Below are 57,671 nucleotides of genomic sequence, written 5' to 3' on the forward strand. Positions count from 1 at the left end.
TCTTCCAGTACCAGGGGAACATCGACCAGCCGTCGGATGTCAGGCCCCGCAGCGGGAAGATGTTGAAGAACGATCCGCCGGCGAACAGGATGATCAGCAGGATCGCGAACAGGAAGCCCGGAATGGCGAAGCCGACGATGATGACGGCCGATGTCCAGATATCGAAGCGCGAACCGTCCTTCACCGCCTTGCGGATGCCGAGCGGGATCGAAATCAGGTAGGTCAGAAGCGTCATCCAGATGCCGAGCGACATCGAGACCGGCAGCTTCTCCTTGATGAGCTGGATCACGCTGACGTCGCGGAAGTAGCTCTTGCCGAAGTCGAAGCGCGCGAAATTCCACACCATCAGCGCAAAGCGTTCGGGCGCCGGCTTGTCGAAGCCGAACTGCTTCTCCAGGCTCTTGATGAATTCCGGATCGAGGCCCTGCGCGCCGCGGTATTTCGAGTTCACCACATCGGCCGCCGCACCCACCGGCGCACGCGCGCCGAAATCCCCGCCGCTGCTGCCTGAAATCCGCGAGCTCGCGCCGGTGTCGGCGCCGTTGAGCTGCGCGATGACGCGCTCCACCGGCCCGCCGGGCGCGAACTGCACCACGACAAAGGACACGAAAAGGATCCCGAGCAGCGTCGGGAACATCAGCAGGATGCGGCGCGAGAGATAGGCGGCCATGTGCTATTTCGCCTGTTCGATCTTGGCGGCACCGGCCGCGTCGTACCACCAGATTTCCGGCGCACCGACGCCCTGGGCGTAGCGCGGCAGCTTGTCGGGGTGGCCGAACTGGTCCCAATAGGCGACGCGGTGCTTGGTGCTGTACCATTGCGGCACCCAGTAGCGCCCGGCACGGAACAGCCGGTCGAAGGCGCGGCAGGCCACCGTCAGCTCCGCGCGGTTCTCCGCGCCGATGATCTTCTCGATCAGGGCGTCGATCGCGGGACTGGCGATACCCGCAAGGTTATACGACCCCTTGGTCGCGGCCGCCTGCGAGGAGAAGAACGGCCGCATGCTGTCGCCGGGCGTGGCGGAAGCGCTGAAGCGCTCCATGGTCATGTCGAAATCGAAATCCTCCACCCGGGCGCGGTATTGCACGGCGTCGACCAGCCGCGGGCTGGCCTCGATGCCGAGCGTGCCGAGATTCTTGATGTAGGGCGCATGGTGCGCCTTCAGCGACGGCTCATCGAACAGGAATTCGATGGTGAACGGCTCGCCGTTCGGCAACAGCCGCCTGCCGTCCTTGACCACGCAGCCGGCTTCGTTGAGCAGTTGCTGCGCCTTGCGCAACAGCGCGCGATCCTGCCCCGACCCGTCCGACACCGGCGGCACGAAGGGCGGGCCGAACACTTCATCGGGCACCTGGCCGCGGAACGGCTCCAGCAATTTCAGCTCTTCCGGCGACGGCGGGCCGCTCGCCATCATGTCCGAATTCTGGAACGGCGAGACGGTTCGCGCATAGGCGTCGAACATGATGGTCTTGTTGGTCCACTCGAAATCGAAGGCATAGATCAAGGCCTCGCGCACGCGGGGATCCTTGAACTTGTCGCGGCGCATGTTGATGAACCAGCCCTGGGCGCCTGACGGCGTGTCGTCCGGCAGCGTCTCCAGCCTGACGCGGCCGTCCTTCACCGCATGAAAGTCGTAACGCGTCGCCCAGATCCGGGCGGTGAGCTCTTCGCGGTACAGATAGTTCTTGCCGGTAAAGCCTTCGAACGCGACGTCGCGGTCGCGATAGAATTCATAGCGCACGATGTCGAAATTGTAGCTGCCGCGGCTCGCCGGAAGGTCGGCCGCCCACCAGTCCTTGACGCGCTCGTATTCGACGAAGCGGTTGACCTCGTATTTGCCGACCTTGTACGGGCCGGAGCCGAGCGGCACGTCGAGCGTCGATTCCTCGAACGGCCGGCTCGAATAGTAAGCCTTCGAGAAGATCGGCAGGCTTGCGACATAGAGCGGCACGTCGCGCGCGCGTTTCTCCGCGAAGGTGACGATCAGCGTCGCGTCGTCGGGCGCTTCCGCCTTCAGCATGTCGCGAAGCTGCACGATGATCAGCGGATGGCCCTTCTGCTTCAAGGCGGTCAGCGAAAACGCCGCGTCATGGGCGGTCAGCTTCGAGCCGTCGTGGAAGCGCGCCTCCGGGCGCATGGTGAAGCGATAGGTCGTCTTGTCGTCGGAGATCCACACCGACTTCGCCGCAAGCCCGTACATCGCGTCGGGCTCGTCGCTGGCGCGCACCATCAAGGGCGCAAAGGTCATGTCCATGCCCTGCGCGCCCTCGCCCTTGAGGACGTAGGCATTGAACGAATTGAAGGTGAAGTAGGACTGGTTGTAGGCCCTGACCGAGGGGATCAGCGAAAACATCCCGCCCTTGGGCGCCGCCGTATTGACGTAGTCGAAATGGCGGAAGTCGGCCGGGTATCTCAGGTCGCCGAACGCCGACATGCCATGGGCTTCGCTGCCCCCGCCGCCTGCCGCCCCGGCGGGCCGCCATCGTGCGGCCGCCAATGCACCAACGCCGAGGCCGATCACATGCCGGCGGGAGAGAAGCGCCATGCGCTGATAATCCTTCACGAGCGCTTGCCGATCCGTGCGGCCTTCTCGGCGTCATACCACCACAACGAGGGCAGGCCCGAGCGCGCAAATTTCGGCAGATCGGCGTGGCCGAAACGATCCCAGCGGGCGTAGCGCACGAACCCGTAGGTGAATTGCGGCACGACGTAGAAGTTCCAGAGCAGCACGCGGTCGAGCGCGTGGGTCGCGGCCACCAGGCTTGCACGATCCTTGGCGAAGATCACCTTCTCGATCAGCGCATCGACCGCCGGATTCTTGATGCCGACGGTGTTCTTCGAGCCGGGTTGGCTGGCGGCATTCGAGCCCCAGAACTCGCGCTGCTCGTTGCCGGGCGACAACGACTCGCCCCACTGGTCGATGATCATGTCGAAGTCGAAGCCGCGCAGCCGGTTCTGGTATTGCGCGTCGTCGACGACGCGCACCGAAGCGGTGACGCCGATGCGCTCCAGCGACGGCTTGTAGAACAGCGCGATCCGCTCGGAGGATGGGTCCTGCACCAGGATCTCGACCGTCACTGGCTTGCCCGAGGGATCGACCAGCTTCTTGTCGCGCACCTCGCAGCCCGCCTCCTTCAGCAGGCGCGTTGCCTCGCGCAGATTGGCGCGCACGTTTTCCGGGTTGCCGCCGACCGGATTCTGGTAGGCCGTGGTGAAGACTTCCGGCGGCACCTTGTCCCGGACGGTTTCGAGGATCTCGAGCTCTGCGCCCTGCGGCAGCCCGGAGCAGGCCAGCTCGGTGCCCTCGAAGTAGCTGTTGATGCGCTTGTACTGGCTGTAGAACAGCTGCTTGTTCATCTCCTCGAAGTCGAACGCGTAATTGAACGCGCGGCGCAGCCGCGCATCCTTGAACTGGTCACGGCGCAGGTTGAAGGCAAACGCCTGCATCCGGCCGGAATCGTTGATCGGAAATTCCTCCCGCACCACGCGCTTCTCGGCGACGGCCGGGAAGTCGTAGGCGGTCGCCCACTGCTTGGCGGAATTCTCCGCAATCCAGTCGGCCTGGTCCGCCTTGAAGGCTTCCAGCGCCACCAGGTTGTCGCGGAAGAACTCGAAGCGCAGCTCGTCGAAATTGTGCTGGCCGACCTGCGCCGGGACGCCTGCGCCCCAGTAGTCCTTGACGCGCTCCAGCGTCACCGAGCGGCCGGCGACGAATTCCTTGATCCGGTAGGGACCCGACCCCAGCGGCTTTTCCAGGGTGGTCGCGGACACGTCGCGCTTCTTGCCCTCGCTGTTGGAGCCTTCCCACCAATGCTTCGGCAGGACGAGCAGCTCGCCGACGATGGTCGGCAGCTCGCGGTTGCCGGGGCTGTCGAAGGTGAACTTGACATCGCGCTCGCCGGCGGGCTCGGCCTTGACGACGTGGCGATAATAGGAAGCGTAGAACGGGCTCTGCTTCTTCAAGGTCTCGATGGAGAAGACGACATCGTCGGGCGTCACCGGCTTGCCGTCATGCCAGCGCGCCTCCTTGCGGAGCCGATAGACGACCCAGGAAAAATCGTCGGGATGGGAGGCGGCTTCGGCAAGCAGGCCGTACTCGGTCGCGACCTCGTCCTGCGCGCGCTCCATCAGGGTCTCGTAGACCATGGCTGCGGCCGGCGCGATCGACCCCTTGATGCCGGCAACCGCGATGTTGAAGTTGTCGAAGGTGCCGAGCGAGATCATCCGTGCCGCACCGCCTTTGGGCGCATCCGGGTTGACGTAGTCGAAACGCTTGAAGTCGGCGGGATATTTGATGTCGCCGAACAGCGAGAGCGCGTGACGCCAGGGCAGTTCGGATTGGGCGTTGGCCGCGGTGATGACGGGCGCGCCGCCCATCAGGGGAGTCATGGCGGCAAAGGCTCCGCTCTGCAGGAGGTGTCGTCGGGTAATCGCCAAATGAACTATCCCTGTCGTTGTGCCGTGCCGAGCCCCGTGGCCGTCAATATAGGGTAATGACCCGGCAAATTATGTTGCTTTTTCCTCATGATACCAGTGTTCCGAATCCGAAATTCGCCATCCCGCGGCGAACGCATTGCGAACTTCGGATCCAAGGACACTGGCAACCATATGATTCCAGGGTGGCTTTGGTTCAGAAGTCCGCATAACGGGCCCGAAGGGCAGAAATGATGCGGACTTCTGAACCGCCACACTGGCCGGAATGCGGCGAAACGCCCCATAACAAAGCCGCGAGGCGCAGGAACGTGTTTTCGACCCGCAATAGGAAAACGGCCAGGCAGGGCCCGGCCGTCTAAAGGAAACCTGTTGTGCGGCAACCGCTACTTCGAGGCGGTGGGCAGCGGAACCGGATTGTCGGACAGCGTTCGCAGATAGGCGATCACGTCGGCGCGCTCGCTGTCCTTCTGGATGCCGGCAAAGCCCATCGCGGTGCCCGGGACGAAGCCCTTCGGGTTGGTGATGAACGCGTTGAGATCGTCGTAGGTCCAGGTGCCGCCCTTGCCCTTCATGGCGGCCGAGAAGTTGAAGCCGCGCCCCTCGCCCTTGTGGTCGCCCACGACGCCATAGAGGTTCGGGCCGACGCCGTTCTTGTCGCCCTTGGCGAAGGTATGGCAGGCCTGACACTTCTTCGCGGCGGCCTGGCCCTTCTCGACGGAAGCGGTCTGCAGCAGCTTCTCGATCGGCTCCGCCGGCGCGGCCGCGGCGGCTTCCTTGCCAGCGCTGGCCTCTTCCTTCACGGCAATCTCGAAACCCGGCTTCGCCGGCATCTTCGGCGTGAAGATCGCGTCAGCGGTGAAGCTCGTCACCAGCAGGATCAGACAGGTGCCCAAGATGGCGCCGAGGATTTTGTTGAGTTCGAAGGAGTCCATTTCGGATCAGGCTCCGGCCTTGGAAGGTCGAGGGGAGGCCACGAACGCGGCCGCTGGAATTGGGCTTCGGAATCAGGCTTTCGCACCGCACCCCGAGCAGGGCTGAGATATCGGTTTGCCCGTGTTCTGGCAACCCGTATAAACGCCTTCGCTTCATCCCGATCCCCATCATTTCCGGCCTGGAATTGGCCGGTTTCCACGTCCATGCCGATGACCCAGACCCGCACTCTCGTGCTCATTCCCGCCCGCATGGCGGCAACCCGCCTGCCCGGCAAGCCGCTCCTGGACATCGGAGGCGTGCCGATGATCGTCCATGTGCTGCGCAAGGCGGAGGCGGCGCAAATCGGCCGGGTCGCGGTCGCGACCGACACCGCCGAGATCGCCACCGCCGTGGCCGCCCATGGCGGCGAGGCGGTGATGACGCGGCCCGACCATCCGTCCGGCTCGGACCGGATCTTCGAGGCGCTGGAAAAGCTCGACCCGCGCCGCGAGGCCGAGATCGTGGTCAACCTGCAGGGCGATTTCCCGACCATTGCGCCCGGCAATATCCGCGACGTGCTGCCGCCGCTTGCCGACCCTGCCGTCGATATCGCCACCCTGGCCGCCGAAATCCATACCGAGGAAGAGGCGAGCAACCCCAACGTGGTGAAGGCGGTCGGCTCGCCGATCGGCCCGCGGCGGTTGCGCGCACTCTATTTCACCCGCGCCAGGGCCCCCCACGGCGAGGGGCCGCGCTACCACCATATCGGGCTCTATGCCTATCGCCGCGGCGCGCTGGAGCGCTTCGTCAGGCTGCCGCCCTCAGCCCTCGAGCAGCAGGAGAAGCTGGAGCAGCTGCGGGCGCTGGAGGCCGGCATGCGCATCGACGTCACCATCGTCGACACCGTGCCGCGCGGGGTCGACACCCCGGCCGACCTCGAAACCGCCCGCCGGATATTGGGGACGCGGGTTTGACATCCGCCACTGGCGAAATCCTGAGGCGTTGATACAAGGCCCACCATGACCCAGAAGCTGAAGATCGCATTCCAGGGCGAGCCGGGCGCCAATTCCCATATCGCCATTGCCGAGGCCTATCCCGACGCCGAGCCGCTGCCCTGCGCAACCTTCGAGGACGCGCTGGCCGCGATCTCCTCGGGCGAAGCCGATCTCGGCATGATCCCGATCGAGAACTCGGTCGCCGGCCGCGTCGCCGACATCCACCACCTCCTGCCGGCCTCCGGCCTCTACATCATCGGCGAGTGGTTTTTGCCGATCCGCCATCAATTGATGGCGCTGAAGGGCACCAAGCTCGGCGACATCAAGACGGTCGAGAGCCATGTCCACGCGCTCGGCCAGTGCCGGCGCATCATCCGCAAGCTCGGGCTCAAACCGATCGTCGCCGCCGACACCGCCGGCAGCGCCCGCGACATTTCCGAACGCGGCGACAGAAGCGTGGCCGCGATCGCCTCGCGCCTTGCCGCCGATATCTACGGCCTCGACATCCTTGCCGAGGACATCGAGGACGAGAGCCACAACACCACGCGCTTCGTGGTGCTGGCGCGCGACGAGAAGTGGGCCGCACAGGGCTCGGGGCCCCTCGTCACCACCTTCGTGTTCCGGGTGCGCAACCTGCCGGCGGCGCTTTACAAGGCACTCGGCGGCTTTGCCACCAACGGCGTCAACATGACCAAGCTGGAAAGCTACATGGTCGACGGCAATTTCTTCGCCACGCAATTCTACGCCGACGTCGACGGCCATCCCGACGATCGCGGTCTCACCTTCGCGCTGGAGGAGCTGAAGTTCTTCTCGCGCGAATTCCGCATCATCGGCGTCTATCCAGCCCACCCCTTCCGCGCGACCTTCAGCGAGAAGCAGGACTGACATCGCCCCGGCCAAAGCCGGGACGACGCGTCGCTTCACGCCGCCGCCGGCTTCGACAGCCCGAACGCCTCCGCCAGCAGGCTGTAGGACTTCTTGCGCGCCGCATGGTCGTAGACCGCGGTGATGATCATCAATTCGTCCGGCCGGCTCGCCGCGATCATCAGCTCGAGCTTCGCCTTCACGGTCGCGGGGCTGCCCACGAACAGCCGCGAGCGGTTGCGCGCGATCGAGGCGCGCTCGGCCTCCGTATAGGGATAGGCCAAAGCCTCCTCCACGCTCGGCAGCGGCAGGTGCTGGCCGCGGTCGCGCCGCAGCCGGTTGAGATCCATCGAGGACGCGAGCACCTCGGCTTCCGCATCGGTTTCCGCCGCGACCACGGCGACCGCCAGGATCGCGTGCGGGACGCTGCGCCAGGCTGACGGCTTGAAATGGTCGCGATAATTCGTCAGCGCCGCGACCGCGTCATAGCTCGCAAAGTGATGCGCAAACGCGAATCCCATGCCGACCTGCGCGGCTAGCTCCGAGCTGTAATCGCTGGAGCCGAGCAGCCAGATCGGCGGCAACGGCGTGTCGTCGGGCATCGCCACCACGTTGTTGTAGGGGTGGCCCGACGGAAAGTCGCGCGTCTCCCACAGCGTCAGTTCCTGGAGCCGCTCCAGGAACTCGTCGCCCTCGCGGCGGTCGAGCCGGCTGCGCAGCGCGTAGGCCGTGGCGCCGTCGGTGCCGGGCGCGCGCCCCAGCCCAAGATCGATGCGACCGGGAAACAGCGCCTCCAGCATCTTGAAGCGCTCGGCGACCGCGAGCGGCGCGTGGTTGGGCAGCATGACGCCGCCAGAGCCGACCCGGATATGCTGGGTGACCGCGGCGATCTGGCCGATCATGAGCTCCGGCGCGGGGCTCGCGACGGAAGCAAGGTTGTGGTGCTCGGCGAGCCAGTACCTGACATAGCCGAGGCCATCGACATGGCGGGCCAGGTCGATGCTGTTGCGCAGCGCCGCCGCGGGCTTTGTGCCGGTGGTGACGACGGAGAGGTCGAGAACGGAAAGCGGGATCATGGCGCTAAGCTAGTTCGCAGGGTCGCTGGCACAAAGGCCCGCCCGGCGCAGGGCTGCGGTGCAGGGAAGCCGATCGCCGGCCTTTGCCGCTATTGGGCTGTGTAACGGTGATATGTTACACATTGCACCTTGCCCACCAGCAAGCACTCGAGTTGAAAACTTTCGCTTATATTAATTTTACCTTGTGATATCTGTATGTTATATCATATTTGCGCCAACCAACCATCCAGCCCACAATGCTTTCCATCCGTCATTTTTGGAAGGCGCAATATCGTAGAATTGGGCAGTTTCCCATTATCGATGGGCTATTGGGCAGACCGGATTTCGCTTATCTTTGGATCTTCCAGGCCAAGCCAGCCCCCTCGAAAACCGCCAGTGGAGTGTGTGGTGCCATGACTGAGACTGCGTCGCCTTCGTCCGAGGGCCACCGCACGCTGCCTTCGCCCAAAATCTCCTTCGAGTTCTTCCCGCCGAAGACTGCGGAGATGGAGGCGAGCCTGTGGGAAACCATCAAGCGGCTGGCGCCGCTGCACCCGACCTTCGTCTCCGTCACCTATGGCGCCGGCGGCTCGACGCGCGAGCGCACCCATGCCACCATCGCCCGCATCCTGAAAGAGACCAGCCTGTTGCCGGCCGCGCATCTGACCTGCGTCGGCGCGGCGAAGGGCGAGATCGACGACATCGTCGCGCGCTACCACGAGATCGGCGTCCGCCACATCGTGGCGCTGCGCGGCGACCCTGCCGGCGGCATCGGCACGCCGTTCGTCGCCCATCCCGACGGCTACAAGACCTCCGCCGACCTCGTCGCCGGCATCAAGCGCCGCTACCCCGATATCGAGGTCTCGGTGTCGGCCTATCCGGAAAAGCACCCTGAGAGCGCCCACTTCGACGCCGACATCGATGTCCTCAAGGCCAAGGTCGATGCCGGCGCGGCGCGCGCCATCACCCAGGTGTTCTTCGACAACGATTTCTACTTCCGCTACCGCGACCGCGTCCGCGCCCGCGGCATCGAGATCCCGATCGTGCCCGGCATCATGCCGATGCACAATTTCAGGCAGGCGAGAAACTTCGTCACCCGCGCCGGCACCTCCGTGCCGTCGTGGCTCGCCGAGAAGTTCGACGGGCTCGACGACGACCCCGACACCCGCAAGCTGGTCGCGGCCACCGTCGCCGCGGGCCAGGTGCAGAAGCTCGCCAAGCACGGCGTCGACACCTTCCATTTCTACACCATGAACCGCGCAGATCTCGTGTTCGCGATCAGCCATTTGCTCGGCATTCGCCCCGCCGGCGCGCGAGAGGCAGCGTAAGCGATGACCGTACCCGTTTCGAAGAAGCGTACCGCCCTGCTCAAGGCCGCAAGCGAGCGCATCCTGGTGCTTGACGGCGCCATGGGCACCATGATCCAGGCGCTGCAACTCGACGAGGCCGCGTTCCGCGGCGAGCGCTTCAAGGATTTCCACCGCGACCTCAAGGGCAACAACGACTTCCTGATCCTGACCCAGCCGAAGGCGATCGAGGACATCCACGCCGCCTATTTGCACGCCGGCGCCGACATCGTCGCCACCAACACTTTTTCGGCGACCTCGATTGCGCAAGCCGACTACGACACCTCCAATCTCGCCTATGAGCTGAACCTCGAAGGCGCGAAGCTGGCGCGCTCCGCCGCCGAGCGCGTTTCGGCCGAAGACGGCAAGCAGCGCTTCGTCGCCGGCGCGATCGGACCGACCAACCGCACCGCCTCGATCTCGCCTGACGTCTCCAATCCCGGCTATCGCGCGGTGACCTTCGACGACTTGCGAAAGTCCTATGGCGAGCAGGTCAACGGCCTGCTCGACGGCGGCGTCGACCTGCTTTTGGTCGAGACCATCTTCGACACGCTGAACGCCAAGGCCGCGCTCTACGCGATTGCCGAGATCACCGAGGCGCGCGGCATCGACGTGCCCGTGATGGTGTCGGGCACCATCACCGACAAATCCGGCCGCCTGCTCTCCGGGCAACTGCCGGAAGCGTTCTGGCACTCGGTGCGGCACGCCAGGCCGATCACCATCGGGCTCAACTGCGCGCTCGGCGCCGAGGAGATGCGCGCTCACCTTGCCGACCTTGCCCGCGTCGCGGACGCGCTGGTCTGCGCCTATCCGAACGCCGGCCTGCCGAACGAGTTCGGCCAGTACGACCAGAGCGCGGACTTCATGGCGCGGCTGGTCGGCGATTTCGCCCGCGACGGCCTCGTCAATGTGGTCGGCGGCTGCTGCGGCACCACGCCGGACCATATCGCCGCGATCGCGACGGCGGTTAGCCCGCACAAGCCGCGTATCGCGCCTGAGATCGAGCCGCGGCTGCGGCTGTCCGGCCTCGAGCCGTTCACGCTGACCTCGCAAATTCCCTTCGTGAATGTCGGCGAGCGCACCAACGTCACGGGCTCGGCGCGTTTCCGCAAATTGATCACCGCGGGCGACTACACGACCGCATTGCAGGTGGCGCGCGACCAGGTCGAGAACGGCGCTGTCGTCATCGACGTCAACATGGACGAGGGCCTGCTCGATTCGGAAGCCGCGATGCGGACTTTCCTCAATCTCGTCGCCGCCGAGCCCGATATCGCCCGCGTGCCCGTGATGATCGATTCCTCGAAATTCGCCGTGATCGAGGCCGGGCTGAAATGCGTGCAGGGCAAGCCGGTCGTCAACTCGATCTCGCTCAAGGAAGGCGAGGAAAAGTTCATTCACGAGGCGAAGATCGCACGCCGCCACGGCGCCGCCGTCGTGGTGATGGCGTTCGACGAGAAGGGCCAGGCCGACACCTTTGCGCGCAAGACCGCGATCTGCAGGCGCGCCTACGACATCCTGGTGGACCAGGTCGGCGTTCCGCCCGAGGACATCATCTTCGATCCGAACATCTTCGCGATCGCGACCGGGATCGAGGAGCACAACAATTACGGCGTCGATTTCATCGAGGCCACGCGCTGGATCCGCCAGAACCTGCCGGGCGCGCACGTCTCCGGCGGCGTCTCCAATCTCTCCTTCTCGTTCCGCGGCAACGAGCCGGTGCGCGAGGCGATGCACTCGGTGTTCCTCTATCATGCCATCAAGGCCGGCATGGACATGGGCATCGTCAATGCCGGGCAGATGATCGTCTATGACGACATCGACCCTGAGCTGCGGCAGGTGTGCGAGGACGTTGTGCTCAACCGCGATCCCGGCGCCGGCGAGCGGCTGCTGGCGCTCGCCGAAAAATTCCGCGGCAAGCACACCCAGGCCAAGGAAGCCGACCTCGCCTGGCGCGAATGGCCGGTCGAGAAGCGGCTTTCCCACGCGCTGGTGCATGGCATCACCGACTTCATCGAGGTCGACACCGAGGAAGCGCGCAAGGATGCGTCGCGCCCACTCGACGTGATCGAAGGCCCCTTGATGGCCGGCATGAACGTGGTCGGCGACCTCTTCGGCGACGGCAAGATGTTCCTGCCGCAGGTGGTGAAGTCGGCGCGGGTGATGAAGCAGGCGGTCGCCTATCTGATGCCGTTCATGGAGGAGGAGAAGGCGAAAAATCTCGCCGCCGGCGTCGTCGATACCAGCCATGCCGCCGGCAAGATCGTGATGGCGACGGTGAAGGGCGACGTTCACGACATCGGCAAGAACATTGTCGGCATCGTGCTCCAGTGCAACAATTTCGAGGTGATCGACCTCGGCGTGATGGTGCCGGCCGCCAAGATCATCGAGACCGCGAAGGCCGAGAAGGCCGACATGATCGGGCTGTCCGGCCTGATCACGCCCTCGCTCGACGAGATGAGTTTTATGGCCAGCGAGCTGGAGCGGCAGGGCCTGACGGTGCCGCTCCTGATCGGCGGCGCCACCACCAGCCGCGTCCACACCGCGGTCAAGATCGATCCCAACTACCGAAGCGGCCCCGTCGTGCATGTCAACGATGCGAGCCGCGCCGTGGGCGTGGCTTCCGCGCTGCTGTCGCCGGAGAAGCGCGAGGCCTATGCCGCCGACATCCGCGCCGAGTATGCCAAGATTTCCGCGGCGCATTTTCGCGCCCAGGCCGACAAGAAGCGGTTGACGCTGAAGGCTGCGCGGGCAAACGCCGTGCCGGTGGATTTTTCGAAAGTACCGCCGAAGAAGCCGAGCTTCCTCGGCATCAAGAGCTTCGAGGCCTACGACCTCGCGGAGCTCGCGCAATACATCGACTGGACGCCGTTCTTCCAGACCTGGGAGCTCTCCGGCCGCTTCCCCGCCATCCTCGACGACGCAAAGGTCGGCGAGGCCGCACGCGCGCTCTACGACGACGCGAAGACGATGCTGGACCGCATCATCAAGGAGAAATGGTTCACGGCCTGCGCCACCATCGGCTTCTGGCCGGCGAATGCCGAGGGCGACGACATCGCCGTCTACGCCGACGAGACGCGGCAGAAGAAGGTCGCGACCCTGCATACGCTGCGCCAGCAGCTCGAGAAGCGCGAGGGCCGCTTCAACGCCGCGCTTTCCGACTTCATCGCGCCGGCGTCGTCGGGCGTGCCGGACTATGTCGGCGGCTTCGTGGTCACGGCCGGGATCGGCGAGGATGTGGTTGCCGACCGCTTCAAGAACGCCAATGACGACTATTCCTCGATCCTGTGCAAGGCGCTGGCCGATCGGCTTGCGGAGGCCTTCGCCGAGCGCATGCATCAGCGCGTGCGGAAAGAGTTCTGGGGCTACGCGCCCGACGAGGCGCTGTCCGCGGAAGACCTGATCCTGGAGAAGTATCAGGGCATCCGCCCCGCCCCCGGCTATCCCGCGCAGCCCGACCACACCGAGAAGAAGACGCTGTTCGCGCTGCTCGACGCCGAGAACACCGCCGGCGTCAAGCTGACCGAGAGCTTTGCGATGTGGCCGGGCTCGTCGGTGTCCGGTCTCTATTTCAGCCATCCCGAGAGCTTCTATTTCGGCGTCGGCAAGATCGAGCGCGACCAGGTCGAGGACTATGCCCGCCGCAAGGCAATGGTGCCGGCCGAGATCGAACGCTGGCTTGCGCCGATCCTCAACTACATCCCGTCGCAGGATCGTGCGATTCAGGGAGCCATGCAGGGCTCGTTCGCGGCGACGCCGGCCAACGATGCCGCCGCGCGCGAGCTCGCCTCGCATCCGCCGGGCTGCACCTGCGCGGTGCATCTGGTCTGGCGCAAGCAGGCGGTCGGCGCGGGGTAGCCGTCTTACTCGTCACCTCTCCCCGCCTGCGGGGAGAGGTCGAAGCCGAAGCATGAGCTGAGGCTTCGGGTGAGGGGCTACCTCCAAAATCGAGATTGCGGGAAATCCCCCTCACCCGGATTGCATCTAACGATGCAATCCGACCTCTCCCCGCAAGCGGGGCGAGGTGATCTGCGCTTGCGGATCTGTCGTGACTCATTTGTCAAACAGCGGAAGAACATATCGTTCGCGTTCCCGCGACGGCGAATCCGCCCGAGTGATGCACGAAGCGTGTCCCTCATCGATCAGAGGGCGCAGGGAATGCCGGGTGCGCGCCGCACCCGCAGCCTCGCGTGCAGTAAAGAAAAGCACACGAGTTAGTCACCACAGGTACAGCCGAACATCCCGGCATTCCCCGCGCGATTGGTTTTAACGGTTTCCTTCGTGCTCTCCCCGGTGACCGGGCTTTCTTGCCACCGTCGCTTCACGGGTAAACCGCAAAGCTTGATGCCAGCGTCGGGGCATCAGGACCACACGACTTCGCCGTCCGCGTCAGCATCACTCGTCAGTTGATGCCAAGGCGTCCATCGCATCCCGCACCCAACGTTCGTGACGATGCGCAACGCCCCTCGGATCGAGGCGGGATGCGCGGATTGAAGCCACTGATTTGCCCGACAAACCAAGCGGAATATTTTTCGCGCGAGGACTGGACGACCCAAATCAGATTGAAATGATTTGCGAATTTCGATTTTGCGCGCAGACGGTTTGACGCCGGTCGGGGGCTGACTGGCGCACTCTGACGTGAAGAAATCGATCTGACTTGTCTATCGGGTGAGGCGGCTCGGGAACCGCAATCTTGAGAACGCAAAGCGGTTCCTATACAGAAAGGTCTGCGACGACAGGAAGCGAATGCTGCGCAATGTTCTCGTCTTGGCTAGCGGCCGCTCTGATCTTCCTGCTCATCGGCGGCGTGCTTTGGGCACTGTTGCGGGCGAATTCTGCTGCGCGCGTTGACGGGAAAGAGGCAAGCACCTTTGCCAATAAATTTGTCTACGTGAACGACGACGGCTCGGTACGCGAACTGACGGCTGACGAGAAGACCTATCTCAATACGCGATTTCATCCGATTGACGGAGCCCGTCCCTATGTCAAAGGCAGCTATCGTCAGAAATCGCCTGATGGCAGGATCAGCGGATATCTGTTGAAACGGCGCCTCCCTCGCCGCATGCGCCCCGACTAAAGGCGGAAGAGAATCGATCTGCGGACCGCGCCTGCACTATAGTCGCCGCTTCACCCGCTGAGAGCGCTTCGGAGCCACCCATGAAATTCTTCTCCTTCTGGCGATCGCAGGCGAGCTTTCGCGTCCGCATCGCGCTCAACCTGAAGAACCTCCCCACCGAGGTAATCTTCGTCGACCTCGATGCCGACGCGCAGCACGCCGACGAATTCCGCCGCATCAATCCGCAGATGGCACTGCCGGCCCTGGTCGAGGACGACGGCACGGTGCTGTTCCAGTCGCTCGCCATCATCGAATATCTCGAGGAGAAATATCCGGATTCGCCGCTGCTGCCGGCGGACATCAAGGGCCGCGCGCGCGTGCGCGGGCTTGCCCTGATCGTCGCCTGCGAAGGGCATCCACTGCTGGTGCCGCGGGTGCGCCGCTATCTCGACCGCGAACTGAATCTGCGCGACGAGCAGCAGACGGCGTGGCGGCGCCACTGGGTCATCGAGACGCTGACCGCGCTGGAAGGCCATCTCGCTGACAACAAGGACACCGGGAGGTTCTGCCATGGCGACGCGCCGACGCTCGCCGACATCTGCATGGTCGGCCATGCCGCCGTGGCGGGGATGCTCGAGATGGATCTGAAGCGCTGGCCGACGGTGAAGCGCATCTACGAGACCGCGATGGCGCTGCCTGCCTTTGCCAGCGCCCATCCGCTGGTGCAGCCTGATACGCCCGAGGCGATGCGGGTGAGGCCGCCCGGCTAATCGCCCGCACTGCCGGACTAATCCCTCCCGCCGCGAAGCGGTGGGTAGCTCATCGTGAGCGAAAGCGAGCGATGAGTCGGGTGGGGGCTCTTGCTAAGAGCGCGACAAGTGAACATCCCCCCACCCCGGCCTCCGCTTCGCTACGGCCGACCCTCCCCATCGCTTCGCGGGGGAGGGATAAGGAGAGAGCATCGCCTGCAGCCTCACCCGTTCGGCGGGCTCAGCGGCTGGTGGATTTCCTTGAACGGCGGCAGCGCCTCGCAGGCCGCCGCATGCGCCGCAAGCCGCGGATAGCGGTCCACCTTGTAGAGCTCGGGATGCGCTTCGCCGGTGAAGCGCAGCGCGCAGGCGACCGCGATGTCGGAATGGCCGATGCGCTCGCCGAACAGGAAGGGCGTCGCGGCCGTGGCGCGCTCCTTCTCCAGCACGTCGAGCGCACCCGAAATCTGCGCCTCGCAGCGGTCGACCCAGAGCTTCAACTGCTCCTTGCGCAGCACGCTTTCGTAGACAAGGCTCACCGACTTGTCGCTCAGCCCGCTCGCCAGCGCGCAGAGGCGGAGCTGATGCCGCCGCTCCATGCCGCGAGCCGGCAGCATCGCCTTGTCCGGCCCTGCGAGCTCATCGAGATAATCCAGGATCGCGGTGGTTTCGATCAGCGTCTCGCCGTCGTCGAGCACCAGCGTCGGCACGCGGCGCAACGGGTTATAGGGCGCGATCTTGTCGGCATCGCCGAAGGTCGACCACGGCTTGTGCTGGAAAGTGAGCCCATAGAACCGCATCGCGATCGCGACGCGACGGACGAAGGGAGAGTCGTATTGGCCGATGAGAAACATGGTCGGTGCGTCCCGCTAGTGTCCCGAATTCTAGTGTGGTTTGGTTCAGAAATTCGCTTGACGCACTCGCCGATGAAATGAAGCGAATTTTCTGAACCACCACACTAGTTGCACGTCATTGATAGCGGTCCGGCCACGCGCCGTCATCCACGTCCCGTTCATCCGCGCTACACCGAAGAGGTGTTCCATCCACGCGCGGAGCGATGCCTTTCGGCAACAGCCGAACTATTCCTGCGCCGGCCGCTTGTCGTGGCGCAAGTGTGGTGCTTCAGTGGCGAGACTTGGGGAAGGTAGATCGGGGAAAGCGCGGGGGCTGGATCGATCGGCGGGGCAAGACTGGCGGCGACCCGCGCTCGCCGCCAGCGCCGCCCAAGGCCAGTTTCTACAGCGCCGCAGGGCCTGCTTCGATTTCAGCACGCGCCACCACTGTCGCGGCGCGACCTCCCAAGCCCATCACATCACCAGCCACCACATTACCAATTTGTCAGTAGCGGCGACGGCCGAATCAGCGGCCCAATGCGGCGTTGGCCTAACGGGAGCCAAGCCGTGTCCCGACACCACGTCTTGCCGCCGATCATCTATACGCCGCAGCCGCCGAAGCCGAAGGAAACGCGGCGACGCCGCGGCATCGATTATGTAAGAGGCAAGAGCGCCGCCGGCGAAGCCGACGAGGTCGAGGAAGCCGGCGAGGTCTCCACCACCCGTCCAGCACAGGCCGCCCAGCCACGACACAACGCCCCGATCGAAGCCGCCGAGCGGCGCATCCCCTCCACCACCGGCAAGCTCAGCGCCGAGACGCTGAAGACGATGCTCGAGGTGCAGGAGCAGGAGAGCGCGCCGGCCGCAGAGGCTTCGGCGAAAGCGGACAACCAGGCATAAATCAGCTGCGCATTCGCGGGCACAGGCATTGCGCGGAATCGGCAAGGCGCGACAGGCAGCCAATGCCCGACCATCTGCTGCTGCTTTTGCGTTGACCAGACCCGATCGCGGCCAGCGTCGCGCGTCGTGACTGCATCGAACTTTCACCTCAACGCATCCACGGCTTGACTGCTGTCCTATCATGTAACATCATATATTACATGAGAGACGACAGCTTGTCCGGCATGCTCGACCATGACAGCCGCCTCGTTACGCGCAGCGGCTGCCCGATGACGGCGGCGAAAATGGCGTTGCGGTGATGGACCCGTTCGCTGATCCGCAAGCCGTGACCCGGTACACCGAAGGACCGCCACGAATCGTCCCGGGCTACGACGCCATGCAACGCATGACGACGCTTTTGCTTGCGGAGCGCGTCCAGGCCAATGCCCGGATACTGGTTCTCGGCGCCGGCGGAGGACTGGAGCTGAAAGCCTTCGCGCAGGCGCATCCGCGCTGGACCTTCGACGGCGTCGACCCGGCTGCTGAAATGCTGAAGCTGGCCGAACGGGTGCTGGGACCGCTCGCCTCGCGCGCGCGTCTGCACCGCGGCTACATCGTCGACGCGCCCAACGGGCCGTTCGATGCCGCGACCTGTCTCCTGACATTGCACTACCTGACCGACGAAGAGCGGCGACGGACCGTGGCCGAAGTCCATCGCCGTCTCAAGCCTGGCGCACCCTTCGTCGTCGCTCACTTCAGCATTCCGCAGGGCGAAGGCGAGCGCGCGCTTTGGCTGTCGCGATATGCCGCCTTTGTGGTCGCGTCCGGCATCGAGCCCGACAAGGCGGCGAACGCCCGCGCGGCGATCGACACGCAGTTGACCATCCTCACACCGGAGCAGGATGAAGCAATCCTGCGTGAAGCGGGCTTCTCGAACATCAGCCTGTTCTATGCCGGCTTCACATTCCGCGGCTGGGTGGGCTACGCCTGACGCTGGCATCCACGAGAGGGACAGCCTGACCGCGCCCCTGGAAGGCCGGGCCGGACAGTGCACGAAGTCCGAGAAGAGCCAACAGGCGACGCCGCGCGGTGGGAGGCGCTGTTATCCCTTCTGGAGCACGTCCACGGGAAAACTGTCGGCGTTCATCTGGCCATCGTAGTCGGTCCAGAAGCAATCCACCTGGTCGCCCTTGAGACCTTTGACTGTCATCAACGGACCTCCTGAACGCAGCCGAACAAGATCGCCGTTCCGGAACGCGGCCTGGTTCTGCGGAGCAGAGGCGGAAGAGGCCGGCGCCATTCCGACCGTTTTTGCGGAGCCGCCGTTGCTACCGACTATCGCCAAGCCCCGACCAGAACCGGTCTGTGGAGATGCGGCGCTGACAGGCGGATTTTGGGCTGCGCCAGGCGCTGTCGCGGGCACAGCGGCAGTGGAGCTGTTGGATGCCGCGGCCTGCGCAAGCGCAGCCGCTGCCACAGGCCAATAGCTATTGCGCAGGACGCCCGTTCCATAGCGGATGCCCGTTCCATAGCGAATACCCGTTCCATAGCCGGCTCCCACGGCATAGCCGACGGCACTTCGGGGAATGCCCGAGACATAACCTCCGCGAAGACCTGCGACGCGAGCCGCGCCGACGCCACCCGCGTGAACTGCGGCGAAACCGCCGGGGTGACCGGCTCCGACCCCGCCGCCATGTCCTCCGCCTCCGCGTGCCTGTGCACCGGTGACCAGAAGGCTGCCGCCAAGCGCCACACCCGCCAAGACCATGATCGCTCGCCGTCTCATGACACTCTCCTTTGCAACAGACGGAGGCATCCGTCGTGCGGACCTCGTCAAACGCCGGCTTGCCCGAAAAAGATCGATGCCGACGTTGCGTTCATTAAAAATGGGAACAGCTGGCGGTCGGCCCAACTAAATTCACGTTTAGGAAAGCGAACATGCTCCCGGCGGCGTTACCGTCGAGGTGTTTGTCAGCGGGGATTTTCGCGCGCGGTAAAGCGGATGTGAGCCCAGGACTATCAAGTGCCTGGGCTATCCAGCACCCGGACGCCCCGGCCCCCCGGCCTTACAACTGGTGTCTGGCAATAGACGATCACCCGCTTTCGCGGGTGATGATAGTGCGGACTACAGCAGCGGCATCCTCACCGCGGCGTCAGGCCGATCGCTTCCGCGGTCGCCGCTTCCACCGCGGCGCGGCTATAGAGCAGCGGCACATACTGGCCTGTCGCCCAGAGCGGAGCGAGGTCGCGATAATGTCCGCTGAAGGGATCGCCGGACTGGCCCGGCGTGTTGATGGTGCGGCTGTTGTCCCAGGCGCCGACGTCGAGCACCATGCGGAATGAGGCGCCCGCGATGAGCTGGTAGTCTGATCGCCGGTAGGTCGCCGCCCGCGGCACGTTGGCGGCACCGCCGAACGCGAGCGGCCCAACGGACATCTGCGCCGCGGTCGCCTTGTCGGCGAGCGGCATCAGCGCATGGTCGAACTTTGCAACATGCAGCCGGCCCCAGCGCCAGGCGCCTGAATCCGCCCCCAACTTTTCCGTCACGTCCGCGACCGCTTCGCCCAGGCTGTCGCGCAGGATGCGGTCGCGCGCGGCCAGCGGCTCCTCGCCAAGTCCCGCGTCGGGCTTTTCGAGATAGGCGACGACGGCGGAGATCGAGGCGGGGTCCGGCGCGATGATGTCGGCGGCCTTGGGCGCGGCGGCTTTGGCCAGCGCGAACCCGAGATGATTGGCGATCCAGACTTCGTAGACCGCGGCCGCGGCGCTGTCCGCCGCATCACGCGCATCCCAGGCCGTGAGCAGTGCCAGTCCCTTCTTCACATTGGCATCGTCTGACGACAGCGGCTTCAACAGCGCGACCAGCCGCTTCGCCAGCATGCCGGTGTCGTCGTTCTGCAAATCCATCGCGTCCGCCAGCGAGAACTTGTCGTTGGCCTTCAGCACCTCGACGATGCGCTGCCAGCGCGCGGCGTCCGACCATTCGAAGCCGACCTTGCGCTCGGCGACGGGATAACCCTCCGGCAGATTCATCTGGTTGGCAGTGGCGAAAAAGCCCTCGCGCGGGCGATAGACCTTCGGCAGCTCGTCGAGGGTGAGAAAGCCGTTCCACTCGTAACGGCCGTCGCCCGGCACCGGCATCAACCCGTCATAGCCTGTGCGGCGCGGAGTCTTGCCGGCGGCGACCCAGCCGATATTGCCGCTGGTGTCGGCATAGACCTGGTTCTCGGACGGCGCGCCCCAGCGCTGCATGGCGCCGAGGAATCCGTTCCAGTCCTTCGCCGTCATGTAGTCGGAGGAGCCGAAATAGGCCGAGGTGCCCGGCTCGAACCACACCGAGCGCACCGCGAACGCCCGCTTGCCCGCCTCGTCGACATAGACGACGGGCCCGTGGCGGGTGAACTTCAGCTCGAGATCGCGGTCGGCCTCGCCCTTCACCTTCTCCGTCTCATGCACGATGCGCATGGATTCCCAGCCATCGCGGTAACGGTACTGGTTCGGATCGGCGGGATTGAGCTCGTAGACGTAGAGGTCTTCCTGGTCGACGTTGAAGATCGTGAGGCCGAAGGCGATGGTGTCGTTGTGGCCGATCGAGATGCCGGGCAGCGCCGGCTCGCCGGCGCCGATCACGGAAATGCCCGGAGCGTTGAGGCCGACGATGTAGCGCAGCGACGGCACCGAATGCTCGCGATGCGGATCATTGGCGAGCAGCGGCCGCCCGGTCGCGGTGCGTGACGGCGCCACCACCCAGTTGTTGGAGCCGATGGTGTCGCGCTGCGCATCGGCCTCGGCGAGGAATTTATCCGGATCATACTCCAGCGCCGCCCTGCGCTCGGCCGCGCTTTTCGCAAAGGCCACCGGACGTGTGGCCAGATCATAAGGCGCCAGCACCTGCTTCGGGATGCTGCAGGGATCGAGCCCTTCGGGGACCTTCGTGGTCCACGGCGGCTCGAGCTTGACGCGCAGCCGGTCCGCTTCCAACCCCGCGGCGCAGGCGACCAGCGCGCGCTTCACCTCGGAGGCGACATTGCGCGTCAGCCCATGGCTGCGAATCCGCACCACGTCCTCGGCCGACCAGAGGTCCGGCGTGGTGCCGGCGATCCGAAACTCGATCGGCAGCGGGCGCGAGCCCGCCTGCACGTCGGCGACATAGGCGTTGACCCCGGCGACGAAGGCTTCCGCGTAGGTCTTCGCCTTCGGTCCGTAGGCCGCCCACTCCGCCTTCATGTCGCCGCGGTAGAGAAACAGCCGCAGCGCCTTGTCCTGCTCGACATAGGCGGCGCCGAAATCCTTCGCCAGCAGGCCAAGGCCGCGCTTGCGCCAGAGGTCGATCTGCCAGAGCCGGTCGCGCGCGGCGTTGAAGCCTTGCAGGAAGAACAGGTCGTGCTCGTTGCCGGCATAGATGTGTGGGATGCCCCAGACGTCGATGAGGATCTGCGCCGGCGCGTTGAGCCCGGCGACGCTGGTTGTCGACTGGCGCGCGGCGGCGAGCGGATTTTCCTTCTCGCGCGCGGTGGCCTGCGAAGCGGCCAGCGCGGCCAGCACCGCGGCGCCGATCAGGGTCTTGAGGGCGACAGTCTTTTTCATCTTGTTTTCTCCCTGTTTCTTGTCTTCTTAGAGCGGGATAGCTTCAGGATCGCTATCCCGCTCTAGGTTTTTGTTTGAGCATGATCTTTTCGGAAAACCGCTGCACACTTTTCCGGATCATGCTCTAGCCCCGATGATCGTGGGGTGCCGAGCCGACCTTACATGCCTCCGCTGCCGCGCCAAAGGCCTTGTAAGACGCATGCGCACACCTTTAGATTGATCCACGAGGCCATTTCGCGGGTGAAGTCGAGTGCAGGTCCGTAACGCCGGGATCATGAGGGCAGCGCTGGTTGCGCTGGTGCTGGCGTCGGCGCCGCATCCGGCCCGGGCGCAAAGCGGGCAGGACTGGCGACAATGCAGCGCGAGCGACGCCGATCACCTTGCCATTCCCGCCTGCACCCGCCTGATCGAGTCGGGTCGCCTCGGCGAGCGCGACCTTGCCATCGTCTATTCGACCCGCGGAGCCGCGCATTGGCGGCAGCGCGATTTCAATGCCGCCATCGCCGACGAGAACGAGGCGATCAGGATCAATCCGAACCTCGCCGGGGCCTATGCGACGCGCGGCGCCGCCCATGGCATCAAGGAGGAGGACGATCAGGCCATCGCCGACGAAACAAAGGCGATCGACATCGATCCGAACCTCGCAACGGCCTACAGCAACCGGGGCACCACCCGCGCGCACAAGAACGACCTTGGCGGCGCGCTCGCCGATACGACCAGGGCGGTCGAGATCGACCCGAACTATGCCTTGGGCTTCATCGCGCGCGGAGATGTCTATCAGGCGATGCATGAGCCGGGCCGCGCCTTCGCCGATTACAGCCGGGCGACCCAGATCGAGCCCAGAGGCGGCTTCGACGGCTACCGGATTCGCGGCATGGCGTTCGTGCTGAAGAACGACTTCCGCCATGCCATCGCCGACTTCAGCCGCTGGATCGAGATCGATCCGGATTCTGCCTATGCCTATGCCCTCCGCGCCGAGACGTATTTGCGCAATGTCGACGTCGAGCGCGGGCTTGCCGACACCAGCACCGCCCTCGAGATCAATCCCGGATCGGTCGATGCTCATCGCATCCGCGGCCACATCTTCGCATTCAAGAACGATTTCGATCGTGCCATCGCGCACTTCAACGTCTGGATCGAGAACGAGCCGAGGAACGCCCGCGCCTACGAAGCCCGCGGCAGGGCCAACCTGGCCAAGCAGCATTATGACCGCGCGATCGACGACTTCACCAAGGAGATTGAGATCGAGCCCGAAAACGCCGATGCCTATCGCTCCCGCAGCCTTGCCCATGCCGAGAAGCACGACAGGGACGCTGCGCTGAACGACTACAGCCGCGCGATCGAGCTGACGAGGCGGCAGGTTCGCAAGCCGCAGTGAGCGAGCAGCAATGGGGACGAGGGCGGCTACCCTTTAGCCTTCCCCCTCGTCGCTGGCGAGCACGCCCTTCACGGCACGCGCCCAACCTTTCAGCTTGCGTTCGCGCGTGGCGGCGCTCATCGCCGGCTTGAAGCGGTGCTCGAGCCGCCAGTTGTCGGCGAATTTCTGCGGCTCCGGATAGACATCAGCGGCAAGCCCGGCGAGATAGGCCGCGCCCAGCGCCGTGGTCTCCTGGATCATCGGGCGATCGACCGGCGCGTTGAGGAGATCGGCGAGCCGTTGCATGGTCCAGTCGGACGCCGTCATGCCGCCGTCGACGCGCAGCACGATGTTGGCGGCCTTCGCCTCCGGCCAGTCGGCGCGCATCGCCTCCCAGAGATCCGACGTCTGGTAGCAGACGCTTTCCAGCGCCGCATGGGCAAGCTCCGCAGGTCCCGTGTTGCGGGTGAGCCCGAACAGCGCGCCGCGCACCCGCGGATTCCAGTAGGGCGCGCCCAGGCCGACGAAGGCCGGCACCAGATAGACCGACTGCATCGAGTCCGACTTGTCGGCGAGCGGCCCGGTCTCGGCCGCCTGCCTGATGATCCCCAGGCCGTCGCGCAGCCACTGCACCGCCGAGCCCGCGACGAAGATCGAGCCTTCGAGCGCATAGGTGCGCTTGCCCGCAAGCTGATAGGCAATCGTGGTGAGCAGCTTGTTGTTCGAGACGACCGGCGTCGAGCCGGTGTTGAGCAGCGCAAAGCAGCCGGTGCCGTAGGTCGACTTGATCATGCCCGGCGAGAAGCAGGCCTGGCCGATGGTCGCGGCCTGCTGGTCGCCGGCGATGCCCGATACGGCGATCGCGCCGCCGAACAGATCCGGCGTGGTCTCGCCGAATTTCGCGGAGGAATCCTTCACCTCAGGGAGCATCGAGCGCGGCACGCGCAACAGCTTCAGGAGATCGTCGTCCCAGTCGCCGCTATGGATGTTGAACAGAAGCGTGCGCGAGGCATTCGTCGCATCGGTGGCGTGGACGCGGCCGGCGGTGAGCCGCCACAACAGGTAGCAATCGACCGTGCCGAACAAGAGCTCGCCGGCTTCCGCGCGCTTGCGCGCGCCCGGCACGTGGTCGAGAATCCACGCCACCTTGGTGCCCGAGAAATAGGGATCGATGATCAGCCCGGTCTTCTGCGTGATCGCGGGCTCATGGCCGCCGGCCTTCAGCTTGGCGCAGATGTCGGCGGTGCGGCGGTCCTGCCAGACGATGGCGCGGTGCACCGCCTGCCCGGTGGCGCGGTCCCACACCACCGTGGTCTCGCGCTGGTTGGTGATGCCGATCGCGGCGACGTCCCTGGCCGAGAGGCCGGCCTTCTTCAGCGCCTCGCGGCAGGTCGCGATCGTCGAGGTCCAGATGTCCTCCGGCTCGTGCTCGACCCAGCCGGAAGCCGGGAAATGCTGCGGGAATTCGGCCTGCGCCACCGCCGCGATCGAGATGTCGCTGCGGAAGATGATGGCGCGCGAGGAGGTGGTGCCCTGGTCGATGGCGAGAACGAAGGACATGGGTTGCTTCTCGGCGTTTTCCGAACGGTCTTGTGTTGGGGTCAAGGACAGCGGATTGCAGGGATGAGGTCAAGGCATGCGGTTATGGCTGTTCACCTCTCCCCGCCTGCGGGGAGAGGTCGGATCGCATTGCAAGATGCGATCCGGGTGAGGGGGTACAGCTCAAGCACCTCGCACCGAGCTTGCGATGAGACACCCCTCACCCCAACCCTCTCCCGCAAGTGCGGGGAGAGGGAGTGGAGAGAGCTACACCGCCGCCGTCGTCACACCGCCGTCGATGACGATGGTCTGGCCGGTCATGAAGGTCGAGGCGTCGGAGGCGAGATAGGCGACCGCGCCCGCGATCTCGTGCGGCTCGCCGATGCGGCGCAGCGGCGTGGTGGCGCAGCGGCGCTTCAGCCGCTCCTCGTCCTCCCACAGCGCGCGCGCAAAATCGGTCTTCACCAGGCCCGGCGCCACACAGTTGACCCGCACGCCCTTCGGCCCCCACTCGCCGGCAAGGCTGCGGCACAGCGCGAAATCCGCCGCCTTCGAAATCCCGTAGGCGCCGATCACCGTCGACCCGCGAAGCCCGCCGATCGAGGAGATGATGACGACGGAGCCCTTGCCGCGCGCGGCCATCTGCGGGATCGCGCCCGCGCAAAGCCAGACATTGCTCTTCACGTTGGAGCCCATGATCTTGTCAAAGGCCTCGTCGGTGATGTCGAGCAGCGGACCGTAATAGGGATTTACGGCCGCATTGCAGACCAGAATATCGATCTTGCCGTAATGCTTCGTGGCGCCCGCGATCAGCGCCTCGACCTCGTCGCGGCGCGAGATGTTGCAGGGGATGACGTGGGCGTCGCCGCCGGCCTTCGTTATGCCATCGGCGACCTCCTGGCAGGCGTCCGCCTTGCGCGAGGAGATCACCACCCTGGCGCCCAGTTTTGCCAGCAACTCGGCCGAGGCACGGCCGATGCCGCGGCTCGATCCGGTGATCACGGCGACCTGGCCTGTGAGATCGAATGGGGTGCCTTGCATGCTTGGCCTCCTTGCAAAGAATCGTCATGCGCGGGCTCGACCCGCGCATCCATCTTTTTCAAAACTGATGGATTGCCGGGTCAAGCCCGGCAATGACGAATATGAACTACACCAGGCCGCCGGCCTCGCTGACGCGGCGCAAGTGGTAATCCGTATCACCAAAAGTGTTCTCGATCATGGTCAGCCGCTTGAAGTAGTGGCCGATCTTGGCCTCCATGGTCATGCCGATGCCGCCATGGAGCTGGATCGCCTGCTGGCCGACATATTTGGCCGACTTGCCGATCTGCACCTTGGCCGCGGCGACGGCCCTGGCCCGCTCCTTGGCGTCGTCGAAGTCGGCGGCCATGGTCGCAAACATCGACATCGAGCGCGCCTGCTCCAGCGCCACGAACATGTCGGCGGCGCGATGCTGCAGGCTCTGGAAGGTGCCGATCGCAACGCCAAACTGCTTGCGGGTCTTCAGGTACTCGACGGTGGTCTTGAGCGATTCATCCATCGCGCCGACCGCCTCCGAGCACAGCGCAACCCGCGCCTCGTCCACCACGCGCTCGATCAGCGGCAGGCCGTTCTGGGGATCGCCGATCACCGCGTCGGCGCCGACCTCGACGCCGGTGAGCGAGATGTCGGCCGCGTGCAGGCCATCCTGGGTTGGATAGGTCTTCTTCGCGACACCCTTGGCGTTCGCCGGCACCAGGAAAACGCCGATGCCGGTCCTGTCGCGCTGGCCGCCGGCAGTGCGCGCGGTGACGATCAGCGTGTCGGCGTTCTCGCCGTTGATGACGACGAACTTGTCGCCGTCGATGACCCAGCCGTCGCCCTTTTTCTTGGCCGAGGTCGAGACGTCGTGCAGGTCGTAGCGCGAGTTCTTCTCGAGCTGCGCGAAGGCAAAGGTCTTGCTGCCGTCGATGATGGCGGGGATGTACGCTTCCTTCTGCGCCGCCGAGCCGCCGTGGCGCAGGAAGCCGCCGCCGATCACGACCGTCGCCAGATAAGGCTCCAGCACCAGCGCCTTGCCCAGCGCCTCCATCACGATCGCGGTCTCGACCGCGCCGGCGCCGAAGCCGCCATCGGCTTCCGCAAAGGGAAGACCGAGCAGGCCCTGCTCGGCGAGCTTGCCCCAGACGGCTTTGCTCCAGCCGCCCTTCTCCTTCATGTACTTCTTGCGCTGCTCGAAATCGTAAGAATCGGTCAACAGCCCGTCGACGCTATCTTTGAGAAGGCGCTGCTCCTCGGACAAATCGAAATCCATGTTACTGCTCTCTCCAAAATCAGCGCGGGCCCTACTCGCCGCGGCTTTCCCCTGTTCCTTGCCGTCATCCCCGCGAAAGCGGGGATCCAGTACCCACAGGCGATCATTGTTCCCAGGACCGCTGCGGCGTACCGGGTCCCCCGCCCGAAGCGGGGGGCGACGCCCGCGTTTGCCGTGACCTACAGCCCCAGCACCGCCTTGGTGATGATGTTGCGCTGGATCTCGTTCGATCCGCCGTAGATCGAGACCTTGCGGTTGTTGAAGTAGCTCGGCGCGATCTGCGCGGTCCAGTCCATCGCCTCGTTGGAGCCGTCGTCGCCATGCTCGTCATAGGGCGCGGCGAACGGGCCGATCACCTCCATCAGAAGCTCGGTGGTGGTCTGCTGGATTTCCGAGCCCTTGAGCTTGAGCACCGAGGAAGCCGGATTGGGCTTGCCCTTGCCGTGCTTGCCCTCGTCGGCGACGACGCGAAGCTGCGTCAGTTCCAGCGCCTTCAGCTCGATCTCGCAGGCCGCCAGCTTCTCGCGGAAGGCGGGGTCCTCGATCACGGGCCGGCCGCCGGACTCGACCTTCGAGGCGAGCTCCTTGATGCGGCGGATGCGCTCCTTGGAGACGCCGACCCGCGCAATGCCGGTGCGCTCGTTGCCGAGCAGGAATTTGGCGTAATCCCAGCCCTTGTTCTCCTCGCCGATCAAATTCTCGACCGGCACCTCGACGTCGTCGAAGAACACTTCATTGACCTCGACGCCGCCGTCGATGGTCTGGATCGGGCGCACCGTGACGCCCTTCGACTTCATGCTGAACACGATGAACGAGATGCCCATCTGCTTCTTCGCGCCGGGATCGGTGCGGCACAGGCAGAAGATCATGTCGGCGTGCTGGGCGAGCGTGGTCCAGGTCTTCTGGCCGTTGACGATGTATTTGTCGCCCTTGCGCTCGGCCTTGGTCTTCAGCGACGCGAGGTCCGACCCCGAGCCCGGCTCGGAAAAGCCCTGGCACCACCAGTCGTCGACGCTGGCGATGCGCGGCAAATAGTGCTTCTTCTGGGTCTCGTTGCCGAAGGTGTAGATGACCGGGCCGACCATGCTGACGCCGAAGGCGAGCGGCGCCGGCGCCGGGTGCATTTGCAGCTCCTCGTTGAAGATGTAGTGCTGCACCGAGCTCCAGCCGGTGCCGCCATATTCCTTCGGCCAGTGCGAGACGCCCCAGCCCTTCTTGTTGAGGATGCGCCACCAGGTGACCATCTCGTCCTTGGAGAGATGCCGGCCCTCCTGCAGCTTCTGCCGCGTCGCCGGCGGCACGTTGTCGCGGAAAAAGGCCCGCACCTCTTCCCGGAACGCCTGTTCTTCCTTGGTAAAAGCGAGATCCATCGGATCCTCCTGTGAGCGAATGAATTCCCAGCTATGATTTTCCTGCCACGGCCTGTGGCCTCGGTCGGGCGTCCGGCTGCTGTTGACGCAGCTCGTGGCGCGACAACTTGCCGACCGAGGTGCGCGGCAGCTCGTTGACGAATTCGACCGCCGCCGGCAATTCATGCTTGCCGAGCTTGCCGGTGAGGAAGGCGCGCAGCTCCTCGATCGGGAACGGCGCGGCGCCCGCGCGCAGCTTGATAAAGGCCTTCGCCGCCTCGCCGCGATACTGGTCGGGGATGCCGATCACGATCACCTCGTGCACGGCGGGATGGGTGTAGATCGCCTGCTCGATCATCTGCGGATAGACGTTGAAGCCGCCGGAGATGATCATGTCCTTCTTGCGGTCGACCAGATAGAAGAAGCCGTCGGCGTCCATGTAGCCGATGTCGCCGGTAAGGAAGCGGTCGCCGACAAAGGCGTCCGCGGTTTCCTTTTCCTTGTTCCAGTAGCCCCTGGTGACGTTGGGACCGCGGATGCGGATTTCACCGACCTCGCCGACGGCAAGCACCTTCTTCGAATCCTCGAGCGAGACGACATCGATCTCGATGCCGGGCAGCATCAACCCGATCGAGCCCGGCCGGTCCGGCCCTTCGGGCGGATGTGCGGTGCCGGGCGAGCAGGTCTCGGTCATGCCCCAGCCCGAGCGCAGCTTCATCTTGACCCTGCGCTCGAGGATGTTGGCGACCTCGACCGGCAGCGGCGCGCCGCCGGAGCCACAGCTGATGAGCGAGGACAAATCGCGCTTGTCGAGATCCGGCAAGGCCGCGATCGCGATCCACATCGTCGGCACGCCGGGAAAGGCGGTGGCGCGCTTGACCTCGATGTCGCGCATCACGGCCTCGACGTCGAAACGCTGGTGCAGCGAGATCAGGTTGCCGAGCCGGATGCCCTGCAGCAGCACCACGGTCAGCGCGTAGATGTGGAACAGCGGCAGCACGCAGATCACGCGGTCGACACTGGTGCGCCGCGCGCGCGTCGGCCTGCCCCAGACCTCGTAGATCGACACCGCCGAGGTGAGATTGCCATGGGTCAGCATCGCGCCCTTCGGCAGGCCGGTGGTGCCGCCGGTATATTGCAGCAGCGCGACGTCGTCGGCCGAGAGCGTCGGCCACCGCGCAGGTCTCGTCGCGCCATCGACGAACGCCCGATGGGTGACAATAGCGGGATTGTCCGGGACCGGCGCCTGCGGCGTGCCGACCTTGCCCCAGTGGTCGTCCTCACAGACGATCAGGCGATCGATCAGGCCCTTGTCGAGAAATTTCAGCGCGGTCGGCAGCAGCGCGGCCAGGTTCGAGGTGACGAGCACGCGCGCGCCAGAATCCGACAGCTTGTGCGACAGCGCGATCTCGCCGTCGAGCGGCGACAGATGCACCACGCGCCCGCCCGCCTTCAGCGCGCCGAAGAAATTGATGGGATGGTCGGGCGAGTTGCCGAGGAACAGCCCGATCGACGCGTTGCTGCCGTAGCCTGCGCGCAGGAAGGCGCTGGCGGCAACCTCCACCATGGCTTCGAGCTCGACAAAGGAGATCGGGCGGTCGCGGAACTCGATCGCGGTGCGCGCGCCATGGTCGCGCGCCGCCTGTGACAGCAGGTCCGGCACCGTGCCGCGTGCGATGTCATCATCCCAATGCACGCCGTCAGGGTAGAACTGCTCGCCGGGATGGGTCATGGGCGCCTGGCTCTATTGCCGCGTGAGGCGAACGAACTCTCGCCGTTCCCTCCCCCCCCTGCGGGGGAGGGTCAGGGAGGGGGGTAAACCGGGCGCACCGAGTTTGCGGCACCCCCACCCCCAACCCCTCCCCGCAAGGGGGAGGGGAGCAGGCTGCGGCGCGCGGCGAAAACGGCACCCCATCACACCGCTTTCGAGCCCGAGGCCAGCGAGGCGAAGGTCTTGCCCTCGGCCGCGAGGCGCTTGAGCAGCGGCGCCGGCTCGAGCGAGGGATCGTTGGTCTCCTTGGCGTAGTACGACAGGCGGTCGGCGATCTGCTTCAGGCCGACCGTATCGGCCCAGAACATCGGGCCGCCGCGATAGATCGGCCAGCCATAGCCATAGAGCCAGATCACGTCGATGTCGCTCGGACGCGCCGCGATCCCCTCTTCCAGGATCTTCGCGCCCTCGTTGATCATCGGATACATCATGCGCTCGAGGATCTCGTCGTCGGAGACGACGCGCTTCTTGCGCCCGAGCCGCGCCAGCGTCTCGTCGATCAGCTTCTCGACGTCCGGATCGGGCAGCGGCGCCCGCGAGCCGGCCTCGTATTTGTAGTAGCCCTTGCCGGTCTTCTGGCCGAAGCGGCCGGCCTCGCACAACGCATCCGCGATCTCCGACTTGATGCCGCGGTCTTTCCGCGAGCGCCAGCCGATATCGAGGCCGGCGAGGTCGCCCATCGCGAACGGACCCATCGGCATGCCGAACTTGGTCACGACGGCGTCGACCTGCTGTGGCAGCGCACCCTCGAACAGCAGCTTCTCGGCCTGCTTGCCGCGCTGCGCCAGCATCCGGTTGCCGACGAAACCGTCGCAGACGCCGACCACGGCCGGCACCTTGGCGATCTTGCGCGCGATCGCGACCGCCGTGGTCAATGCGTCCGGCGCGGTCTTCGCCGCCCGCACGATCTCGCACAGCTTCATGACGTTGGCCGGCGAGAAGAAATGCATGCCGAGCACGTCCTGCGGACGCGAGGTCTCCTTCGCGATGTCGTCGATGTTGAGATACGAGGTGTTGGAGGCAAGCACGGCGCCCGGCTTGGCAAACTTGTCGAGCTTGCCGAACACTTCCTTCTTCACCGCCATGGTTTCGAACACGGCTTCGATCACAAGGTCAGCGTCCTTGACATGCTCGAGGCCGACCACGCCGTTGATCAGCGCCATGCGCTTGGCCGGCGCGTCGGCCGGAATGCCGCCGCGCGCCGCGGTCGCCTCGTAGTTCTTCTGCATCACGCCCATGCCGCGCTTGAGCTGCTCCTCGCCGGTCTCGATCAGCGTGACGGGGATGCCGGCATTGGCAAAGGACATCGCAATGCCGCCGCCCATGGTGCCCGCACCGATGATGGCGACACGCTCGACCTTGCGCGGCTTGGTTCCCTCGGGCACGCCTGCGATCTTGGCCGCCTCGCGCTCGGCGAAGAAGGCGTAGCGCTGCGCCTTGGACTGGTCGCTGGCGACGAGCTTGAGGAAGCCTTCGCGCTCCTTCTTCAGGCCCTCGTCGAACGGCAGGTCGATCGCTGCACCGACCGCGTCGGCGGCGGCGAACGGCGCCTCGAGCCCGCGGGCCTTCTTGGTCAGTGCCGCAACGGCATTGGTGAAGATCGAGCGGTCGGCTTTCGCCGCAGCGAGCTTCGCGTCATCGTCGCGCAGCTTGCGCAAGGGTCGCTTCTCGGCCAGCACCCTGCGGGCAAACGCCTCGCCGCCGGAGGCCGGACCCTCCACGATCTCCTCGATCAGGCCGTTCTTGAGCGCTTCTTGCGCGCCGATCGGGTCGCCGCTGACAATCATCTTCACGGCAAGCTCGGGGCCGACCGCGCGCGGCAGGCGCTGGGTGCCGCCGGCGCCGGGCAGGAGCCCGAGCTTCACCTCGGGCAGGCCGAGCCGCGCGTCCTTGGTGGCGACGCGGAAATGACAGGCCAGCGCGGTCTCGAGCCCGCCGCCGAGCGCAGTGCCGTGAATCGCGGCCACGATCGGCTTCGGCGAATTTTCCATTTCGGTAAGCACTTCGTGAAGTCCCGGCGGCTTCGGCGGCTTGCCGAACTCGGTGATGTCGGCGCCGGCGATGAAGGTGCGGCCGGCGCAGGTGAGAACGATCGCCTTGATCTCGGGATCGGCGATCGCCTTTTTCACGCATTCAAGGATGCCGCCGCGAACCGCGGCACTCAGGGCATTGACCGGCGGACTGTCCACGGTGACGATGCCGATGACGTCATGACGCTCGAGCTTGACCACTTCACTCACGCCTGATCTCCCTGCGTTTTACCGATTTCGCACTGCGGAATTTAATTCCACATCTTGACAGGGAGGGTTATTTTGAAGCACGTCCCTTGTCAACGATGTCCCGCGTAGTGGCAGGCATGAAACGTCCGAGCAAGAAAGCAGCGACCGATCGCAACTTCGTCGTCGCGCTTTCCCGCGGCCTCGACGTGTTGCGCGCATTTCAGCCCCATGACGGGCTGCTTGGCAATCAGGAGATTGCCGCCCGCACGAAACTGCCCAAGCCGACGGTGTCGCGGCTGACCTACACCTTGACCAGGCTCGGCTATCTTGCCCAGGTTCCGCGGTTCGAGAAGTATCAGCTCGCACCCGCCGCCATGGCGCTCGGCTATGCCGCACTCGCCAATCTCGGCGTGCGGCATCTGTCCGAACCCTATCGCGAAGAGGTCATGCGCGAGACCGGCGGCGCGGTGGCGGTCGGCGGGCGCGACCGCCACAGCATGATCTATTTCGGCCAGAGCCGTAACGGGCTCACGCTCGGGGTCCAGCTCGACGTCGGCTCGCGGATCCCGATCGCGACCACGGCGATGGGCCGCGCCTATATCTGGGCGTTGCCGGACGAGGAACGCGCCACGCTGCTGCGCGAGCTGCGCGAGCATTACGGCAGCCGCTGGCCGAAATTGCGTGACGGCATCGAACGTTCCGGCGAAGTCATCGCCAAGCACGGCTTCGCGATCTCGGCCGGCGAATGGCAGAACGATGTCCATGCGGTCGGCGTCGCGCTGAAATTGAATGACGGGACCGGCCCTTACGCCTTCAATTGCGGTGCGCCCGCATTCCGTTTCACGGAAGAACGCCTGATCGGCGACATTGGACCTCGTCTCGTGGCGATGGTAAGGAACATCGAGGCGGCACTGGGTGGGGCAGTGCCGCACACAATCAAACAAGAAACCAAGAAAAAACCTGAAGAAACCAAGAAAAAACCAGGAGGGAAAGTTGCACGTGAGGTCGAGGGGATCAGGTAGCCCGCGCCGGGACCTGCGCGGACTTCCGCGCGGCGGTTCAGGCTCCGCAAAATGACACAGACGGAGCTCGTGCAGGGACAGGATGCCCTGCTCGCGGTTCGCGACGTCAGCGTCGTGTTCGGCGGCATCGTGGCGTTGAACGGCGTGTCGTTCGACATGCGCCGAGGGCATATCCTCGGCCTGATCGGGCCGAACGGCGCCGGCAAGACCACGCTGTTCAACTGCCTGTCCCGGCTTTACCAGCCGAGTTCCGGCGACATCCTGATGGAGGGCGCGAGCATCCTGTCGCGACCGCCGCACCGGATCGCCGAGATCGGCATCGGCCGCACCTTCCAGAACGTCGCGCTGTTTCCCAACCTCTCGGTGCTCGACAATGTCCGCGTCGGCACCCACGCCCGCACCACAAGCGGCGTCATCTCCGACGCGCTCAAGCTCGGCTGGGTCCGCCGCGGCGAGGCCGCGATGAACAAGAAGGTGCACGAGATCCTCGCCTATCTCGATCTCGAGGACGTCGCCCACACCACGGTGGCCGGCCTGCCCTTCGGCACGCAGAAGCGCGTCGAGCTCGCGCGCGCGCTCGCCACCGAGCCGAAGATCCTGCTGCTCGACGAGCCCGCCGGCGGCCTCAACCATGAAGAGGTCCATGTGCTCGGCGACCTGATCCGCCGCATCCGCAGCGAGCGCAAGATGACCGTGCTGCTGGTCGAGCATCACATGGGACTCGTGATGTCGATCGCCGACCACGTCGTCGCGCTGAATTTCGGCCGCAAGCTCGCCGAAGGCACCCCGAGCCAGGTGCAGGCCGACCCCGACGTGATCCGCGCCTATCTCGGGAGCAAGGACCAATGACGGCGATGCTCAACGTCAGGGATCTGCGCGCCTTCTACGGCCAGGTGCAGGCGCTGCACGGGCTCAACTTCTCGCTCAACGAGGGTTCGCTCACCACGCTGCTCGGGGCCAACGGCGCCGGCAAGACCACGACCCTGCGCGCGATCTGCAACATGGTGCGCACCAGCGGCGCGATCGAGTTCGAGGGCGCAGCCCTGTCGGGCCGCGCCACCGAGAACATCGTCCGGCTCGGGATTGCGCATGTGCCGCAGGGCCGCGGCACCTTCACCAATTTGACGGTGGAAGAGAACCTGCAGCTCGGCGCCATCTCGCGCCGGGACAAGCCGGGCATCGTCGCCGACATCGAACGGATGTATGCGCATTTCCCGGTGCTGAAGCAGCGCCATACCCAGCAGGCCGGCACGCTGTCGGGCGGCGAGCAGCAGATGCTGGCAGTGGCGCGCGCGCTGATGCTGCGGCCGCGCCTGATGCTGCTCGACGAGCCCTCGTTCGGGCTGGCGCCGCTGATCGTGCGCGACCTGTTCAAGATCCTCGGCAAGATCAACCGCGAGGACAAGGTGACGATCCTGGTGGTCGAGCAGAACGCCCAGCTTGCGCTCGAGCTCGCCGACCAGGCCTATGTGATCGAGACCGGCCGCATCGTGATGTCGGGCAAGGCCAACGAGATCGCCAACAACGAAGACGTCCGTAGATCCTATCTGGGCTATTAGGGAGCACGGCCATGGAGCTATTCACCAACCAGATCCTGGCCGGGATCGCCACCGGCGCGATCTATGCCTGCATGGCGCTCGCGGTGGTCATGATCTACCAGGCGATCGACCATCTCAACTTCGCGCAGGGCGAGATGGCGATGTTCTCGACCTTCGTGTCCTGGCAGCTCATGCAGTGGGGCGTGCCCTATTGGGGCGCCTTCGTCCTCACGCTGGCGTTCTCCTTCGCCGGCGGCATCCTGATCGAGCGGCTGCTGTTCAAGCCACTCGCCAAGGCGCCGATCCTGACCAACGTGGCGGGCTTCATCGCGCTGTTTGCCATCATCAACTCGGTCGCCGGCCTGATCTGGGACTTCACCATCAAGCAATACCCGACCCCGTTCGGCTCCTCGCCCTTCCTCGGCAGCCAGCTGATCTCGACCCACCAGGCCGGCATGATCGGCGTCACGCTGCTGCTGCTGCTCGGGCTCTACTTCTTCTTCCAGTTCACCCGGATCGGGCTGGCGATGCGGGCGGCCGCGTCGCTGCCGGAATCGGCGCGGCTGGTCGGCATCAACACTTCCTGGATGATCGCGCTGGGCTGGGGCATGGCGGCTGCGATCGGCTCGATCGCCGGCATGCTGATCGCGCCGGTGGTGTTCCTGGAGCCGAACATGATGGGCGGCGTCCTGATCTACGGCTTTGCCGCCGCCGTGCTCGGCGGGCTGACCTCGCCGCTCGGCGCCGTGGTCGGCGGCTTCCTGGTCGGCATCTTCGAGAATCTCGCCGGCACCTACATCCCGGGCGTCGGCAATGAGCTGAAACTGCCGATCGCGCTCGCGCTGATCGTCACCGTGCTGGTCGTCAAACCCGCCGGCCTGTTCGGCCGCGCCATCGTCAAGCGAGTCTGATCATGAGCGCCGCTGTCGAAGACGTCGCAACAACCGAAACCCCCGCCGTCGAGGCCGTTCCCAAGCGCGCCATGACGCTCGGCACCGGCACCTCGCTGGTGGTGCTGGCGCTGCTGATCGTGGTGCCGCTGTTCGTCAAGAACTTCATCATCTTCCAGATGACGATGCTTTTGATCTACGGCGTCGCGGTGCTGGCGCTCAACATCCTGACCGGCGGCAGCGGGCAGTTCTCGCTCGGCCAGAGCGCCTTCTACGCGATCGGCGCCTATACGTCCGCGATCCTGATGGAGCAGTACAACGTCAACTACGCGCTGACGCTGCCGATCGCCGGCGTCGTCTGCTTCGCCGCCGGCTTCCTGTTCGGCCTGCCGGCGCTGCGGCTGTCCGGCGTCTATCTGGCGCTCGCCACCTTCGCGCTCGCCACCGCCATGCCGCAGCTCCTGAAACTCGGCTTCTTCGAGAAGTGGACCGGCGGCGTGCAGGGCCTGGTGGTGACCAAGCCGGACGCGCCCGACAGCCTGCAGAGCATGCTGCTGTGGCTCCACCTGAAAATGTCGCAGGACATGTGGCTCTATTACTTCACGCTTGCGGTCACGGTCGCGATCTATGTCGGCTCGGTCAACCTGCTGCGCTCGCGCACCGGGCGCGCCTTCATGGCGATCCGCGACAACGAGATCGCGGCTTCCGCGATGGGCGTCGACATCGCGCTCTACAAGACGCTGGCGTTCGGCGTCTCCGCCGGCATCACCGGCATCGCCGGCGGGCTGGGCGCCATCGCGGTGCAGTTCGTCGCGCCCGACAGCTACACCATTACGCTGGCGATCTCGCTGTTCCTCGGCATGGTGGTCGGCGGCGTCGGCTGGCTGCCCGGCTCCTTCGTCGGCAGCGCCTTCATCATCTTCGTCCCCAACATCGCCGAAAGCGTCTCCAAGGGCCTTTCCGGCGCGGTGTTCGGCGTGCTGTTGTTCCTCGTGATCTTCCTGGTGCCGCACGGCGCCCGGCAGGTGGCCATCCTCTGCCAGCAGGCGATCGGCCGTTTCAAGAAAAGCTAAGGAGAAACCGAAATTATGCTTCGCAAGGAAATCCGTATCGCCGCGCTTGCGACGGCGGTCATGATTATTGCCTCCGGCAGCGCGTTCGCCCAGAAGAAATACGATACCGGCGCCTCCGATACCGAGATCAAGATCGGCAACATCATGCCCTACAGCGGCCCCGCATCGGCCTATGGCGTGATCGGCAAGACCGAGGAAGCCTATTTCAAGAAGATCAACGCCGAGGGCGGCATCAACGGCCGCAAGATCACCTTCATCTCCTATGACGACGGCTACTTGCCGCCGAAAGCGGTCGAGCAGGCCCGCAAGCTGGTCGAGAGCGACGAGGTGCTGGTCGTGTTCAACCCGCTCGGCACGCCCTCCAACACCGCGATCCAGAAATACCTCAATGCCAAGAAGGTGCCGCAGCTGTTCGTGGCGAGCGGCGCCACCAAGTGGAACGATCCGAAGGACTTCCCCTGGACCATGGGCTGGCAGCCTTCCTATCAGAGCGAGGCGCACATCTATGCCAAGTACCTGATGAAGGAAAAGCCGGCCGGCAAGATCGCGGTGCTCTATCAGAACGATGATTTCGGCAAGGACTACTTGAAGGGCCTGAAGGACGGGCTCGGCGCGAAATCCTCGATGATCATCGCGGAAGAAAGCTACGAAACCAGCGAGCCGACGATCGACAACCACATCGTCAAGCTGAAGGCCTCCGGCGCCGACGTCTTCGTCTCGGTCACCACGCCGAAATTCGCAGCGCAGGCGATCAAGAAGCTCGCCGAGATCGACTGGCATCCGCTGCAAATCGTCTCCAGTGTATCGGTCTCGGTCGGCGGCGTGATGAAGCCGGCCGGCTTCGAGAATTCGCAAGGCATCCTGTCGGCCTACTACGCCAAGGACGGCGCCGACCCGCAGTGGGACAACGATCCCGGCATGAAGAAATTCTTCGCATTCCTCGCGAACTACTATCCGGACGGCAACAGGCTCGACGGCTCGACCGTCTATGGCTACGGCGTCGCGCAGACGCTGGTGCAGGTGCTGAAGCAGTGCGGCGACAACCTGACGCGCGAGAACATCATGAAGCAGGCCGCCAGCCTGAAGGACTTCACGCCCGACACGCTGCTGCCGGGCATCAAGATCAACACCTCGCCGACCGACTTCGCGCCGATCGACCAGCTTCAGATGATGCGCTTCAAGGGCGAGAAGTGGGAGCTGTTCGGCGACATCATCTCCGGCGAGCTCAGCAACTAGAGCATGATCCGGAAAAGTGTGTAGCGGTTTTCCGAAAAGATCATGCTCAATCAAGAACCTAAAGCGCGATGACGATTCAACCTGATCTCATCGCGCTCTAGCCGCCGCGCCGCGGCCGCTAACACGAAAGATTGACGACTAAAGAAGCAGCCCCTGCGACCACCTCGCAGGGGCTTTCTGTTGTGAGCCCAGGGGTAAAATGGTATCGATGGCGGCAAGCCAGAAGAGCCTTCGCTAAAGAAGGCCTGGACACATCATCCATGTGAGGGAGAAACGCGATGAAGACGATCGCCACCAGGCTCGCCGTCGCCTCGACGGCGCTAGCCTTGTTAGCCGCGAGCTCAAGCGGCGCGCTGGCGCAGAAGAAATACGACACGGGCGCGTCCGACACCGAGATCAAGATCGGCAACATCATGCCCTATAGCGGCCCTGCCTCGGCCTATGGCGTGATCGGCAAGACCGAAGCCGCCTATTTCAAGAAGATCAACGACGCCGGCGGCATCAACGGCCGCAAGATCAACTTCATCTCCTATGACGACGGCTATTCGCCGCCGAAGACGGTCGAGCAGGCGCGCAAGCTGGTCGAGAGCGACGAGGTCCTGTTCATCTTCAATTCGCTCGGCACGCCGCCGAATTCGGCGATCCAGAAGTACATGAACTCGAAGAAGGTGCCGCAGCTCTTCGTCGCCACCGGCGCCACCAAGTGGAATGATCCGAAGGAGTTTCCCTGGACCATGGGCTGGCAGCCCTCCTACCAGAGCGAGGCGCGGATCTACGCCAAATACATCCTGAAGGAAAAGCCCGACGCCAAGATCGCCGTGCTCTATCAGAACGACGATTACGGCAAGGACTATCTGAAGGGGCTCAAGGACGGGTTGGGAGCCAAGGCGGCCTCGATGATCGTCGTCGAGGAAAGCTACGAGACCACCGAGCCCACCGTCGACAACCACGTCGTCAAGCTGAAGTCGACCGGCGCCGACGTGTTCGTCGACATCACGACGCCGAAATTCGCGGCGCAGGCGATCAAGAAGGTCGCCGAGATCGAGTGGAAGCCGCTCCACATCCTCAACAACGTGTCGGCCTCCGTCGGCAGCGTGATCAAGCCGGCCGGCTTCGACAATGCGCAAGGCATCATCTCCGCGGCCTACCTGAAGGACGTCACCGATCCGCAGTGGGACAACGATGCCGGCATGAAGCAGTTTCTGGATTTCCTCGCCAAGGATTTCCCGGAGGCCAACAAGCTCGACAACTCGGTGATCGTCGGCTACGGCGTTGCGCAGACGATGGTCCAGGTGCTCAAGCAGTGCGGCGACGATCTCACCCATGAGAACATCATGAAGCAGGCCGCCAACCTGAAGGACTTCCGCACCGAGGTGCTGCTGCCCGGCATCACCATCAACACCTCGGCGACCGACTTCGCGCCGATCAGCCAGCTTCAGCTACAGCGGTTCAAGGGCGAGCGCTGGGACCTGTTCGGCGACGTCATCTCCGGCGACGTCGGCGGCTAGTCGCCTCAGCTGAGGGCGTCGCGCCCCAGCTTCTTGGTTGGGCATGACGTTATCGGAAAACCGGCATCCACTTTTCCGCGTCATGCCCTATCGGCGGATCGACAAGAGAGGCCCCTGCGACATCGTCGCAGGGGCCTTTCTCTTTCCACGATCCGGCAAAGGGCGCCCAAATCCCTTACACTTCGCCCGTCCATGCGCTATCGGTTGGTCCGGCAAAAATGACGCCGGACCCCATAAAAAGCCGCCGGCGCGCAACCGGGAGCGAAACAGGAAATGCCGATCCTTCTGCAGCGTCCTTTCACAGCCATCTCGCTTGCACTCGCGCTGACCATCGCCGGCGGCGGCGCGGCGCTGGCCCAGAAGAAATACGACACCGGCGCCGGCGACACCGAGATCAAGATCGGCAACATCGTTCCCTATAGCGGGCCGGCCTCGGCCTACGGCACCGTCGGCAAGGTGATGGGCGCGGTGTTCAGCAAGGTCAACGACGAGGGCGGCATCAAGCGCCGCAAGGTCAACTTCATCTCCTACGACGACGCCTATTCGCCGCCCAAGGCGGTGGAGCAGGCGCGCAGGCTGATCGAGAGCGACGAGGTGCTGCTGCTGTTCGGCACGCTCGGCACGGCGTCCAACACCGCGATCCAGAAATATGTGAACGGCAAGAAGGTGCCGCAGCTCTTCGTCGCGACCGGAGCCACCAAGTGGAACGACCCGAAGAATTTCCCGTGGACCATGGGCTGGCTGCCGAGCTACCAGAGCGAGGCGCACATCTACGCCAAATATCTCCTGAAGGAGAAGCCCGCCGCCAAGATCGCGGTGCTCTACCAGAACGACGACATGGGCAAGGATTATCTGAAAGGGCTGAAGGACGGTCTCGCCTCTGATCCCAAGCGCATCGTCGCCGAGGAAAGCTACGAGGTCGCGGAGCCGACCATCGATTCCCACGTGGTGCGCCTGAAGTCGGCCTCTCCCGACGTCATCATCTTCTTCACCACGCCGAAGTTCGGCGCCCAGGCGATCAAGAAGCTCGGCGAGATGAGCTGGAAGCCGCTCACCATCATCTGCAACGTCAGCGCCTCCACCGCGACCGTGATGCGGCCGGCGGGGCTCGAGAACTCGCAAGGCGTGATCTCGACTTCCTACGCCAAGGACGCCAGTGACCCGCAATGGACCGACGATGCCGGCGTGAAGAACTACCGGGCGCTGCTCGCCAAATATCTGCCCGAGGTCAATCCGGCCGACGCCTCGGCCATGACCGGATACAACATGGCGACGACCATGGTGGAAGTGCTAAGACGTTCCGGCGATGATCTCACCCGCGCCAACATCATGAAGCAGGCCTCGAGCCTGAAGCAGTTTCCGCAGGAGGGCCTGCTTCCCGGCGTCACCATCACGACCGGCCCGGACGACTTCCAGCCGATCGAGCAGCTGCAGCTCATGCAGTTCAAGGGCGAGCGCTGGCAGCTGTTCGGCGAGGTGATCAGCGGCGAGCTCGGCAATTGACGGCAGGCTACGCTGCGACCATGGAATGAATGCGATGACCGACCGACGTCCCCTGTTGCGTGCGATCTATGATGCGGCGGTTGCCGCCGCCCATCCTGACGTGGTGCTAGCGGCGCATCTCAAGCCGGTGCCGAAAGGCCGGGTGATCTGCCTTGCCGCGGGCAAGGGCGCCGCTGCGCTCGCCGCCGCCGCCGAGCGCCACTATCTCGACGCGCTGGAGATGGAGCCTTCGCGCCTTGTCGGCATCGCCACCACCCGCCACGGCCACGGCGTGCCGACGCGGCGGATCAAGGTGGTGGAGGCCGGCCATCCGATGCCGGACCAGGCGGGACTTGCCGGCGCCGAAGAGACGCTGCGCATGGCGGCAGGCGCCGGCCCCGACGACCTCCTGCTCGTGCTGCTGTCGGGCGGCGGCTCGGCGAACTGGATCGCGCCGGCCGAAGGCGTGTCATTCGAGGAGAAGCAGAAACTGACCCGCGCGCTGTTGCGCTCTGGTGCGCCGATCGGCGAGGTCAACACCGTCAGGAAGCATCTGTCGCGGATCAAGGGCGGCCGGCTGGCGCGTGCCGGCCAGCACGCCGCCGAAATCGTCACGCTCGCGATCTCGGACGTGCCGCACGACGATCCCTCGGCCATCGCCTCGGGGCCTACGGTGCCGGACCCTACCACGCTTGGCGACGCGCGCGCCATCGTCACCAAATATCGCCTCGAGGCCGCCGACGCGATCCGCCGCGCGCTCGACGATTCCAAGAACGAAAGCTGCAAGCCGGGCGACGCTGCGTTCGCCCGCGCGCATTTCGAGCTGATCGCGCGCCCGCGCGCCTCGCTCGACACCGCGATCAGGCTGGCGCGCGAGGCCGGATACGACGTGATCGACCTCGGCGCCGACCTCGAGGGCGAGGCGCGCGAGGTCGCGGCCGATCACGCGAAACTTGCGCTTGAAGCGCGCCGCGACGGCCGCCGCGTCGCAATCATCTCCGGCGGCGAGCTTACCGTCACCGTGCGTGGCAATGGCCGCGGCGGACCGAACCAGGAATATGCGCTGGCGCTCGCCGACCTCTTCAAGGACACATCAGGCATTTCCGCGCTTGCCGGCGACACCGACGGCGCCGATGGCGGCGGCGGCTCGGCCTCCGATCCGGCCGGCGCCGTGATCGACCAGACGACCTTTGCGAAGATGAAATCGCTTGGCTTGAGCCCGAGCGCCTATCTCGACAACAACGACGCGACCGGCTTTTTTGCCCAGACCGGCGACCTGCTGCAGACCGGCCCGACGCTGACCAATGTCAACGACGTCAGGGTGATTTTGGTGGACCAGCAATAGACCGATTGACGTCATTTCCGGGGGGCGCGTTGGCGCGAATCCGGGATGACAAGCGATCAGAACTCCAGCGCGATCTTCGACAGCATCGCCAGCAGCGCGGCCTTGTTGGCGGGACCGAGCAGCTCGTTGATCCGCGCCTCGTGCTTGGCGGCGACCAGCCTCTTGGCGCGCGCCAGCACCGCCCTGCCCTTGTCGGTCAGCATCAGGGTGTGCGAGCGCCGATCGGTGGTCGAGCGCACGCGGCTGCAAAGATCGCGGCTTTCCAGCCCGTCCAGCATCGCCACGAAGTTCGGCCTGAGGATGCCGAGCGTCGCCGCGATCTCGGTCTGGTTTCGCCCGGGATTCCTGTCGATCAGGAGCAGCGCGGAAAACTGCGCCGGCGTGAGCTGCAGCGGCGCGACGCAGCGCAGGAAATCCTCGAATACCTTCAGCTGCGCGCGCTTGAGCGAATAGCCGAGCAGCTCCGCCAGCTCTCCGAGCTGCAGCGCGCCATTTTCGCCCGCAACCGCGGTCGGCTCCTTGCGCGGCCTGACGGGATCGGCCATAGCGGTCTTGGAAACGGGCATGGGTATCCGCCGGCTCGGCTTGAGATTATATTCGATAATTGTTATCCACTATATCAAATGACGCGGCGACTTATCAACCGCCGCGGTCGGGCCGACGGCGCATGCGGCCTGATCAAAGAGGGGGAGCGGAGCGGTCTTGAACTCGACGATCATGCTGTTCCTGATCCAGGACGGCATCACCAACGGCGCGATCTACGCGCTGCTCGGGCTGGCGCTGGTGCTGGTGTTCGCAGTGACCCGCGTCATCCTGATTCCGCAGGGCGAATTCGTCACCTATGGCGCGCTGACCTATGCCTCGCTGTCGTCCGGGCAGGTGCCGGGCACGGCGAAGCTGGCGCTGGCGATGGGCATCGCGGCGTTCGGCCTTGACCTGTTCGCCGCCCGCCGCTCGCTGCATGCCGCCCGTATCGCCCGCGCCTTTGCCGTCAATGTGGTGCTGCCCTGTCTCGTGTTGGCGGCGTCGCTGTGGGCCGCCGGCCACCACGCGCCCGTCGGCATCAACATCGCGCTCTCGCTCGTCATCGTCGCCGCGATCGGCTCGTTCCTCTACCGCATCGCCTTCCAGCCGATCGCGCACACCTCCGTGCTGGTGCTCCTGATCGCTTCCGTCGGCTGCCATCTCGCGATGCAGGGGCTTGGGCTATTGTTCTTCGGCGCCGAGGGCCAGCGGGGACCGGCGATCCTCTCGACGTCCTTGACCGCCGGGCCGCTGCGCTTCACCGGGCAAAGCATCGCGGTCTACGCCATCACCGCCGGCTTCATCGTCGCGCTCTGGCTGTTCTTCGGCTTCACCCGCTATGGCAAGGCGCTCCGCGCCACCGCCGTCAACCGGCTCGGCGCACGGCTTGCCGGCATCCGCACCTCGCTGTCCGGGCAGATCGCCTTCCTGCTGGCGTCGCTGATCGGCGCGCTCTCCGGCATCCTGATCGTGCCGATCACCACGCTCTATTACGACACCGGCTTCCTGATCGGCCTGAAGGGTTTCATCGCCGCGATCATCGGCGGTCTCGTCAGTTATCCCCTGACCGCGATCGCCGCGCTCCTGGTCGGGATCGTGGAATCCTTCTCCTCCTTCTACGCCAGCAACTTCAAAGAGGTCATCGTCTTCACGCTCCTGATCCCGGTTCTTCTGCTGCGCTCGCTCGCCGCGCCCGAGGTCGAGGAGGAAAAGGATTAGCGTGATGAAGACGCACCTTCCCATCCTCATTTTCGCAGGCGTGATGGCGGCCGTCCCGCTGTTGCCCGGCATGCCGCCGTTCTGGATCGTGCTGCTCGACAATATCGGGCTGTCCGCGCTGGTTGCGATGGGACTGGTGCTCTTGACCGGCGTCGGCGGCCTCACCTCGTTCGGCCAGGCGGCATTCTGCGGCTTCGGCGCCTATACCACCGCGCTGTTGACCACGGCCTATGGGCTGTCGCCCTGGGTGACGCTGCCGCTGTCGCTCATCGTCAGCGGCGTCGCCGCCGTGCTGCTCGGCCTCGTCACCGTGCGGCTGTCCGGCCACTATTTGCCGCTCGGCACCATCGCCTGGGGCCTTGGCCTGTTCTATCTGTTCAGCAAGCTGGAATTCTTGGGCCGCAACGACGGCATCTCCGGCATTCCGCCGCTGTCGATCGGTTCGCTCAAGATGATCGACCCCGGCGCGATCTACTATGCGATCTGGATCGCGGTGCTGATCTGCGCGATCCTGACGCTGAACCTGCTGGACTCCCGCACCGGCCGCGCCATTCGCGCGCTGCGGCGCGGCCACGTCGCGGCCGAAGCCTTCGGCGTCGAGACCGCGCGCGCCAAGCTGCTCGTCTTCATCCATGCCGCGGTGCTCGCCGGCCTGTCGGGCTGGCTCTATGCGCATTTCCAGCGCGCCGCCAATCCGACGCCGTTCGGCGCGCAGGCCGGCATCGAATATCTCTTCATCGCGGTCGTCGGCGGCGCCGGCTATGTCTGGGGCGGCGTGCTGGGCGCGGCCATCGTCATCGTGCTGAAGGAGGTCCTGCAGAGCTACCTGCCGTATCTGCTGCACGGCGAGGGCCAGCTCGAAACCATCGTGTTCGGCATCCTGCTGGTCGCGCTGCTGCAGCTTGCGCCCGGCGGCGTCTGGCCCTGGCTGACGTCGCTGCTGCCGCTCAAGGGCGAGCGCAAGCGCCCCGACACCAGCGCGACGCTGCCCGCGCGGGCGCGTGCGCCGGGCGGGCCCGACGTGCTGCTGCAGCTCGACAGTGCCAGAAAACAGTTCGGCGGCGTGATTGCGGTCAACAACGTCTCCTTCGACGTGCAGGCGCGCGAGATCGTCGCCCTGATCGGCCCGAATGGCGCGGGCAAGAGCACGACCTTCAACCTGATCACGGGCGTGCTGACCGCATCGAGCGGCAACATCACCGTGCTCGGCCGAAAGCTCCACAATGTCAGGCCGCAAGAGGTGGTGAAGCTCGGGATTTCCCGCACCTTCCAGCACGTCAAGCTGGTGCCCGACATGACGGTGCTGGAAAACGTCGCGCTCGGCGCGCATCTGCGCGGCACGTCCGGCGCGCTGTCGAGCATGCTGCGCCTCGACCGCGGCGATGAGGCGAAACTGCTGGCGGAGGCCGCGCGCCAGATCGAGCGCGTCGGCCTCTCCGAGCAGATCGACCAGCTCGCAGGCGCCCTGTCGCTCGGCCAGCAGCGCATCGTCGAGATCGCGCGCGCGCTCTGCGCCGATCCCGTCCTGCTCCTGCTCGACGAGCCGGCCGCGGGACTGCGCCACATGGAGAAGCAGCGGCTTGCCGCTTTGCTCAGGCAATTGCGCGACGGCGGCATGTCGGTGCTGCTGGTCGAGCACGACATGGGTTTCGTGATGGATCTCGCCGACCGCATCGTGGTGCTCGATTTCGGCACCAAGATCGCGGAGGGGACGCCGGCCGCGATCAAGAGCGATCCCGCCGTGATCAAGGCCTATCTGGGAGCGACCGCATGAGCGCGCTGCTCTCCGTCGCGGACGCCCATGTCGCCTACGGCAAGGTCGAGGCCGTGCGCTCGGTATCGCTCGACGTCGCCGGCAACGAGATCGTCACCATCATCGGCGCCAACGGCGCCGGCAAGACCACGCTGCTCAACGCCGTCATGGGCATCCTGCCGCTGAAGGGCCGCGTTTCCTTTGCCGGCGAGGATCTCGCGTGCTGCGAGATCGAGGACCGCGTCGCGCTCGGCCTCTCGCTCGTGCCGGAACACCGCGAGCTGTTCTCGACCATGAATGTCGAGGACAATCTCGAGCTCGGTGCGTTTCGCATCACCAGGGCGAAAGCGGCGCGCGCCTTCGAGCGCGTCTATGCGCTGTTTCCGCGGCTGAAGGAGCGGCGCAGGCAGCTTGCCGGCACGCTGTCGGGCGGCGAGCAGCAGATGCTGGCGATGGGCCGCGCGCTGATGGGCACGCCGAAACTGTTGATGCTGGACGAGCCGAGCCTCGGGCTCGCCCCGATCATCGTCGCCGACATCTTCAGGACCATCGGCGAATTGCGCAGCGCCGGCGTCTCGGTGCTGCTGGTGGAGCAGAACGCACAGGCCGCGCTGAAGGTCGCGGACCGCGCCTATGTGATGGAGCTCGGCGAGTTCGTGCTCGCAGGCGCGGCCAGCGAGATCGCGAGCAACCAGCAGGTTGCGGCGAGCTATCTCGGCTTCCAGCACGAAGGCCAAGGCGCGGTCTGAGATCGTCATGCCCCGCGCATGCGGGGCATCCAGTATCCGCCGAAACTGATGCGCAATCTCAGATGCCGCCGAGTACTGGATCACCCGCTTTCGCGGGTGATGACAGCCTTTATCCGGTGATGGCCTACCTTACTGCGCCGGGACGTATTTGCCGTCCTTCACGGTGAGGATGATCCGCGAGCGGTCGTCGAGGCCGTAGCGGTCCTTCTCGGTGAAGTTATAGACGCCCTGGCTGGCGGCGATCTCGCGCTCCGTGAGAAAGGCCTGGCGGATCGCCTCGCGGAATTCCGGCGTGCCGGGTTTTGCGGTCTTGAGCGCGGTGGGGATCACGCGCTTGAGCACCTCGAAGGCGTCGTAGGAATGGCCGGCGAACTGGCTGCGGCTGCTCGCACCATATTTCGCTTCGTAGGCCGTGTTGAGCGCCAGGCCCGGCTTCTTGGTCAGCGCGGAATCCGGCTGCGTCTCCGGCGACATCACCGGCCCCGATGCCATGATCACGCCCTCCGCCGCCTTGCCGGCGATGCGGATGAAATCCATGCTGGCGGCGCCATGGGTCTGGTAGATCAGGCCCTTGTAGCCGCGATCGCGCAGCTCGGTCTGCGGCAGCGCGGCGGCCGTGCCGGAGGCACCGATCAGGATCGCATCGGGATTGGCGGCGACGAGCTTGAGCACCTGGCCGGTGACCGACGTATCGGGGCGCGCGAAGCGCTCCTCATCGGCAACGGTCATGCCCATCGGCACGCCCTGGTTCTTGAAATCGTTGAACCAGAGATCGCCGTAGGAATCGGAATAGCCGATATAGCCGACCGTCTTCACGTTATGCGCCTTCATGTGCTCGTAGAGCACCTTGCCCATGATCGGCACCGGCTGCGGCATGTCGACCGACCACTTGGCGCGCTCCGGCGTGATCGGGAACGGTGCAAGACCGATATGCGGGATGCCGGCTTCGTTGGCGACGTTGGACACCGCCACCGTCGGCGGCGTGGTCGAGGAGCCCATGATGACGTCGGCCTTGGATTCCGTGACAAAACGCCGCGCATTGGTGGTGGCGTTGGTCGGGTCGCCGCCGTCGTCGAGCACGATCACCTTCAGCGGCACGCCGCCGATCTCCTTCGGCACGAATTCCAGCGCATTGCGCTCGGGAATGCCGAGCGCCGCAGCCGGCCCCGTGGTGGAGATCGAGATACCGATGGTGATCTCGCTGGATTGCGCCATCGCGGGGCTTCCCGCGAGCGCAAAGGCAACCGCGATCGCAGCCGTCGGCAGAAGAGCCGTCCTCATTCATTCCTCCCGTTATACTTTCGTCGATAGAGCCCGATTGATCGCTATCGCGCGATGGCTTTGGGTCAAATAGCCATCGCGCCATAGCTTTTCGTTTAAGCATGATCTTTCCGGAAAACCGGTATCCACTTTTCCGGATCGTGCTTTGGTCCCTGTTTAGGCGATGCGGGGCCAAGAGTCAGCCCCGCGTCAGCCCCGCATGAATCTTGCCACGATCTCCTCCGGGAATGGCGCCGACTTCAGCCTGCCGGGATCGTCGGGATGATGCCCGACCAGGACGCGCGTCTCGAACGCTTCGATCGCCAACGCCTCATCCTTGTACACCTTGTGGGTGACCTCGAAGCTCGAACGGTTGAAGTGCTCCACCCGGCTCTCGATCGTGATCCAGTCGCCATGGGTGGAGGCGATGTAGAACTTCGCGCGGGTGTCGACCATGGGGATGCCGACCAGCCCGTACTTCTTCACGATGTCCTGCTTCGAGAAGCCGGCGGCCTCGAACATGATCGAGGTGGAGTCGTCGAACATCTCGAAGTAGCGCGGATAGTAGACGATGTTGGCGGGGTCGCAGTCGCCCCACTGGATCTGCACCTGGCGCCGGTGGACGAACATGGCCCCTCGCCTATTTCGGCGCCATGCGCAGCGAGGCATCGAGCCGTACCACCTCGCCGTTGAGGTAGGGGTTGTCGATCATGTGCATCGCGAGTGCGGCGAACTCGTCGGGATCGCCGAGGCGGTGCGGGAACGGGACCGCGGCAGCAAGCGAATCCTGCGCCTCCTGCGGCAGGCCGGCGAGCAGCGGCGTGCGGAACAGGCCGGGCGCGATCGTCAGCACGCGGATGCCGAACTGCGCGAATTCGCGCGCGATCGGCAGCGTCATGCCGACGATGCCGCCCTTCGACGCCGAATAGGCGGACTGTCCGATCTGGCCGTCATAGGCCGCAACCGACGCCGTGTTGATGATGACGCCGCGCTCGCCGCTCGGCTGCGGCTCGAGCTTCGCCATCTCGGCGCCCGCGAGCCGCAGCATGTTGAACGTGCCGATCAGATTGATGCGGATCACGCGCTCGAAATCCGCCAGAGGCATCGGCCCGTCGCGGCCGACCACGCGCTTGGCAACGCCGATGCCGGCGCAATTGACCAGCACCCGCGCCGGCCCGTGGACCTTTGCGGCCTGCGTGATCGCAGCTTCCGCGGACGCGGAAGCCGCGACATCGCAGGTGATGGCGGTGCCCTTGATCTCGGCGGCGACGGTTTCCGCGAGCTTGGTGTTGAGGTCGCAGATCGCGACCCTCGCGCCAAGCGCGGCAAGCCTGCGGGCGGTGGCCTCACCCAGCCCCGATGCGCCACCGGTGACGATGGCGGCCTGACCCTTCATCTGCATGCTATCCTCCCTTGAACGAACTGATGCTGACTATAGCGCGATCACGCGCGGCGATGGCGGCTCGGCATAAAGTTCCTCGATCAGCCCAGCACGGTGTTCCAGCACCGCGCGCTGGTTGATCGACCCTTTGTCGGTGACCTCGCCGCGGTCGATCGACAGCGGCGCATCCAGCAGCATCGCGCGCGCAATCCGGGTCGAGGAGCCGGTCGCGGCGGCGAGCAGCCGCTGCAACCGCTCGCGCAATGCGGCGCGAATGCCGGGATCGGCGGCGACGGTGGCGACGTCGTCGGCGGCAAGATCGGGATTGATCAGCCGGCAGCCGTCGGGATCGGGGATCAGGATCGCCGCGACCTCGTCGCGGTTGATGCCCGCAATGACGACGTCGCGCACCAGCGGCGCGCAGGCCGCGATGACCCGCGCGCGCAGCGGGCCGACGCTGACCCAGGTGCCGCTGGCGAGCTTGAAATCCTCGGCGATGCGGCCGTCGAAATCGAAGCCAGCGTGAAGATCATCGGGATCGATCGGTTTCAGCGCATCGCCGAACTTGTAAAAGCCTTCCTCGTCGAAGGCCGCACGGGTCAATTCCGGCTGGCGCCAGTAGCCCGGCGTGACGTTCGGTCCCCTGGCGCGGACCTCGAGCTTGCCATTGTTGGGCACGAGCTTGGCCTCGTTGCCCGACACCGGCAGGCCGACATGGCCGGAGCGGCTGGTCGATGGCTTCACCGACATGAAGAACGGCGCGGTTTCGGTCGCGCCCAGTCCCGTCAGCATCGGCACGCGGAAGCCGGTCTCGGCCACCGCAAGCTCGTCGAGCCCGTTCCAGATATGCGGCGAAAGCGCCGCGCCCGAGAAGAACATCGCATGCAGCCGGGCGAAGAATTTTCCGCGCAGGGAAGCGTCATCGCGCAGATATGGCAACAGCTGCTCATAGCCCTTGGGCACGTTGAAATAGACGGTCGGCGAGATCTCGCGCAAATTCCGCACCGTCTCCTCGATGCCGCCAGGCACCGGCTTGCCGGCGTCGAGATACATCGAGCCGCCGTTATAGAGCGTGAGCCCGAAATTGTGGTTGCCGCCAAAGGTGTGGTTCCAGGGCAGCCAGTCGACGATCACGGGCGGCTCGTCCTTCAGGAAAGCGAGCGTCTCGCGCAGCATCACCTGGTTGGCGCAGAGCATCGCCTGCGTGTTGATCACGGCCTTCGGGTTGCCGGTCGAGCCCGAGGTAAGCAGGAACTTGGCGATGGTGCCGGGACCGATGGCGTCATGCGCGGCATCGAGATGTTCATGCTCCGGCGTGGCCAGCAGATCGGAAAGCCGCGTGACGTCGCGGCCCGGCAGTCCGCCGCGGCTTGCAACGATCTCGGCGTCATCGGGCACGGTGGCGGCAAGTGCTGCGGAAAATTTCGCGGCATCGTCGGCGAACACGAGGCCCGGCGTCAGAAGCTTCATCAGATAAGCGAGCTTGCCAAAGTCCTTCGACACCAGCGAATAGGCCGGCGAGACCGGACAGAACGGGACGCCTGCATAGAGCGCGCCGAAGGCGACCAGCGCGTGATCGATCGCATTGCCGGAGAGGATGACGACCGGCCGCTCCGCCGAGAGACGGCGCGAAAGCAGCGCGGAAGCGATCTGGCGGGTCGCGCGCAGCAATTCGGCATAGGTGAGCCGCCGCCAGCCCGCGCCCGCGCGCTCCGCCATGAAGACGCGGTCCGGCGCGGCATCCGCCCAGTGATGCAGGCGATCGGTGATTCGCGTCGGATAATCGGTGAGCTGCCGCTTCGGGCGCAGATAGATGGCTCCGTCGTCACGGCGCTCGATCGCGACATCGGGATCGCCGAAGGAGATCGCGCGTAGCGGATGAGGCTTGTCCTTGGCGATCATGGCCGGATGCGCGCTCCTATCGGGCCGGCTTGACCTTGGCGGTCCTGCGATCGAGGAAGGCGCGGATGCGCCGCTTGGCCTCCTTGTCGCTCTGCGCCACGGTCGCCATCAGGGATTCCATCAAAAGCCCGGTCTGCGGGTTGGCCTCGGCGATCATCGGCAGCGCCTGCAGCACCGCAAAGTTCGTGAGCGGCGCATTCGCCGCGATGCGCCCGGCGAGCTCCAGCGCCTTCGCAAGCGCGCCGCCCTCCTCCACGAGATATTGCGCAAAGCCATAGGCGGCGCCCTCGGTCGCCGAATAGACGCGGCCGGTCAGCATCATGTCGGTCATGCGGGCAACCCCGATCAGCCGCGGCAGCCGCACCGAGCCGCCGCCGCCGACGAAGATGCCGCGCTGGCCCTCGGGCAGCGCGAAATAGGCGGATGGCTCTGCGACGCGGATATGCGCGGCGCAGGCAAGCTCGAGCCCGCCCCCGATCACCGCGCCCTTCAGCGCGGCGATCACGGGCACGCGGCTATACTGGATGCGGTCGAACACGCGGTGCCACATCTGCGAGTGGCGCAGCCCCTCGGTCGCGTCGTGCTCGGTAAGCTCGGAAAGGTCGAGGCCGGAGGAGAAATGATCGCCGACGCCGTGGATCACGACGGCGCCGACATCATCGGGCAGATCGACGAAGCAATCGCCGATCGCGTGGATGATGCCGTCATTGAGCGCGTTGCGCTTGGCCGGCCGGTTCAGCCCGACCGCCAGCACCGCACCGTTTCGTTCGATCGTCAGCAGCGCCTGACCAGCGGCGCCCGCGGCGTTTCCCATGGGACATTGTTCCTGTCCAGAATAGTTATGTTTTATAACGATTGGCGAAGGAGTCAACACGACGAGGCGGGACCGGTCGTTCTCTTCCCCTCAGGATGCCCGAGCGGCAGCGAGGGCGGGTGAGGGGTTCAGATCTATCGAGAGACAAAAACCCCTCACCCGGCTCGCCGGCGCTTCGCGCCGTCGATCCACCAAGGGGAGAGGGTAAGAGGAGCTACAGCACCTCGTGCACGTCGACGACGACGCGGTCGGGGTGGCGCGCGGCGGAGGCCACGAAGATGCGCTGCATCAACCAGCGATAGCGCTCCTGACCGGTCTCGAATTTCGGCACGGTGCGGAAATAGATCAGCTTCGGGTCGACCGCTTCGCCGCGCTTGAGCTTTTCGAGCAATTCCGCCGGGCCGAAGCGGATGCCGCGGTTCTCGACATAGACGACCGCGCCATCGTCGGTCTCGAAGGCGTATTTCGCCTCCAGGTCGATCAATTCGTCGGGACGGACGATCTGGAAATCCGCGCCGAAGGGAAGCACCTTCCCGGTGATCGCGCCGGTCACCTCGCCGCCGAGAATCGGGATGATGCGGCGCACGCCATGGCCGGTCTCGCCGGCGGACGTCACCGCGCCGACGCGAGCGGTAATGGTGAAGACGTATTTCGTGGCAAGCTGCGGCACCATACTAGTGGTCCGATTCTAACATTCGCATCCCGTCTTAGCATGCATATTTGCGAATGTTAGAATCAAAGGACCACTAGCAAATATTTGTTGCTAGTGGAGTTTGGATTTGACATTTCGCTTGCGCGCCTGCGGTGGTTGGGTAGCGAATGTCAAATCCACTCCACTAGCCGATCATACGCTGCGGCAGCCAGGTCGCAAGCCAGGGCAGCGAGATCAGAATCACGAGCCGGATCAGGTCGGTGACCACGAAGGGCAGCACGCCGACGAAGATCGTGGACATGTTGACGTCCTTGATCACGCTCTTGATCACGAACACGTTCATGCCGACCGGCGGGTGAATGAGGCCGAGCTCGACCGTCATCACGATGATGACACCGAACCAGATCGGATCGAATCCGAGCGCGGTGACCACCGGAAACACGATCGGCACGGTGAGGATCACCATCGCCATCGCGTCCATCAGGCAGCCGAGCACGAGATACATCAGAAGGATCAGCGCCAGCACGCCGTATTTGCCGATGCCGAGCCCGGTGAGGAACTCGGTGACGTGCTGCGGGGTCTGGGTGATGGTGAGGAAATAGCCGAAGCAGAGCGCGCCGATCAGCACCGTGAAGACGGCGGCCGCGGTGCGCGTGGCCTGCAGCAGCGATTGCAGGATGCCGTCTTTCGAAAGCTTGCCCCTGACGACGCCGATGATGAAGGCGCCGACCGCGCCGACCGCCCCGGCTTCCGTCGGGATGAAGAAGCCGCCGTAGAGCCCGCCGATCACGAACACGAACAGCAGCAGCGGCGACCAGACGTCGCGCAGCGCCAGAAGGCGCTCGTGCCAGGTCGCGGGCTTGCCGGCCGGCAGGAAGCCGGGCCGGGTGACGCCGATGATGCCGATCGTGATCATGTGCATCACGATCGCGAGCAGGCCGGGGATGATGCCGGCGATGAAAAGCTGGCCGATGTCCTGCTGGGTGATGATGCCGTAGACCGCGAGCACGGTGGACGGCGGCAGCATGGCGCCCAGCGTGCCGCCGACCGCGATCACGCCGGTGGCAAAGGACTGCGGATAGCCGTAGCGACGCATTTCCGGATAGGCCACCGCGGAGAACGTCGCGGCGGTGGCGACCGACGAGCCGGAGATCGCGGCAAAGCCGCCGCAGGCGGCGATGGTGGCAATGCCCAGCCCGCCCTTCCAGTGGCCGACGAAGGTGTTGGCGGCGCGGAACAGCTCGCGGCTGATGCCGGACACCGAGACGAACGCGCCCATCAGCAGGAACATCGGGATCACGCCGAACGAGTAATCCGTCACGGTGCGCATCGTGGTCTGGCCGACAAGCTTCAGCGCCGGCGCGAGCCCGGTGAGATAGCCAAAGCCGGTGATGCCGACGAGGCCCATGGCCATGCCGACGGGCACGCGCAGCAGCATCAGCACGAACAGGCTGATGAAACCGATCAAAGCGACGGCTTCGTTGCTCATGGCTACTCCGCCGTCTTGATTCGAGGATCGTGGATTTCTTCGGGGTGGAAGATCAGCCGCCAGGTGCGCACCGCGATCAGGAGCACCGCCGAGACGTCGCCGATCCACGACACCAGGAAGAACGGCCAGATCGGCACCTGCAGGTCCATGGTGACGATGTGCTCGGCCCGCGTGCTGGCCACCTTGTCGAACAGCGTGTAGGTCTGCACCGTCACCACGAACAGGAGCACCAGGGTCGCGAACACGTCGATCATGCGCTGGTAGCGCGGCGAGACGTTGGCCCAGACCAGATCGACGGTGATGTGGGTGCCGCGATAGCTGGTCGCGGCAATGCCCCAGAAGATCAGGATGCCGAGCAGGAACTGGCCGAAATTGTAGTAGTCGGGGATCGTCACCGCGAAGAATTTGCGCATGAACACCGCGGTAAAGGTGTTGAGCGCGACGATGCCGACGAAGAACGCCGCGATCCATTCGATCGAGTCGATGAAGCGGTCCATGACGTTCTTGCGCGCCTGCCCGGACGGACCGGCGGGCACGCCGTCCTCGTTCGCCTGCCGATCAGCGGTCATGGCGACGTCCCATGCTTTGCCCCGCCGCGGTCTGCGACGGCGGACAGTAACGCGAACGATCCCGGCATCATGGCCTGCACTCCTCCCACGGTCGTCCGGGCTTCGCCAGCGCCTGGCCGCCCATGTTGGTATTGATTAACATGTTATCGAGTTTTTGCGCGCTTGCCAATCCTCCTGTTTGGCGGGCGCTGCGGGGCCGGCGCGGCGAGCCCGTCGACGAGCCGGCGCAGCAGCGCGAGCAGCGCCGGCTTGTCGCGTCCCACGATCGCGTCGAGCCGCGCGTCATGGGCGTGCGCGATGACGCGCAGCCGGCGCAGCATGGCCTCGCCGGACGCGGTCAGCTTCACGCCATAGCTGCGCTGATCCCTGTCCTTGCGACGGCGCGCGATCAGCCCGCGCGAATCGAGCCCGTGCAGGGTCGCAGTCAGCGTGGAACGGTCACGGCCGCACAGCCGCGACAATTCGGTAGGCGTGAGGCCGGGATTGGCCGACAGGATCGACAGGATGGTGTACCAGCCGGGCTTGAGGTCGGCCTTGCCGGCGGCCTGGCGCAGCGCCTGGAACGAGGCCTCCTGCGCGATGCGCAGGAAATAGCCGATCAGGTCGGAGAAGCCCGGCGGCACCGAAAGCTCTTCCGGCGGCGCGCTCGCGCCGGCCCGAGGGCTTCGTACGCTCACGGTCTGGCGCTTGTCCTGCGCGCGCGGCGGACGAATGGCCTTGTCGTCGCGCCGCGTGCGCTTGTCTGGCTTGAGCATAGTGCCTCTTGATCGGAACGGATGCTTCAAAACGGATAATGCTGCGGGCCCTCGATGGTGATCCACCGCAGATCGGTAAATTCGGCGATCGCCGCCTTGCCGCCGAAACGACCATAGCCCGAACCCTTGACGCCGCCGAACGGCATCTGCGCCTCGTCGTGCACCGTCGGCCCGTTGATGTGGCAGATCCCGGTCTCGATCCGGCCAGCGATATCAAGCGCGCGGTTGATATCGCGCGAAAACACCGCCGCCGACAATCCATATTCGGTGTCGTTGGCGACGCGCACCGCCTCGTCCGCGTCCTTGACGCGGATCACGCTCTTGGCGGGCCCGAACGATTCCTCGCGGTAGATCCGCATCGTCTCGGTGACGCGATCGACCACGGTCGCCTCCATGATCGAGCCGTTGCGCCCGCCGCCGGCGGCGACCACCGCGCCCTTCGACCTGGCATCGGCGACCAAGGCCTCGACCTTCTCGGCGGCCTCGACCGTGACCAGCGAACCCAGCACCACATGTCCGCGCGGATCGCCGGACGGCAGCTTTTTCGCGCGCGCGGCGAATTTGGCGACGAAAGCGTCGGCGACGCTTTCCACCACGATGATCCGCTCGGTGGACATGCAGATCTGGCCCTGATTGGCGAAGGCGCCGAAGATCGCGGCGTCCACCGCCTGGTCGAGATCGGCATCCTCGAGCACGATCAGCGGCGCCTTGCCGCCGAGCTCGAGCAGCACCGGCTTCAAGTGACGGCCGGCGGTCTCCGCGATGATGCGGCCGACCCGGGTCGAGCCAGTGAAGTTAATGCGCCTGGTGGCGGGGTGGGCGATCAGCGCCTCGACCACCGCCGCGGCATCCTGCGGCTGGTTGCTGATGACGTTGACAACGCCGGCGGCGAAGCCGGCCTCGCGGAACACCTCGCCAATCAGGCTCTGCGTGCCCGGACACATTTCCGAGGTCTTCAGCACGACCGTATTGCCGCAGGCGAGCGGCATCGCGATCGCGCGGGTCGCCAGGATCACCGGCGCGTTCCACGGCGCGATGCCGACGCAGACGCCGGCCGGCTTGCGCACCGCAAGCGCCAGCGTTCCCGGCTTGTCGGACGGGATCACCTCGCCGGAGACCTGCGTCGTCATGGCAGCGGCCTCGCGCAGCATGTTGGCGGCAAGCATGACGTTGAAATGCGCCCACGGCGCGGTGGCGCCGGTCTCGGCCGTCATCAATGCGGCGAAGGCGTCGCTCCTCGCCTGCATGGCGTCGGCGGCCTTGAGCAGGAGCATGCGACGCGCGGTCGGCGCGACCGCCGACCAGGCGGGAAAGGCGCGCGCGGCGGCCTCCACCGCCATGTTGGCGTCGGCGACGCTGGCGGCAGCGGCCGAGGTCGCGACCTCGCCGGTCACCGGGTTCCGACGCTCGAAGCGTCGCCGGCCTGCGGCGTCACAATCGGCATTATCGATCAGAAGCTGGACGTTCATCGGCGCGCTCCCTCTGAATTCCCTGATTCCGGTTCCGGGCGATGGTGCCGGCCCGCTGTCGTTGTCCCGACGCCTAGCAAAACGGCGGGAGCCGAACAAGATGCTTTGAGACCAAAGTATTTGTCCCGGAGGTCTTCCCGTATCCACTGCTCGGCGGGCGCGGGACGGCTTCGGGCGGCGCTATCCCTCTCACATACGAAAATGCCCGGGACCAACCCGGGCATTTGCACCTTGGCCGGATGTGGCCACGCCTAGATCCCGGCCTCGTATTTCTTCAGGGTCGCCTGCAGGTCGGCATCGATGGCCGCGGCATCGCCGCCCGCCTTCTTCACCGCCTCCGCCCAGCTGTCATGGAGCGGCTTCACCGCCTTCTTCCACTGGTCGAGCTGCTCGGCGGTGAGCGGATAGACCTCGTGGCCGGCCAGCGCCTTCATCTTGACGCGGCCATTGGCCTCGAACTCGGTCCAGGGATCGGTGACCTTGGCGGCCCATTCCGGCGAGCAGTGGTCGTCCATGACCTTCTTCTGCGCGTCCGACATCGCGTTGTACTTTGCAAGGTTCATGTTGTAGGTGAACACGGTCGAGTAGAGCGGCACGTCCATGTGATACTTCACGACCTTGTCGATGCCGAACAGGAAGATCGAGCCCCAGGGGAAGGTGATCTCGTCGGCCACGCCGCGTTCCAGCGCGTCACGCGATTCCGGCGCGGAAGCCTGCACATTGGTGCCGCCGAACATCTTCACCATCTCGCCGATCGTGCTCTGCGCCGGGCGCACCTTCACGCCGTTGAGATCGGCAGGCACCAGTAT

General features: G+C 65.3%; 47 protein-coding genes (2 of these 47 cut by a window edge). 21 read left to right on the plus strand and 26 right to left on the minus strand.

Annotated features, from left to right (window positions below; translation table 11 throughout):
• From QOU61_RS34255 to QOU61_RS34270, 4 genes are all read right to left on the minus strand, one after another.
• Window positions 1–670, minus strand: the 5' portion of a protein-coding gene (locus tag QOU61_RS34255) for a microcin C ABC transporter permease YejB (RefSeq protein ID WP_289655584.1). 440 nt of this gene lie to the left of the window's left edge; 670 of the gene's 1,110 nt are visible here — the first part of the coding sequence; it begins with the start codon at window positions 668–670; its stop codon lies beyond the left edge, outside the window.
• A 3-nt stretch (window positions 671–673) separates the two neighbouring features.
• Window positions 674–2,545 (minus strand): extracellular solute-binding protein, encoded by a 1,872-nt coding sequence (locus QOU61_RS34260; protein ID WP_289655585.1) that lies wholly within the window; start codon window positions 2,543–2,545, stop codon window positions 674–676.
• A gap of 14 nt (window positions 2,546–2,559) precedes the next feature.
• Window positions 2,560–4,389, minus strand: a complete 1,830-nt coding sequence (locus QOU61_RS34265; RefSeq protein WP_289655586.1) for an extracellular solute-binding protein — start codon at window positions 4,387–4,389, stop codon at window positions 2,560–2,562.
• Window positions 4,390–4,817: 428 nt separating this feature from the next.
• Window positions 4,818–5,366 (minus strand): c-type cytochrome, encoded by a 549-nt coding sequence (locus QOU61_RS34270; RefSeq protein WP_289655587.1) that lies wholly within the window; start codon window positions 5,364–5,366, stop codon window positions 4,818–4,820.
• Window positions 5,367–5,576: 210 nt separating this feature from the next.
• Between QOU61_RS34270 and QOU61_RS34275 the strand changes: the two genes are divergently transcribed.
• Window positions 5,577–6,320, plus strand: a complete 744-nt coding sequence (locus tag QOU61_RS34275; RefSeq protein ID WP_289662040.1) for a 3-deoxy-manno-octulosonate cytidylyltransferase — start codon at window positions 5,577–5,579, stop codon at window positions 6,318–6,320.
• Window positions 6,321–6,365: 45 nt separating this feature from the next.
• The gene (locus QOU61_RS34280; RefSeq protein ID WP_289655588.1) at window positions 6,366–7,226 is read left to right on the plus strand and encodes a prephenate dehydratase; all 861 of its coding nucleotides are present in this window, start codon (window positions 6,366–6,368) and stop codon (window positions 7,224–7,226) included.
• Between the two features lie 35 nt (window positions 7,227–7,261).
• Here QOU61_RS34280 and QOU61_RS34285 read toward each other — a convergent pair whose 3' ends face one another.
• Entirely contained in the window at window positions 7,262–8,281 is a 1,020-nt protein-coding gene (locus QOU61_RS34285) for an LLM class flavin-dependent oxidoreductase (protein WP_289655589.1), read from the minus strand.
• Window positions 8,282–8,673: 392 nt separating this feature from the next.
• Between QOU61_RS34285 and metF the strand changes: the two genes are divergently transcribed.
• The 4 genes from metF (at window position 8,674) to maiA (ending at window position 15,429) form a co-directional block, all read left to right on the plus strand.
• Window positions 8,674–9,588 (plus strand): methylenetetrahydrofolate reductase [NAD(P)H], encoded by a 915-nt coding sequence (gene metF, locus QOU61_RS34290; RefSeq protein ID WP_289655590.1) that lies wholly within the window; start codon window positions 8,674–8,676, stop codon window positions 9,586–9,588.
• 3 nt (window positions 9,589–9,591) lie between these two features.
• Window positions 9,592–13,461 (plus strand): methionine synthase, encoded by a 3,870-nt coding sequence (gene metH, locus QOU61_RS34295; protein WP_289655591.1) that lies wholly within the window; start codon window positions 9,592–9,594, stop codon window positions 13,459–13,461.
• A gap of 898 nt (window positions 13,462–14,359) precedes the next feature.
• Complete coding sequence (locus QOU61_RS34300; RefSeq protein ID WP_289655592.1) at window positions 14,360–14,680, plus strand: hypothetical protein; 321 nt, start codon at window positions 14,360–14,362, stop codon at window positions 14,678–14,680.
• 80 nt (window positions 14,681–14,760) lie between these two features.
• On the plus strand, window positions 14,761–15,429 hold the full coding sequence (gene maiA, locus QOU61_RS34305) for a maleylacetoacetate isomerase (RefSeq protein ID WP_289655593.1): 669 nt from the start codon (window positions 14,761–14,763) through the stop codon (window positions 15,427–15,429).
• 203 nt (window positions 15,430–15,632) lie between these two features.
• Here the strand turns inward: maiA and QOU61_RS34310 are convergent, their stop codons facing one another.
• On the minus strand, window positions 15,633–16,262 hold the full coding sequence (locus tag QOU61_RS34310; protein WP_289655594.1) for a glutathione S-transferase family protein: 630 nt from the start codon (window positions 16,260–16,262) through the stop codon (window positions 15,633–15,635).
• Window positions 16,263–16,808: 546 nt separating this feature from the next.
• Here QOU61_RS34310 and QOU61_RS34315 point away from each other — a divergent pair.
• A complete protein-coding gene (locus QOU61_RS34315) occupies window positions 16,809–17,141 on the plus strand; it encodes a hypothetical protein (protein WP_289655595.1) in 333 nt (110 codons plus the stop codon).
• A gap of 298 nt (window positions 17,142–17,439) precedes the next feature.
• The gene (locus QOU61_RS34320; RefSeq protein WP_289655596.1) at window positions 17,440–18,111 is read left to right on the plus strand and encodes a class I SAM-dependent methyltransferase; all 672 of its coding nucleotides are present in this window, start codon (window positions 17,440–17,442) and stop codon (window positions 18,109–18,111) included.
• 111 nt (window positions 18,112–18,222) lie between these two features.
• Here QOU61_RS34320 and QOU61_RS34325 read toward each other — a convergent pair whose 3' ends face one another.
• Both QOU61_RS34325 and QOU61_RS34330 read right to left on the minus strand, forming a co-directional pair.
• Window positions 18,223–18,330 carry a hypothetical protein gene (locus QOU61_RS34325; protein ID WP_289655597.1) on the minus strand — a complete coding sequence of 36 codons (108 nt, stop codon included), beginning with the start codon at window positions 18,328–18,330 and terminating at the stop codon, window positions 18,223–18,225.
• 932 nt (window positions 18,331–19,262) lie between these two features.
• A complete protein-coding gene (locus QOU61_RS34330; protein WP_289655598.1) occupies window positions 19,263–21,707 on the minus strand; it encodes a penicillin acylase family protein in 2,445 nt (814 codons plus the stop codon).
• 250 nt (window positions 21,708–21,957) lie between these two features.
• Here QOU61_RS34330 and QOU61_RS34335 point away from each other — a divergent pair, with 250 nt between their 5' ends.
• Window positions 21,958–23,085, plus strand: coding sequence for a tetratricopeptide repeat protein (locus QOU61_RS34335; protein ID WP_289655599.1), 1,128 nt, complete (start codon window positions 21,958–21,960; stop codon window positions 23,083–23,085).
• A gap of 33 nt (window positions 23,086–23,118) precedes the next feature.
• Here the strand turns inward: QOU61_RS34335 and glpK are convergent, their stop codons facing one another.
• The 6 genes from glpK to QOU61_RS34365 form a co-directional block, all read right to left on the minus strand.
• On the minus strand, window positions 23,119–24,624 hold the full coding sequence (gene glpK, locus QOU61_RS34340; RefSeq protein WP_289655600.1) for a glycerol kinase GlpK: 1,506 nt from the start codon (window positions 24,622–24,624) through the stop codon (window positions 23,119–23,121).
• Between the two features lie 246 nt (window positions 24,625–24,870).
• Complete coding sequence (locus QOU61_RS34345) at window positions 24,871–25,644, minus strand: SDR family NAD(P)-dependent oxidoreductase (protein ID WP_289655601.1); 774 nt, start codon at window positions 25,642–25,644, stop codon at window positions 24,871–24,873.
• Window positions 25,645–25,750: 106 nt separating this feature from the next.
• Window positions 25,751–26,893 carry a pimeloyl-CoA dehydrogenase small subunit gene (gene pimD / locus QOU61_RS34350; protein ID WP_289655602.1) on the minus strand — a complete coding sequence of 381 codons (1,143 nt, stop codon included), beginning with the start codon at window positions 26,891–26,893 and terminating at the stop codon, window positions 25,751–25,753.
• 179 nt (window positions 26,894–27,072) lie between these two features.
• Complete coding sequence (gene pimC / locus QOU61_RS34355) at window positions 27,073–28,263, minus strand: pimeloyl-CoA dehydrogenase large subunit (protein WP_289655603.1); 1,191 nt, start codon at window positions 28,261–28,263, stop codon at window positions 27,073–27,075.
• Between the two features lie 31 nt (window positions 28,264–28,294).
• Window positions 28,295–29,974 carry a dicarboxylate--CoA ligase PimA gene (pimA, locus tag QOU61_RS34360; protein ID WP_289655604.1) on the minus strand — a complete coding sequence of 560 codons (1,680 nt, stop codon included), beginning with the start codon at window positions 29,972–29,974 and terminating at the stop codon, window positions 28,295–28,297.
• A 182-nt stretch (window positions 29,975–30,156) separates the two neighbouring features.
• Entirely contained in the window at window positions 30,157–32,253 is a 2,097-nt protein-coding gene (locus QOU61_RS34365; RefSeq protein WP_289655605.1) for a 3-hydroxyacyl-CoA dehydrogenase NAD-binding domain-containing protein, read from the minus strand.
• Between the two features lie 116 nt (window positions 32,254–32,369).
• Between QOU61_RS34365 and QOU61_RS34370 the strand changes: the two genes are divergently transcribed.
• The 9 genes from QOU61_RS34370 to QOU61_RS34410 all read left to right on the plus strand — a co-directional run bounded on the left by QOU61_RS34370 (window position 32,370) and on the right by QOU61_RS34410 (window position 42,326).
• Window positions 32,370–33,254, plus strand: a complete 885-nt coding sequence (locus QOU61_RS34370; RefSeq protein ID WP_289655606.1) for an IclR family transcriptional regulator — start codon at window positions 32,370–32,372, stop codon at window positions 33,252–33,254.
• Window positions 33,255–33,305: 51 nt separating this feature from the next.
• On the plus strand, window positions 33,306–34,103 hold the full coding sequence (locus tag QOU61_RS34375) for an ABC transporter ATP-binding protein (protein WP_289655607.1): 798 nt from the start codon (window positions 33,306–33,308) through the stop codon (window positions 34,101–34,103).
• The gene (locus QOU61_RS34380; RefSeq protein ID WP_289655608.1) at window positions 34,100–34,813 is read left to right on the plus strand and encodes an ABC transporter ATP-binding protein; all 714 of its coding nucleotides are present in this window, start codon (window positions 34,100–34,102) and stop codon (window positions 34,811–34,813) included. Before QOU61_RS34375 ends, QOU61_RS34380 begins: the two co-directional genes overlap by 4 nt.
• 11 nt (window positions 34,814–34,824) lie before the next feature.
• Entirely contained in the window at window positions 34,825–35,703 is an 879-nt protein-coding gene (locus QOU61_RS34385; RefSeq protein ID WP_289655609.1) for a branched-chain amino acid ABC transporter permease, read from the plus strand.
• Window positions 35,704–35,705: 2 nt separating this feature from the next.
• Complete coding sequence (locus tag QOU61_RS34390) at window positions 35,706–36,755, plus strand: branched-chain amino acid ABC transporter permease (RefSeq protein WP_289655610.1); 1,050 nt, start codon at window positions 35,706–35,708, stop codon at window positions 36,753–36,755.
• A 15-nt stretch (window positions 36,756–36,770) separates the two neighbouring features.
• The gene (locus QOU61_RS34395; protein ID WP_289655611.1) at window positions 36,771–37,991 is read left to right on the plus strand and encodes an ABC transporter substrate-binding protein; all 1,221 of its coding nucleotides are present in this window, start codon (window positions 36,771–36,773) and stop codon (window positions 37,989–37,991) included.
• Between the two features lie 278 nt (window positions 37,992–38,269).
• Entirely contained in the window at window positions 38,270–39,499 is a 1,230-nt protein-coding gene (locus QOU61_RS34400; RefSeq protein WP_289655612.1) for an ABC transporter substrate-binding protein, read from the plus strand.
• Between the two features lie 273 nt (window positions 39,500–39,772).
• A complete protein-coding gene (locus QOU61_RS34405; protein WP_289655613.1) occupies window positions 39,773–41,002 on the plus strand; it encodes an ABC transporter substrate-binding protein in 1,230 nt (409 codons plus the stop codon).
• 34 nt (window positions 41,003–41,036) lie between these two features.
• Window positions 41,037–42,326, plus strand: a complete 1,290-nt coding sequence (locus QOU61_RS34410; protein WP_289655614.1) for a glycerate kinase type-2 family protein — start codon at window positions 41,037–41,039, stop codon at window positions 42,324–42,326.
• Window positions 42,327–42,382: 56 nt separating this feature from the next.
• Here the strand turns inward: QOU61_RS34410 and QOU61_RS34415 are convergent, their stop codons facing one another.
• Complete coding sequence (locus tag QOU61_RS34415; protein ID WP_502876855.1) at window positions 42,383–42,892, minus strand: MarR family winged helix-turn-helix transcriptional regulator; 510 nt, start codon at window positions 42,890–42,892, stop codon at window positions 42,383–42,385.
• Between the two features lie 136 nt (window positions 42,893–43,028).
• Between QOU61_RS34415 and QOU61_RS34420 the strand changes: the two genes are divergently transcribed.
• The 3 genes from QOU61_RS34420 to QOU61_RS34430 are packed head-to-tail and all read left to right on the plus strand — an operon-like array spanning window position 43,029 to window position 46,571.
• A complete protein-coding gene (locus QOU61_RS34420) occupies window positions 43,029–44,069 on the plus strand; it encodes a branched-chain amino acid ABC transporter permease (RefSeq protein ID WP_289655615.1) in 1,041 nt (346 codons plus the stop codon).
• Between the two features lie 4 nt (window positions 44,070–44,073).
• Window positions 44,074–45,843 carry a branched-chain amino acid ABC transporter ATP-binding protein/permease gene (locus tag QOU61_RS34425; RefSeq protein ID WP_289655616.1) on the plus strand — a complete coding sequence of 590 codons (1,770 nt, stop codon included), beginning with the start codon at window positions 44,074–44,076 and terminating at the stop codon, window positions 45,841–45,843.
• A complete protein-coding gene (locus tag QOU61_RS34430; RefSeq protein ID WP_289655617.1) occupies window positions 45,840–46,571 on the plus strand; it encodes an ABC transporter ATP-binding protein in 732 nt (243 codons plus the stop codon). Before QOU61_RS34425 ends, QOU61_RS34430 begins: the two co-directional genes overlap by 4 nt.
• A gap of 129 nt (window positions 46,572–46,700) precedes the next feature.
• On the opposite strand, the gene QOU61_RS34435 is transcribed toward QOU61_RS34430, so the two are convergent.
• The 11 genes from QOU61_RS34435 to QOU61_RS34485 all read right to left on the minus strand — a co-directional run.
• Window positions 46,701–47,852: an ABC transporter substrate-binding protein gene (locus QOU61_RS34435; protein WP_289655618.1), complete on the minus strand. Its 1,152-nt coding sequence runs from the start codon at window positions 47,850–47,852 to the stop codon at window positions 46,701–46,703.
• Window positions 47,853–48,041: 189 nt separating this feature from the next.
• On the minus strand, window positions 48,042–48,461 hold the full coding sequence (locus QOU61_RS34440) for an acyl-CoA thioesterase (protein ID WP_289655619.1): 420 nt from the start codon (window positions 48,459–48,461) through the stop codon (window positions 48,042–48,044).
• Between the two features lie 10 nt (window positions 48,462–48,471).
• Entirely contained in the window at window positions 48,472–49,233 is a 762-nt protein-coding gene (locus QOU61_RS34445; protein ID WP_289655620.1) for an SDR family NAD(P)-dependent oxidoreductase, read from the minus strand.
• A 30-nt stretch (window positions 49,234–49,263) separates the two neighbouring features.
• Entirely contained in the window at window positions 49,264–51,114 is a 1,851-nt protein-coding gene (locus QOU61_RS34450) for a feruloyl-CoA synthase (RefSeq protein ID WP_289655621.1), read from the minus strand.
• 16 nt (window positions 51,115–51,130) lie between these two features.
• Complete coding sequence (locus tag QOU61_RS34455; protein WP_289655622.1) at window positions 51,131–51,928, minus strand: crotonase/enoyl-CoA hydratase family protein; 798 nt, start codon at window positions 51,926–51,928, stop codon at window positions 51,131–51,133.
• Between the two features lie 214 nt (window positions 51,929–52,142).
• On the minus strand, window positions 52,143–52,601 hold the full coding sequence (locus QOU61_RS34460) for a DUF3237 domain-containing protein (RefSeq protein WP_289655623.1): 459 nt from the start codon (window positions 52,599–52,601) through the stop codon (window positions 52,143–52,145).
• Window positions 52,602–52,764: 163 nt separating this feature from the next.
• Window positions 52,765–54,069 (minus strand): TRAP transporter large permease, encoded by a 1,305-nt coding sequence (locus QOU61_RS34465; RefSeq protein ID WP_289655624.1) that lies wholly within the window; start codon window positions 54,067–54,069, stop codon window positions 52,765–52,767.
• A 2-nt stretch (window positions 54,070–54,071) separates the two neighbouring features.
• On the minus strand, window positions 54,072–54,566 hold the full coding sequence (locus QOU61_RS34470; protein WP_502876994.1) for a TRAP transporter small permease: 495 nt from the start codon (window positions 54,564–54,566) through the stop codon (window positions 54,072–54,074).
• Between the two features lie 215 nt (window positions 54,567–54,781).
• Window positions 54,782–55,393: a MarR family winged helix-turn-helix transcriptional regulator gene (locus tag QOU61_RS34475; RefSeq protein WP_289655626.1), complete on the minus strand. Its 612-nt coding sequence runs from the start codon at window positions 55,391–55,393 to the stop codon at window positions 54,782–54,784.
• A gap of 26 nt (window positions 55,394–55,419) precedes the next feature.
• Window positions 55,420–56,862, minus strand: coding sequence for an aldehyde dehydrogenase (locus tag QOU61_RS34480; protein WP_289655627.1), 1,443 nt, complete (start codon window positions 56,860–56,862; stop codon window positions 55,420–55,422).
• A gap of 251 nt (window positions 56,863–57,113) precedes the next feature.
• Window positions 57,114–57,671, minus strand: partial view of a TRAP transporter substrate-binding protein gene (locus QOU61_RS34485; RefSeq protein WP_289655628.1) — the 3' portion only. It continues 453 nt past the right edge of the window; the window shows 558 of its 1,011 coding nt (coding positions 454–1,011); its start codon lies off the right edge, out of view — the gene reads right to left on this strand; it ends in the stop codon at window positions 57,114–57,116.

The organism is Bradyrhizobium sp. NP1 (assembly GCF_030378205.1).
Lineage (GTDB): Bacteria > Pseudomonadota > Alphaproteobacteria > Rhizobiales > Xanthobacteraceae > Bradyrhizobium.

Excerpts from the sequence above, each read along its gene's own strand:
- QOU61_RS34260 (WP_289655585.1), bottom strand. The coding sequence starts at position 2,545 with ATGGCGCTTCTCTCCCGCCGGCATGTGATCGGCCTCGGCGTTGGTGCA.
- QOU61_RS34265 (WP_289655586.1), bottom strand. The coding sequence starts at position 4,389 with ATGACTCCCCTGATGGGCGGCGCGCCCGTCATCACCGCGGCCAACGCC.
- QOU61_RS34270 (WP_289655587.1), bottom strand. The coding sequence starts at position 5,366 with ATGGACTCCTTCGAACTCAACAAAATCCTCGGCGCCATCTTGGGCACC.
- QOU61_RS34275 (WP_289662040.1), top strand. The coding sequence starts at position 5,577 with ATGACCCAGACCCGCACTCTCGTGCTCATTCCCGCCCGCATGGCGGCA.
- QOU61_RS34280 (WP_289655588.1), top strand. The coding sequence starts at position 6,366 with ATGACCCAGAAGCTGAAGATCGCATTCCAGGGCGAGCCGGGCGCCAAT.
- QOU61_RS34285 (WP_289655589.1), bottom strand. The coding sequence starts at position 8,281 with ATGATCCCGCTTTCCGTTCTCGACCTCTCCGTCGTCACCACCGGCACA.
- metF (WP_289655590.1), top strand. The coding sequence starts at position 8,674 with ATGACTGAGACTGCGTCGCCTTCGTCCGAGGGCCACCGCACGCTGCCT.
- metH (WP_289655591.1), top strand. The coding sequence starts at position 9,592 with ATGACCGTACCCGTTTCGAAGAAGCGTACCGCCCTGCTCAAGGCCGCA.
- QOU61_RS34300 (WP_289655592.1), top strand. The coding sequence starts at position 14,360 with ATGTTCTCGTCTTGGCTAGCGGCCGCTCTGATCTTCCTGCTCATCGGC.
- maiA (WP_289655593.1), top strand. The coding sequence starts at position 14,761 with ATGAAATTCTTCTCCTTCTGGCGATCGCAGGCGAGCTTTCGCGTCCGC.
- QOU61_RS34310 (WP_289655594.1), bottom strand. The coding sequence starts at position 16,262 with ATGTTTCTCATCGGCCAATACGACTCTCCCTTCGTCCGTCGCGTCGCG.
- QOU61_RS34320 (WP_289655596.1), top strand. The coding sequence starts at position 17,440 with ATGGACCCGTTCGCTGATCCGCAAGCCGTGACCCGGTACACCGAAGGA.
- QOU61_RS34325 (WP_289655597.1), bottom strand. The coding sequence starts at position 18,330 with ATGACAGTCAAAGGTCTCAAGGGCGACCAGGTGGATTGCTTCTGGACC.
- QOU61_RS34330 (WP_289655598.1), bottom strand. The coding sequence starts at position 21,707 with ATGAAAAAGACTGTCGCCCTCAAGACCCTGATCGGCGCCGCGGTGCTG.
- glpK (WP_289655600.1), bottom strand. The coding sequence starts at position 24,624 with ATGTCCTTCGTTCTCGCCATCGACCAGGGCACCACCTCCTCGCGCGCC.
- QOU61_RS34345 (WP_289655601.1), bottom strand. The coding sequence starts at position 25,644 with ATGCAAGGCACCCCATTCGATCTCACAGGCCAGGTCGCCGTGATCACC.
- pimD (WP_289655602.1), bottom strand. The coding sequence starts at position 26,893 with ATGGATTTCGATTTGTCCGAGGAGCAGCGCCTTCTCAAAGATAGCGTC.
- pimC (WP_289655603.1), bottom strand. The coding sequence starts at position 28,263 with ATGGATCTCGCTTTTACCAAGGAAGAACAGGCGTTCCGGGAAGAGGTG.
- pimA (WP_289655604.1), bottom strand. The coding sequence starts at position 29,974 with ATGACCCATCCCGGCGAGCAGTTCTACCCTGACGGCGTGCATTGGGAT.
- QOU61_RS34370 (WP_289655606.1), top strand. The coding sequence starts at position 32,370 with ATGAAACGTCCGAGCAAGAAAGCAGCGACCGATCGCAACTTCGTCGTC.
- QOU61_RS34375 (WP_289655607.1), top strand. The coding sequence starts at position 33,306 with ATGACACAGACGGAGCTCGTGCAGGGACAGGATGCCCTGCTCGCGGTT.
- QOU61_RS34380 (WP_289655608.1), top strand. The coding sequence starts at position 34,100 with ATGACGGCGATGCTCAACGTCAGGGATCTGCGCGCCTTCTACGGCCAG.
- QOU61_RS34385 (WP_289655609.1), top strand. The coding sequence starts at position 34,825 with ATGGAGCTATTCACCAACCAGATCCTGGCCGGGATCGCCACCGGCGCG.
- QOU61_RS34390 (WP_289655610.1), top strand. The coding sequence starts at position 35,706 with ATGAGCGCCGCTGTCGAAGACGTCGCAACAACCGAAACCCCCGCCGTC.
- QOU61_RS34395 (WP_289655611.1), top strand. The coding sequence starts at position 36,771 with ATGCTTCGCAAGGAAATCCGTATCGCCGCGCTTGCGACGGCGGTCATG.
- QOU61_RS34400 (WP_289655612.1), top strand. The coding sequence starts at position 38,270 with ATGAAGACGATCGCCACCAGGCTCGCCGTCGCCTCGACGGCGCTAGCC.
- QOU61_RS34405 (WP_289655613.1), top strand. The coding sequence starts at position 39,773 with ATGCCGATCCTTCTGCAGCGTCCTTTCACAGCCATCTCGCTTGCACTC.
- QOU61_RS34410 (WP_289655614.1), top strand. The coding sequence starts at position 41,037 with ATGACCGACCGACGTCCCCTGTTGCGTGCGATCTATGATGCGGCGGTT.
- QOU61_RS34415 (WP_502876855.1), bottom strand. The coding sequence starts at position 42,892 with ATGCCCGTTTCCAAGACCGCTATGGCCGATCCCGTCAGGCCGCGCAAG.
- QOU61_RS34425 (WP_289655616.1), top strand. The coding sequence starts at position 44,074 with ATGAAGACGCACCTTCCCATCCTCATTTTCGCAGGCGTGATGGCGGCC.
- QOU61_RS34430 (WP_289655617.1), top strand. The coding sequence starts at position 45,840 with ATGAGCGCGCTGCTCTCCGTCGCGGACGCCCATGTCGCCTACGGCAAG.
- QOU61_RS34435 (WP_289655618.1), bottom strand. The coding sequence starts at position 47,852 with ATGAGGACGGCTCTTCTGCCGACGGCTGCGATCGCGGTTGCCTTTGCG.
- QOU61_RS34440 (WP_289655619.1), bottom strand. The coding sequence starts at position 48,461 with ATGTTCGTCCACCGGCGCCAGGTGCAGATCCAGTGGGGCGACTGCGAC.
- QOU61_RS34445 (WP_289655620.1), bottom strand. The coding sequence starts at position 49,233 with ATGCAGATGAAGGGTCAGGCCGCCATCGTCACCGGTGGCGCATCGGGG.
- QOU61_RS34450 (WP_289655621.1), bottom strand. The coding sequence starts at position 51,114 with ATGATCGCCAAGGACAAGCCTCATCCGCTACGCGCGATCTCCTTCGGC.
- QOU61_RS34455 (WP_289655622.1), bottom strand. The coding sequence starts at position 51,928 with ATGGGAAACGCCGCGGGCGCCGCTGGTCAGGCGCTGCTGACGATCGAA.
- QOU61_RS34460 (WP_289655623.1), bottom strand. The coding sequence starts at position 52,601 with ATGGTGCCGCAGCTTGCCACGAAATACGTCTTCACCATTACCGCTCGC.
- QOU61_RS34465 (WP_289655624.1), bottom strand. The coding sequence starts at position 54,069 with ATGAGCAACGAAGCCGTCGCTTTGATCGGTTTCATCAGCCTGTTCGTG.
- QOU61_RS34470 (WP_502876994.1), bottom strand. The coding sequence starts at position 54,566 with ATGGACCGCTTCATCGACTCGATCGAATGGATCGCGGCGTTCTTCGTC.
- QOU61_RS34475 (WP_289655626.1), bottom strand. The coding sequence starts at position 55,393 with ATGCTCAAGCCAGACAAGCGCACGCGGCGCGACGACAAGGCCATTCGT.
- QOU61_RS34480 (WP_289655627.1), bottom strand. The coding sequence starts at position 56,862 with ATGAACGTCCAGCTTCTGATCGATAATGCCGATTGTGACGCCGCAGGC.